The organism is Methanolobus sp., assembly GCF_016278385.1.
Classification (GTDB): domain Archaea; phylum Halobacteriota; class Methanosarcinia; order Methanosarcinales; family Methanosarcinaceae; genus Methanolobus.
In genome coordinates, this window is record NZ_JADQBY010000013.1 from 115,343 (window position 1) to 173,013 (window position 57,671).

Sequence of the window (57,671 nt, forward strand, 5' to 3'; positions counted from 1 at the left end):
ACATCGATATATTATACACATGTATATACATTAACAAGATTATTATATTTTACACGTACACGTATATATAGGCATATATTTATAGGTAGTTGTACGTTATTGCAGTAGATTTCTACTTGCTTTGGTATATATCTTTAAATATATTACAGGAGTTTGTTCATGAAAAAACTTATGGTCCTTGGAACAGCTAAAACACAGGTTCCAATAATTAAATTTGCAAAGAAACGCGGCTTTGAAACGATCGTTGTAGGCTGGGAGGGTGATTATCCTGGTTCAAAATTTGCAGATAAGGCCTATGAAATTGACCTATATGATAAAGAAAAAGTATTGGAAGTTGCTATAACAGAGCATGTTGATGGGATAGTTACAGATCAACTTGATTTTCCGGTTCCAACCGTTGCTTATGTAACTGAGAAATTAGGCCTGCCAAGTATTGGCTATGATTGTGCACTAAAGTTCACTAACAAATTCTTAATGCGAAATGAATGTACTAAATTAGGAATAAAGAGTCCTGAATACTATAAGGTTTCGACCCTGGAAGAAGCCAGGGAAAAGTGTTTGGATATTGGTCTTCCGGTAATAATAAAACCTACAGATGGCGGTGGCAGTAGGGGTATATCGGTGATAAGAAATATCACTGAACTGGAGGATAAATTTGAGCCTTCAATTGCTTTCTCTAAAGAGAATTGCTTAATAATGGAAAAGTACATTCAGGGAGATGAATATGTAATTGCAGGCTTTGCTTCAAATTATAAGTTCACAAATTTAGCTATTGGAAAAAGGCAATTCTTTGATATCCCGGATATATTCATTCCCAGCGTAACCATGTTCTGTTCATCTCCTGACAATTATATTGAAGAGCAAATGTTAAAGATCAATAAAACTTTGATCGAGGGTTTTGGTTTAAGATTCGGTATTACTCACTGCGAGTACATAGTTGAAGAAGGAACAGAAGATATATATCTTGTAGAATGTGCTGCCAGAGGTGCTGCTACCTGTATCTCATCTCATCTAATACCATTAGCTACCGGCATTGATGTAAACAGTCTGTTGCTTGATGTTGTCGTGGGGGATGTAGAGGAAATTGAAATTCAAAATATAGAGAGCAACGTATCTGGATATTTACTGTTCACGTTGCCAGAGGGTTTTGTTAAAGAAATTAGAGGTATCGATAAAATACAGTCAGTACCCGGTGTCCAGAAAGTGTATATTGAGCCAATTTATATAGGGATGGAAACAAAAGCCATTACTGATAAAGGTCATCGTCATGGTCCAATTCTCATCAAAGGTGAAAATAAAGAACAGTGTGAAAAGACAATAAATGAAGTAAAGGCATTATTTGAGATTGATGTGGAAACCTCTGAAGGGATCAAAGGTATAATCTGGTAGGGATTATATTGGGATGATTGGTTTAGTAGAAATCCTACTTTTTATTTTAGCACAACAATTTAAAACAGCATAACTTTTCTAATTATTACTTGCCACAAAAAACACAAATGAGATAATTGTGTTTGTTCCAGACTTTTAATCTGGAACATACTTCATAATTCATTAAAAGATTGTGCTTATTCTTCAAACAAGGATTTCTACAGAGCCGCGATAATACAAAATAATTAAAATAAGCGCAGTGCAAGGTAGATCTTACTTTCTAGGATAGATCTTCAACAATTCATTGTAGAACTCCGTCAATATCACTTTATACACGATGTAGATCGGAATCGCAAGGATATACCCAGGGCGCCCAGCATATCTGCAAAAATGAGTATCATAAGTATACTAAGCAAAGGGTTCACTGCAACTTTTCCTGAGATCATATAAGGGATCAGGTAAAGGTTGTCAACAAGCTGGGCAATGATAACTATGATGATTTCAAACAATGCTGTGGGTAGGGCTTACTATGAAACCAACGATAACTGCAGGAATAGCTCCGTCCACCGGACCGATATATGGTACAATGTTGAGAAGTCCTGCAATAAATCCAAGGAAAAACCAGCCATTAATCCCTGCAAGATAGAATCCGATAGAGCATATAGTACCTACAATAGCACTTTCCAGGATCTTGGCAGAGAAGAAATCACCGAGTCTTCTTCCTATATCAGATATTGATGAATCAACACATTCCTGATATTTTACAGGGAAGAACTCAATGCCCTCATTAGCTATCACGTTCTTCTTTGAGAAATACATGCGGAACATCATTGGTATGATGAGCAGGCCGGTGAAAAGGAAAAAGGATAACTTGGATATCAATGAAGAGAAGAAACTGAATATGTAATCACCAATTGATCTCATATCCTCTCCTGTGATCATGGGTGCTGCAGTTCCGTTAGTTACTCCCGGGTCAGCAGGCATTTTGCCATTTCTGGTGGGATCTGCGAACGTAAAGAACTCACCATAAGTGGAAAAGAGAGTCGTTATGCCGGATTCATACTCTTCCTGCGAATCTACAAGTGAATTCATGTCTGACAACTGGCCTGCCATGAGCAGAGATACCAAAAAAATGGCGAGAACAATTAATATCAGAGCATAGATTCTTTTTGTTCACAATGATTTATTTCCAAAGTGTTTATTGAAGGCTATCAGTATCCTGTCTGTCACAAGTACCATAATGCTTCCGATTGTAAGTACAATGAGGAGATCCTCAAAATGGAACCGGATAATGAAGAACACCGGGATAAAGATAATTAGACAGGGTTATAGTTCTCTGAACTCTCCCATTTAGCATTGAGGAGATGGGATATCGTGTGCGAGAACTCCTCGGCACTAGCCCATACGGCCATAAGGTCAGCTTCCCCCTCATCCTCTTTCAGTATCTCAACGATCATCTCGTTGGCATCCACAACTACTACGAAGCTTTTGAGGTCCATACACGTGTCCTTCACAGAATTCACTTTGACAGATGCGAGGGGGACCAGATCAGAGAGTCTCCTTGCCTCATCCTCGTGTGAACTGATAAACCTTATACTGATACCTTCATTAGTGATCTTCCTGTTGAATATGCCAATAATCGTAGTATGGTCCTTTTTGAGGGAAGGATACTTTTCTGCAAGTGTACGGAAAGGTGTTAATGAACTCATCACCAGTATGTCCTTTTTAGCACCCTCGATCATTTGTATGAACTTATCAGTGACATTTCTGGTACCTTTGAGGGTCCAGATGGGCCCTTCGTCTCCGCCACAGGAACAGACACCATACATCTCTTTAAGCTCTGTGAGGACCGTATCACATTCTTCTTCATAGTCACGTTTCAGTTTTGCTATAGCTTCTTCAGGAGGAAGACATCTGTAACGCATTGGTTTTGTATTCTGGTATTCGATGATACCTCTTTTTTCCAGTTTCTTGAGAGAGCCATAGATAGCAGAATTAGGAACACCGGAATCAAGATGTAGGGCGGATACTGTTGCACATTCGTTTTTTATAAGAGCAATAAATACCTTTGCCTCATATGATGTGAGGCCGAGGTTCTGGAGAGATGTTAGAAGTATTGTAATGATATCAACCCCTTAATTAGAAGAAAAACACATAAATAAACAAATAAAAAAAAGAGAAGAAAATCAATTGTCTCCTTCTTTTTTACCCATATATTTTTTAGCAACTACAAAAACAGCTCCAAGGGCAATCAGAACTACTAAAATTCCGATGTACATACCCATACCTGATCCAGAAGAACCTGCTGGAAGAGTTTCTGTCTCTATTTTTATAGTGTCCGATATCTGACTATGTCCGTCGGTATCCTCGTACTTGATCTCACTGTTGATGGCATAAACTTTTGATACTGCTGTTTCATCAACCTTTAGTTTGAATACTGCCTCTGTAGTCTCACCAGGTGCAATTGAACCAAGGAAAGACTGGTCATCAGTTGTGCTGAACGGATCACCAGCACTTATCCTGACCGTGGCATCCTTCACAGCCTCTTCGCCTGTATTTTTGTACACAACACGCAGAAGTCCTTCAGAACCAGCTTCAAGTTCACCGGTCACGTTAACAACTTCAAAATCAGCCTCTTTCTCTACAACGACTGAGATGTTCTGCATCTGTTGCCCGACTGCATACCACAATCCAACTTCCATGTTAGTGATACCGAGGTCAGTTTCATTGTCACCATCAATCTGGACATTCTCCTGGTATCCATAGTATAATTGCAGGTTGAGAGGATATTCGCCAGCGGGAGCATTCTTGGATACTTCGATGTTAAACTTTACAGGATCCTCTACCTGCTCACCAGAGACAAGAGTGCCTGCTTCCTGCGGTCCTGACTTTACCCTGATATTTGGGTCTTCTGATACAAGAATAGCAACTATTCCGATGGCAGTTGTCCTCTGAGCTTCATAACCCATTTCTGTTTGCTGTATTTTCTGCTCAAGGTCTGATGAATCATCTGCTTCGTCCTCTGATTTAAAGCCAGTCACAACACCTTTGTTCATCAGGTTGAGATTGAGAGTTACCTCATCACCACGATAAAATTCATTGTCACCTACAAGGGTTGCGGTTACGTCCGGCCCACCGTAAACTGTATAATAGTTATCATCAAAATTGAAAAATTCCGGAAGCTCCAGGCTTGTTGTTGTCATTTCAGCATGTACAGGAAGTGCAAGCAGCATAATTAGAATAATTGATACCGGAATTATTTTTTTAGTATTAATTGTTTTCATAAGCATCCCTCTCTTATTTATTTGATTTCTTCGATCCATTTTTTCTGGTATTTTTGATTATCAGTACTATTCCCACAATTACAAGTCCTGCAAGAGCAAGACCGGTTACATTGACCTTTCTTTCAGGCTGTTTCAGGAAGACATTGACTTTCATATTGTTTGAGTACGCATCTTCACCGTCTACGTCTGTATATTTGATCTCACTGTCAATGCCGTAGCTCTTTTCAACAGCCTGGAAATCAGAAGCAATGTCAAATGATACGGTTCTGCTCTCACCAGGTTGCATCGTACCAAGTGATTGTATAGGGCGCCCAGCACTCAATGGTTGCATCATTATCAACCTTGCAACTGCATTTTCTGCAGGAAGTTCTCCGATATTGGTATAGGTTATATTGAGGGTGTTAGCGCTACCTGCTGTAATATTTCCTGAAACACTGCTTACCTCAAATTTAGCTTCAGGTACTATAATAACAGGAATCTGGATCGTTTGCTCAACTGTTTCATAATAAGTTGCGTGATCCAGGTCCGGCCTTCCAAGTATTATAGATTCACCGGCTGTCATCCTCACGTCTTTCGGATATTCATAGTTTAGTGGCATTTCAAGAAGATATGTTCCTGCAGGAGCATTTTCTGAAATAGTAACCGTGAAGACAAAAGGATTCTCCGATAATTCACCGGCAAGCAGTTTCTCCATTGTTTTGCTATTTGTGGCTGCATCTATCTCTATCAGATCAGTTGAAGATACAAGATGTGCCTTTATTCCATATGCTGATGTTCTCTGAGTTTCGTACTGTAGCTCCGTAAGAGATAGCTGGTGAGCATTTCCTGATGTTTCAACAAATGTGCCTGGTTTGAAACCGTACAATACACCTTTGTTGGATATCATTATTCTTATCTGAGCGGTTTCACCGCGTTCGAATTCGGTGTCTCCGAGAACTGATGCGTATATATCAGGTTCTCCGTAAGCCTTGTAGTAATTGTTCGTATATTCATAGGTTGGGGATATGTATTCCTTTGCAGTTGCCGAAGGCATCAGCAGAAAAGTAGCTGCAAGAAGGATACATATCAGTAAGGGGATAAAATATAGTTTTAATTTGTCAACTTCATTGGATGTGCCATTCATGTGGTTATGGCCTCCGGAATAGTTTTTGATTCATGTGTATCTATGATTTTGGTCCCACGACCTATTGGTGCATGTGCTCTTCTTTTCTCTCTGAATTTATCAAGTGTGACAATTACAGGAGGGAAGATCACAAACGTAGCCAGCAGAGCTAGGAATACATCTATAACTGTTATCAGGCCAAAATTGCTGGTAATACTGAATGGTGATGCGATCAACGCAGAAAAACCAAACACAGTGGTTGCACCGGATGTGACGATGGCTTTTCCAATCTTTACACTCGCTTCCTCCATTGCCTGCTCGGGGTCAGCACCCTTTTCCTTTTCCTCGAAATAGCGTTCCATCATAAGGATTGCATATTCAGAGCCTACTCCAAGGATAAGTGCGCCAAGGGTCGCGGTCATTGGTGTGTATTCCAGACCTGTATAATACATGAGGCCTCCAGACCAGCCGACTACCATTATCATAGTTATCACTGGAGTTAAAGCCTTCAGCAGATCACGGTATATCACAAGCAGGCCTCCAAATACCAAAATAATTCCCAGCATTGTCATCATGGTTCTGCCAGAGGTCAAAGCGGTTATAACTTCGACAAAGACAACTGAGTTCCCGGTTATGGTTACTTCAGTTCCGGGAGGAGGTGCCATCCACAGGATATCTTCTTCTACTACATCGGTGAGTTCTCCGATACCCATAAGTCCAAGCTCGCCCATTGCATTTCCTATTTCAAGATTGACCAAAAGTATGGAATTTCCGTGAAGATAGCTGTCCTTCTGGACTTCGGGTAACTGATCATACAATGCTGCAACCTCTGCCGAACTGTCTGGGATTTCTCCTCCGTTTTGGGATTTAATGAGATCAACAATGCTATTTGAACCATAGATATGGCTCCTTCCTTTGACCTCATGCTGTGAGAACTCATCTATCCATTCAAGTAGTGCCGGATCGTTGTTGTTGTCCGTCTTTACTATCAGGTTTAATTGATCCTCTCCACCCAGAATTTCACCCATGTGTTTAAGATCTATCAATGCAGGAAGATCCTGAGGTACAAAGGTTTCCGTATCAGTCTGGATAGAAACCATTGTATCTGCAATAAGTCCACCAATACAAAGAGAACCTGCGATAGCTAGAACAAGTACTGAATGCTTCATTGAAAAACCAGATATGCTTTTAAGCGACTTTTCCAGGAAATCCGGCTCATGTTCAGATATCCCCGTCGAAGATACTTTTCGCTTAGAAGATGGCTTTTTAAGTCCTATCTTTGAGAGAATGTTTTTTTCTGAAATTTTATGGAAGCCATATAGTACTGTTACTCCTACAAATAATGAAGATATGAAGCACATCACGATACCGATCATCAGGAGTTTTCCGAAATCCTGTATCATTGGAACAGTTGATGTAAACAATGAAAAGAAACCGAGAGCTGTTATTATCAGAGCGATCAGAACTGCAGGACCGGTGTGTTTGATAGTATTTATTACTGCGTCTTCATCACTGCTACCATGTTCCAGTTCTTCTTCAATCCGGTTATGGAATTGGATGGCATAATCTATACCAAGTCCTATAAGCACGGGGAAAGCAGACATTGAAACCATTGTCATTGGAATATCCAGATAACCCATGGCTCCAAATGTGAAAATTATACCAAGTATGACTATTGGAAGCGGAAGCAATCTCCACCTTACATGTTTGAATACAAGATACAACACAACCATCATAAGAAGAATTGCAATCATGAGCAATGTACCCATACTGGTATTCATTGCTTCATTCATTTCTGCCGAAAAAGCAGGATCTCCCGTTACGATTACATTATAATCTCCCGGAAAATCAGCCATTTCAATAGATGTTCGGGTTTCCCTTAGTATTTCCGTTTTCGTGTTATCTGAAGTGGTAGCTTCAACGATTACCGACATGATGGCATGGGTTTCATCAGGAATATAATATGTCGGAACCGATGAACTGATAATTTCATCGAGAACTTCTGCATCATCTGGGATTTCACTCCGTCCCATCATCTCATAATTAGCATCTTTGATAATAGACGATGGGGAATTAACTTGAATTACTCCCGGGATATTGATTGTAGACTCGTATGCCCTGTCCATTGCTTTGAGAAGTTCAGGATTTGTTATATCACTACCCTCAACCATTATTACAATGGATTCAGTACCAAAGAGATTCTGGTAAAGGTGATCAAAATCCTGGTATAGTTGAGAGTTCTTGTTTACAAAGGTATCAGTCCCTGATGCCATCCCTATATACTGAGCACCCTGAAATGAAATAATCACGAGAAGAAGCGTGATTAACATAATAGGAATCGTATTGTCTTCGATGAAGACACCCAGTTTTTCAAAGATGTTTTTTATGATAAACACTCCTTGTGATTAATTATAATAATAAAAAAACTCCTTTCTAGTTGTTTTGAATACTGGCATTAATGTTTTATTGCATATATAAAGGTTTTACCCTTTAATAAACTAGTAATGAGTTAAAATCAATTAATAGCTAATAATTGGAAAGCAAAATGAGTATCGAAAAAAGATAATAGGGTATGAGACATCCCGGAAAGGATGTCTCGTTGGGGGTTGGATAGGGTTGTACTAACATACACGATAAGCGTGTTGTTAATGGTACACACCAGTACAACTGTATTATTAGTAGATAAACCTTTCTATATATCGTCAAGTATGGTTTATTTCCTATAGATTCGACTATAATAATTAGAAATTAAAGATAAGTTTACAGCTACAAAGTATAGATTAAAAACACGGCTGAGTACTTTTAAACTAGTTTAAAGTGCTAGAATGCCTGGAATTGATATGTACAAATAACATATTGCAGGTTTGTACTCTCAAAAAAACAGGTGAACTGTAATATTCTAAATTAATGGTCTTTCAGGGTTCCGGAAACATATCCTGGACAAATTCCCGGTTTTCTGTCTTCCATAAGTGAGCTAAGGTTTACTTTATTTCCCTTTATCCAATCAGTATCAAGGTTCCTGATGGGCAGCTCTTCGATATGAGCTTTTAATATTTCAACGGAAGATATTTGTCTTTTATGATTTTCTGAATTTGATTCCACAATAAACCACCTTTAATATGTGTAGTTACAAACATCTGGTGATGAATGTCAGGCATGCTGATGTTTAGGGATAGCATAAAGATGCTCCTGTGAAAATTACTAAAGGAACATATTCATTAAAAACATCTATATAGTTGTTTTAACTTACATATTAATAAGCATTTCACCCGCAAAAAAACAACTTAACAGTGAAAAACATGGACCGAGAAAGTTTACTAAGAGATCTGGGACTTACAAAATATGAGGCATCCGCATATGCAACCCTCCTTAAGGAAGGGATTATAGGTGCACAGGAACTCTCACGTAAGTCCAACATACCAGTGGGAAAGATATACGAAGTGCTCTCCAACCTCAATAATATGGGACTTGTGGAGTTCCAGAGGTCAAGACCCCGAAAGTACAGGGCGATAAAACCGGGAGTTGCTCTGGATAATCTTTTTACTAAAAAAGAAGAGGACACTAAAAGCGAACTTGAGACATTCAAACTGAAGGTTTCAGAACTCAAGGACAATTTTTCCGATAGCAATTACCCTGACCACGCCGAGATCAAGTTCTGGTCAACACTCATCGGCGAAGATGACATAGTCAAGAACATTAAGAACACACTGGACGAAACCGAGAATGAGATACTGCATGTTAAATCCCTGAAGATTAAAGAGGCACTGGAAAAGAAGGTCAACTGCAATAATGATATTAACCCTGATACCATCCTCACTCTTGTGACTGATGAGTTCATCAAAGCTGCAACATCCGGCATCAAGATCAGAATGATCCTGCCTGCAAGTTTCTTTGTAGACCACCTGAATAAAAAATACTCCACGATAAAGGATACCGATGTCAGGAATATGATTGCAAAAAATCTTGAAGTAAGAATCCTTGAATGCAATTATGATTTTGTGATCATCGACGATAATGTGGTGTACATCCCCATCCCCAACCCCCTGAATCCGCATGGTATATTCGGAGAAATGAAGATGTTCGATAAGGAGTACGCAGGAAAACTAAGGGAAAAGTACGATGAACTGTGGGCAAAGGGGAAGAGGACTGTGCTGGAGTGATGGTTGGGAGTTGTTACTAGCGTGAGTAGATTTTATAACTCCAATCATTTCGTTATTTTAGATTTAAGTTACGTCTGTCGCACGTAAGTTTGGGGATATAGGTAAGCAGAAAAAACGGAACTCTGTATATAAAATAAAATAATAGGGATATTATATACAAAATTTGAGCAAAGTCTAATAATAAATTGTAGCATTCAAAACAAGTTAACAACTATGTGGTAGTAAGCTTCTCTAACTTGTATCCTTTTGAAATAATCTCAACATAATAGTCTCCTAGTCCTATTATATAATGATGCATATTATCCATAATATGCCTATATCTTCTTGTTTCAGGGTCAGTATATTTTGAATTGTCTTTCAGTTGAGATATCCAATCCGAATTTACAATTTCATACATCATTCCATAGTATGGAACCTCAGGTATAATGTTCCATCTGGCACAATCTTCTGCAGTTACCCTTAAACCATTGTAATTTTCAAAATCAATTTTGTATCTGATTTCATTTTTATCATCAAATTCAATGTATAATTTATTACCATTTTTGTTGTCACAAACAATTTTTTCAAATGGCACATCATGAACAGTTATGTGGGGTTCAAACACTCTTACTACCGTTATCATACTTTCCACATCTCCAACCTTTTCCTTACATGAGCATTCAGAAATCAATCTTTAATCTCTAATACATTGTCCATATGTTTCTATTTCATTTTCTCTTATTGCGTTGCATATTTCAAGAAATATTTGATTTGCTTCTTTTGAGTAATTTACAGATCGAAGCACAATTTTCTCATATGCCCTGATTAGCAGAAACATAATTGAAGTCGCTAAAAGGATGAGAATAATCATTGCAACAAACGAAATAGGTAAAAACAAGATTAAAGTATGAATTGGCATAAGCCAGATGAACTGATAATTGTTATACTTGATAAACTGTAGTTTAAAATGTTTTTTCTCACTTATTTTGTGTGTACTTAGTACTACAAAAAAATTGTTTCGTATTTGTATTTTCCTTTTTTTTCCATTGTAGTTATGCATCTTTTGACCATATGCAATAAATGTGTCTTTGACTTCTTTGTCAGTTAATATTGTAGGTATAGCAGTAAATCTTCCACTTTCAAAATATGAAAAAACACCTGGAAAGAGGCAAGGTCTTATTTTAACATTTTTCATTTGTAGCACACAGACCGATTTTATGACTGTTAATATAAAAACGATAATTTATTATTAATTATTAATATATTATTTTAAATTTATAAAGTTTTCTATTTAGTGTGAAACAAACAGTTTACTACATTTATTATATAACCTTCTCACTGTCGGAGTATTCAATTTCAAGTCCATATTATCCCTTCACCTGCATTATTCTCTGAAATCTGCTTCTAGAAACTCCCAAAGCTTCAGCTTACGACTGTGACATGTTGAGGATGTTATCCATAATTTCTTACTTGTTGATGAACTCCTGAGTCTTCTTCAAATCAAGAACCTGCACATCAATATTGTTAGCTTCCTTCCCACTATACATAACAGAATCAGCTCAAACTTAGATTCAGAATACCCTATACAATCAAAAAACACCTCATATATCGTTGAACAATAAAATATGGGTAAATTTTATATTTTAAGCCACCAATCAAAAAGTTATGGAGTTATCGTGACTCGGAAGGGACTGAGGAAATAGCGGGTACTGCAGAGTTTGATTCATAAAAAGAGCTAGCTGCAGATCTGTTTCCTGTCCATTTTATAAAAAAACATTGGAGGAACAAATATGGGATGGTTTGATGTCGTAGCAGGCGTTGCTACATGTGGATTATACACTGTTGGTAAAGCGATCTACCAGGCTGGCAATGCAGCTGAAGATGCAGGCGATGCTGCCGAAGAAGCGGGTATGGCAATTGCAGTGATAGGTTCGACCATACAAGCTGTAGGTGAGCAGTTGAACTCTACATTAAAAGAAGTAGAGGAACTCCTCACCATCCAGAGACTGACACCTAGAAGTGAAGCAGATCTATGGGACGAGGAAAAAGCAAGGCTTGATTCCCTCAGGCAGGAAAAGACACGACTTGAAAATAAGCTTAAAGAAAAAGGTGTCAATGACACCGGGAATTTTGATTTTGATTTCTGGGACATGCTTTCAGACTTCAACGATGTGATCGAGAAGTTCCAGCTTATGGCAAAGCTCGCAACTGTAAATAAGGAGATACACGACATCTTCTATCAGGAACCCGGTGTACTCACAACTGGGATTTATAATGCAAAGGAAGTTCTTGAGCGGTTCAACACCATCGAACAGCCAATGGTGGAAGACATACTCGCATCACTTGATGATAACCTTGATGTGAGTGAAGAGGTACTTAAGGAAGTAAAGAAACTCTTTGTTACAAAGAAAAAAGTACCTGTTTCAATTACAGAACTTAGCCCTTCTATAAGGGACCAGTTGGAGATGATCCAGACTGATAAACTCTATTATGAAGGACTTATCTCAAGAAAGAATATGGTTACAGCACAATTGGGCGATATACTAAAAACCCATCCCCAAAACAAGTTTGAGATAGCGGCAGGAGCCATCAAAGTTCCAAAAGAGAATATCTATGCCAGTAGTGTTCTTGATGAAGTAATAAATGCAGCCATTATACATGATACCGACATAAGTATTGCAGATGTTCTTAACGATAAAGACATCAGTGAGAATATAGGAATAGGTAATGTCGCTGTAGAAAATGAAAGGCTGATAGATAACGTCAATATCAGGGATTCACTCAAAACAGTAGATTCAAGTATAACTGCCAGAAATGTACGCAACTTTGCAAGCTCCCAGCCTGCCACCGATGCAACTGCTGCAACCAGTGCAGCAAATGTAGCTGGTGCTTCCACTGCCGCTAATATTAAACCAGAAGCTACAAACATTTCTGCAATAAACATGGCCAGGATGGCAACTGCAGTCAGCAAGTCACCTGGATATGCAATGTCCATGATGCAGCCATACGGTGCGAAGATATCAGCATCCCTCAGTACCAAGTTTGATGGTTACCAGAGAAACTATGACTTGATGAAGGCCCAGAAGGCATTCTATTTCAGGCAGTCCCTGAAAATGGAGAAGAAATACGAGTTCCTGTCTAACAAGTGGGTCGAAGAACCGGGGATAATCCCAAAGACACTGGATGAACTCCATGGTGTTCTGGAAAATGTCAGGACCAAGGAGCAGCCACGTATCGACCTCTTGCTTGATAATGTCAACGCTACCCTGGTAGAAGCAAAAGGAACAGTCGAGAAAGCCAATGATACAATGGACTCTGTTAAAAATGCCCTTTTAATACTGGACTTCGATACAAAGTACTTGAAACTGGGTGGCATGGTCATTGGTGGATTGATAGTCCTTGACCTCTTTGTGGGATTTATAGTGCTCATAAGAATGGCACTTGGACTTTAATTACGTTAATTGAAAAACAATAAGTGGACCGGTTGCTCCAAGGCAACCGTATCCTCACTTTTGAATTTAGACTTTTTCCCGGTTTTTTGCTTATTCTGCCGAGCTTACATCAACGAGCAGTTCTGCGCCATTACTATCCACATGCACAGTGGAACCTTCAGGCACTTCACCTGCAACTATCAGCTTGGCTATTCTGGTCTCAACCTCGTTCTGAATAACCCTCTTAAGTGGTCTGGCACCGAAGGTAGCGCTGTATCCTGCCTTTGAAAGATAGGCCTTTGCAGCGTCTGTCATTTCAAGACCGATACGCTTATCCCTGAGTCTTTCAACAAGGTCTGCAACCTTGATGTCAACGATCTGTACCAATTCATCCGGCTTCAATGCGTGGAAGAGAGCGATCTCATCGATACGGTTGAGGAACTCCGGCCTGAAATACTTTCCAAGCTCAGTCATGGCACGCATCTGGAGTATGTTGTAATCGACATCCTCCTCAGTCTCACCGGACTGCAGAAGCTCGGTAAGATCGCCTGCAAAGATGTTTGAGGTCATGATTATCAGGGTGTTCTTGAAATTCACAGTCCTTCCTTTTGAATCAGTGAGCCTGCCGTCATCAAGTATCTGAAGCATGATGTTGAACACTTCGGGATGCGCCTTCTCTATCTCATCGAAGAGGACAACTGAGTATGGTCTCCTGCGAACTGCCTCTGTGAGCTGGCCACCTTCATCATGTCCTATATAACCGGGCGGTGCACCGATCATCCTTGAAACAGTGTGCTTTTCCATGTACTCCGACATGTCGATACGAACCATGTTTGTCTCATCATCGAACAGCTCTGCTGCAAGTGCCTTTACAAGTTCGGTCTTACCAACACCTGTAGGACCAAGGAATATGAAACTGCCGATTGGGCGCTTCGGGTCCTTGATACCCGCATAGTTTCGTATGACTGCATCAGCAACCGCCCTGACAGCCTCACTCTGACCGATTATACGGTTATGCAAATTGTCTTCAAAGTGGACCAGTTTCTCACGCTGCCCTTCTATGAGCCGTGTCACAGGTATGTGAGTCCACTGGCTGACTACCTCGGCAATATCCTCTTCACCTACCTCCTCACTGAGGAGCATGTCACCCTGCATCCCCTGAAGTTGCTTTTCCTCATCAGCATACTCATGCTGCAATGGAATGAGAGTTCCGTACTTCAACCGGGAAGCAAGTTCGAGGTTGTTGTCATTCTCAGCGAGTTCAAGCTGGATCTTTGTATCCTCGATCTCCTGCTTAAGAGCACTAAGCTTTGAGATAGCTTCCTTCTCATGATCCCATCTGGCCCTCATGGCATCTGATTCTGCCCTTATGTCCGCAAGTTCCTTTTCAAGAGCATCCAGACGATCTTTTGAAGCCGCATCCTTTTCCTTTTTGAGTGCTTCACGCTCTATTTCAAGCTGCATTATCTTACGGTCTGCCTCATCCAGTTCTGCCGGCTTGCTGTCAATTGCAGTTCTCTTTTTTGCAGCAGCCTCATCCACAAGGTCGATAGCCTTGTCCGGAAGGAACCTGTCGGCAATGTAGCGGCTGCTCATTACAGCAGCAGCGACAAGTGATGAATCCTTCAGACGCACACCGTGATGTACCTCGTACTTCTCCTTCAGACCACGCAATATGGATATCGTATCTTCCACCGTAGGCTCTTCTACGAACACCGGCAGGAATCTGCGCTCAAGTGCCGCATCCTTTTCGATGTACTTGCGGTACTCATCAATAGTTGTGGCACCGATACAGTGAAGTTCGCCACGTGCAAGCATTGGCTTCAGGAGGTTTCCTGCATCCATGGCACCTTCTGTGGCACCTGCACCTACAATGGTGTGTATCTCATCTATGAAGAGAATTATCTGCCCATCTGAATCAGCAACTTCCTTGAGTACTGCCTTCAGCCGTTCCTCAAATTCACCTCGAAACTTCGCACCTGCAATAAGTGAACCCATATCAAGGGCAATGATACGCTTCTCTTTCATGGCATCGGGTACGTCCCTTTTTGCAATACGCTGTGCAAGTCCCTCGACAATTGCAGTCTTACCCACACCGGCCTCACCGATGAGCACCGGATTGTTCTTCCTTCGACGGGAAAGGATCTCAATGGAATGCCTTATTTCCTGATCCCTCCCAATAACGGGGTCCAGCTTTCCCTGAGCTGCAAGTTCTGTGAAATCGATGCCGTACTTCTTAAGTGGCTCCATTGTGTCTTCCGGATTCTCTGAAGTAATTCTCCTATTCCCCCTTATCTGTTTAATAACATTGAGCAGCCTGTCACTTGTAACTCCCTCGCTTGCAAGGATCTTACCGCACTGGCTTTCTTTTTCTCCGAGCATTGCAAGCAGGAGATGCTCAACGCTCACATATTCATCCTTCATCTTTCCGGCTTCCTGAACTGCAGCATCCAGAATACGTCTCATGGTCTGGGTCATGTAGACCTGTTCCCCACCGGGACCGGATACCTGTGGAAGATTCGCAAGCTGAGCCTCGACCTTCTGCTTCAGGCGGTCCACCGGAACTTCCATATTATGCAACAATGTAGTTACAAGTCCTCCACTTTGCTCCAGTAATGCAAGGAATATGTGTTCACAGTCTATCTGCTGATTCCTGTACCTTGCAGCAATCGTACTTGAATCCTGAATAGCTTCCTGAGCTTTCTGCGTGAAACGGTTAAGGTCCATATTGTTAACTCCCCGGGATTGATATCCCCATCATCCCATTGTTTTAATTTAGAATGTTTGTTTAAATTACTTGTGATACGTTTTGAATAACCGAAGTGGCTTCGGTTAACTGAGCAATATTATTACTAAACTGGTATATAAAAGTTTTGCAAAAGATTGCGTTTTAATATATTTTATCGATATCATATCGATTTATCTTAGACAAGCTTTATATGTAGACAATCTAATGAATATGTCTTATGGCACAGCAGATAATCCTGATAAATCTGGAAAAACCCAGGGTAAAAAAACTTGAAGACGACATCCGCTGGTTCTGCAACAGTTTTGGATTATCCTCTGGGAGAGATACTGAGAACATTGCCACACAGGTTGTTCATGACCTGCTGCAACAGCTTTCCGAAAGAGAGGACAGGATATCTTCAGACACTATTGCAGAAAACCTTGACGTGAACCTGGCAAGGGTCAATCATCACATCAGAAATCTTATAAGTGCCGGCCTGATATACAGGCAAAAAAGGGCACTCTACATTCGCGGAGGCAGCCTTAAGGCTGCTGTCCAGGAAATGAGAAAAGACTCTGAACGTATATTCCAGGAACTGGAAGAGATAGCAGAAGAGATTGATGAGCAGATGGGGCTGAAGAATAGGTAAAAACCCGTAATTTAGTGCTTAACATTCTCCTTTACATTTTATCGTGGACCCAGAAATCACCCTCAATAGTGAATTCCTTTTTCCATATCGGGACCTCTTCTTTGATGCGCTCAAGTGCCTCCACAAGTGTTTCGAAAAGTTCCTTCCTGTGGGCAGCAGCAACAACAATATAGACGATGTCCTGGCCAGATCTGATAAGACCTGTTTTGTGATGAATCAGCACATCTATAATGTCATCCTTTTCCTTGAGTTCATAACATATCTTTTCAATAGCCCTGTCGGCAACGCCTTCGTACTTTTCAAAATCTATTGCTGTGGTTTCTACATCACCATTAACGCGTCTGACAATTCCTGTAAAGGTTGCAATGCCACCTGAAAGACGGATATCCGGATTAGAACGTACCTTCCTGATAAGGGAGTCAAGTGTAACCCATTCCGTCTGAGCAAGAATGAGTTCGACAAGAGCATCGATGTCCCAGTCACTTCTGACAGGCAGTCGAATTATGATGTTGGATACCTCGTCCGAGCCTTCAACTTCTCCCAGGAATATCTTTGGAAGGTCACTGCTCTTTGCGCCTTCGACAATGGCAAAGTCAGCACCACTGTCAGCAAGTGCATTCAGTGCATCCTCAAGTGTCGGGTTTCTACTTATTGTCACAAGCTCGATATCTGTGATGGCAGCAACTATGTTTGCCCCTGCATCGAAGTGTTTACCTGTATCGGTGTTCTCTGGATTGAAACGATGATGCAGCATCTGTTTTACAGTACCCACAGAACCTCTTTTGGAAAGAGTTTCAACAAGACGTGTTACCAATGTGGTTTTGCCGGAATTCTTGTAGCCTGCAATGCAAATGACTTTCATATAATGGGTTTATGTGAGGTCATTCTATAAGTACACAACGAGAATGGCAGGCAGCATCACTCATATCAATTGTTTTTTAGATTCATACAAATTTATAATAGATTAATTACGATTAATTTATATTCTACTATTTTGTATCCGGTGTAATGAGTGAATACAAGATAAGTATCCATGAGATGCCAGAGGATGACAGACCGCGTGAAAGGTTGGTGAAATACGGACCTGAATCCCTGTCCAATGCGGAATTGCTGGCGATCATACTTAGAACTGGCTCACAAAAAGAGAATGTAGTCAACATGTGCAGCCGCATCTTTTCAGAATACAATATCAAGCAGCTCAGCCAGGCAAACATTTCCATGCTTACGCAGATGCATGGTATTGGTATCGCAAAGGCAACGCAGATAGCAGCTGTTTTTGAACTTGCACGCAAGCTTGAAGGATACACTGATGATCCAAAAAGGAAGATAAGATCTCCTGCTGATGTCTATTCACTTCTCTATCCAGGGATGCGTGAGCAAAAGCGTGAAAGACTTGTGGCGCTTCTTCTTGATACCAAGAACCATGTGATGCGTGAAGAAGTTATATCCATAGGCAGCTTGAATGCGAACATAGTACATCCGAGAGAGGTGTTCAAAGCAGCACTTATGGAATCATGCGCTTCGGTCATACTCTCGCATAATCATCCGTCAGGCGACCCCACACCCAGCAGGGAGGACATTGCAGTGACCGAGAAACTTGTTGAAGGTGGTAAATTGCTGGGTATCGATGTGCTGGACCATGTTGTGATCGGGGATGGCAGGTACGTTAGTCTGAAGGATGAAGGGTATGTGAGGTAAGGGGCAGATTTCTTTAAAAGGATCCTTATCACAATATGGATACACTCACAATTCATGGTGTGCTAAACTTTAAATTTCAGAATAGTCCATACTATTATGGGGGATATGCCGGTGCATCATCCATTTTCAACAAACAGGACAAATGAACTGGTTTTGCTTGCTAAAGCTTCTCTACTTTTGTTGGCATTATTATTTTTCCTGGCACCTTGTGCCAGTGCCCGTGACTATTCAATTGATGGTGCTACGGCAAATATCACTGTAAGTCCAGGGGGCATAGTCCACGTGGAAGAATCAATCTCGTATTCATTTGAGGGAATCTATTTTGAAGTTTACCGTCAGGTATATCCTCCGGAAGGAGGCTCCATTGAGAATATCCGTGGATATTGCGATAACGGAGAATGTGAGTTTCGGGTAGTTCCTATCTCAGGTGGCTATGAACTGGTAGGCACACTTCCTCAGCCTACTCCTGAAAAAGTGACTTTTGTGGTTGCTTATGACTATTACAGAGGAGTTAAGGTCTACAATGATATTTCTGAACTACATTACAAGATGTGGGGTGAGGAATGGGAAAAACCACTTGGCAGCTTCATTGCAACTATCACGTTGCCTGGTGGAAACGGGGATGAAATTACTTACTGGGTCCATCCTGATGATTATACAACACAGAGCAATCTTCAAAACAACGTTATAAGTATAAAATCAGATAGGATCCCTGCATACAGGTTGTATGAGATCAGGGCAGTTTTTCCGAGAATAGAATCTCCTGATGCGAACTTTGTTTCAATACAGAATGAGGACGGTCTGGATGAGATATTGTCTCTTGAAAAGGCATACGAATTCAAAAGGAAAATAGCCCAAGTTATTCTGTTATTAATCGGTCTTATTGTAGCTGGCGTTTTCGTATTTCCTTTCATTATATATTTCAAATATGGACGGGAACCTAAGATAGATTACAATGCACTATACGAACGTGAACCTCCGACTGACTCAAAACCTGCGTACGTTAACGCCATGTTAAGGGGAAGGATAGGCACGCCAACCATTGAAGGATTCACCGGTACTGTCATGGACCTTGTGAACCGTGATTATGTGACACTTCACGACATAAAGCTTGAAAAGAAATTCATCGGTTTGTTCAGTCATGAAACAGAGGACATTGTCATTGAAATAAATAAAAAGGCTAACGTGGGAGAACTTCTTGATTTTGAAGCAGATGTTTATATGCTCCTGAAGTCACATGCTTCCTCAGGTAGTATATTATGGAGCGAGCTTAGAAAAGACCTTGGTAAGGGAACTGAATTCTATGAGTTCATCATCAAATGGAATAACAAGGTGAAACATCATATTAAGGTCGACAAACTATTTCTGGCGCAGGGCAATACATACATGGCTCTGTTCAATGTTTTATTCTTTTTTGCAGTGGTGCTTGGTTTCTTATTTTTGTTTGACTATTTTCCCCCGAATCTGTTTCCGTTTATGACATATGCACTATATATGGCTGTGCCGGCCCTGATTTTTATAATATGCGTATTTGTTCTGGTACTGGTCAATGAACAGAGTTTCGGAAAATGGACGCCTGAGGGAAGGCTGTTCCAGAAAAGCTGGAAGAACTTCAGTAGTTATTTGACAGATTTTTCCGCTCTGAAAGAACACCCTCCCGAATCCATACGGATCTGGGATTCTTATATGGTCTATGCAGTGGCCATGGGTGTGGCGGAGAAAGCCCTGAAAAACATGTCTCTGACAGTCCCTGCAGAACAGTTTGGGCATAGCCATTTCTATTCCATACACCATAGTTCCATGATTACAAGCGGTTTTAGTAGTGCTTACAATGCATCATCCCCTCAAAGTTCATCGAGTGGTGGTGGCGTTGGAGGTGCAGGTGGCGGCTTTGGTGGAGGTGGTGGTGGTGCCAGATAAACATAAGGAAATTGCGTGGGATAACTGTAAAGATAATTATGTAATTCACAGGAGAGGATTGAATGATATTAGAGATGGTAAGCTTGTTTGCATTAATACTGGTTTTAGGTCTTGGATTTGTAGTTATCTATAATAATCTCATAAAAATGAGGAACCGTGTTGAAAATACCTGGGCCCAGATAGATGTGCAGCTAAAAAGACGTAATGACCTGATACCAAACATCGTGGAAACTGTGAAAGGTTATGCAGAACATGAAAAAAACCTTTTTGAAAATGTAACGAAATCAAGGGCAGCAGTTTCATCCGCACAGGGGGTAAATGAGACTGCTGAAGCATCCAATATGCTAACTTCTGCCCTGAAATCCATGTTTGCAGTTGTGGAGAACTATCCTGATCTTAAGGCAAACCAGAACTTCATCCAATTGCAGAATGAACTTGCAAAAACTGAGGATAAGATTGCCTACAGTAGGCAGTTCTACAATGATGTTGTCATGAAGTACAACACCAGTATAGAGACAATTCCGAACAATATCGTTGCAGGTATGAAAGGATTTGAAAAGAAAGAACTGTTTGAAGCACCGGCTGAGGACAGGGCAGTTCCGGAAATTAAGTTTTAATTTCCATTTTATCGGCCATTTTAAACAAAACATTTAAGGTATGAACCGGCAATTAGCACACAAATGAAAGAGATAGAACTTAATGACCCCTATACAACTCCATACAGGGGTATATATGTAATATGCGACAGGAACAACGAATATGCAGAGGTCATCGAGCATACGAACTGTTATGGCGGTGCCGCATGGTCTAAGTTCCACTATTCACATTCACCGCTCATCCTGAACACACGTTCCATAGGGAACATGATCCGATATTTTGTGAAAACCGGTACATCTGTCCTTGAGCTTAAGCCATCCACTGCGGCTGCAGGTATTGAATCTGTCGTTGTGATCGGAGATGAGGTTCATATCACATATGCCGGGCTTGGAGGAGGCGGAGTAGGTGCTACAAAATGCAGGGCATTCGCAGAGGGTGTACTATGTTGCAACTATACCGAATCCGGTGGCGGGCGTGCAGCAAAAGGAACAGTTGTAGTTCCTAGAAGAGAGAGAGTGCTCATCGGCATAGATGACACGGATACAAAGGAAGAAGGAGCCACCTGGACACTTACTCATAATATGGCAAATGAACTTGATTGTATCGAATCCGTTTATCTTTCCCACTCACTTGTACAACTTTTCCCGGTATCTGCAAGGACACAGAACTGTGTATCCACCGTACTGGAATTTGCATGTGTGAACGAGAATGCGAAACAGGAACTGCTTGAGAGCATAAAGGTGGCGCTCCTGAAGTACAGCGTTTCCGATGAAACGGGGATGGTCGTTCTCTCAGACTTTGATGCGAAGAAAATGAACGAGTACAGCAAACAATGCCGCAGCGGTGAGCTCACAAAAGAATACGCAATGCAGTGTGCAAAAGACAATGATGTTGACATCTGGCTTGACGGCAATGGCGTTATAGGAGCACTTGCAGCGCTTGCATGGTTTGCACAGCCTGATGATTCAGTAAAACTGAATGCACAACTTAAGTAACAAAGATATGACCGATATTGAGGAAATAACCGGCCTTGAAGCAATTTACTTTGCAGCTATTGATAGCAATGTGAGGTTCATTACCGCAGTTGCCGGATATCCCATGACTGCGGTTGCAGACCACTTTTTTAAGGAAGAATATTCCAACGATTACGACATCCACTGGCTCACTAATGAAAAAGCAGCTCTTGAGGCTGCACTGGGTGCATCAGTGACTGGAAGAAGGTCTATGGTACTGGTCAAGCACGTGGGCATGAACCTGCTTTCAGATCCGCTCATGACTGCAATGATGCATACAATCGGTGCAGGGCTTGTTATACTTGTGGGGGATGATCCTGGAGCAAAGGCTTCACAGAATGAACAGGATTCCCGGTTTTATGGTTCTATCTCGGAAACTGCTGTTTTTGATCCGGCAACACCGCAGGATGCTTATGACTCACTGAACAGGGCATTTGAACTTTCAGAGGATGCAATGGTTCCTTTGATTATGAGAATAACTGATCGGCTGGAAAAGGAAATGGAGAAAGTCAGTCGGGCAATATCTGGTAAAAAGGATAACATTCTGCAGGCAAAATTTGACGGGAGTATCTGGAAATTGACCATGCACGGGAAACACCAGCGTTTCCACATTGAATCTGAACCACTTCTTATTCATGAATCTGAAAACTCACATTTTAACCGTATGTCATTGCACGGGGACAAAGTAGGAATTATTTCTTCTGGTTATCCTTCATGCATCATAGATGGCATACTGTCGACTCAACTTGTGTATTCAAACTATTCACACCTTGCCCTTGGTCTTGTTTCACCGTTTCCGTGGAGACTTGTGAAGCAGTTCATAAACAATCACGAGCGCATACTCGTTATAGAAGAGAGTGAAGCATTCATAGAATCATATGTTAACACATGTGACTGTATCCTCGGTAAGCGCAGTGGTCATCTGCCTGTAGGAATGATAGAAAAAGAACATGTGGAATTTGCCCTTGAGAATGTCGATAAGGATGAAGTTTCAAAATACACAGATATCCAGACCATTGTTAGCAGGGGATCAAGGCCCATATGTGACGATTGTCCGTTCATTCCACTCTATAATGTACTTCATGACATAGAAACGGTTGCAGGAGATATGGGATGCTCCATACGCACAGCACCGGACCCGCTTCATGCAGTCAACACAGGTTTTGCACTTGGTGGTGCAATCGCAACTGCATGCGGTTTTCCTGGGAAGGGAATGGCCGTCATTGGGGATTTCGGTCTTGCACACTCGGGTATTATAGGACTCATAAATGCAGTTGATGGTGGTTTTGATATTCTTGTCATTATATTGCAGAATGAAATAGCTGCCATGACTGGCGGGCAAGGGGCACCTGACCTTCGGGAAGTTGTAAGGGTTCTGGTACCTGATATGGCAGTTATTAACATTGATCAGAGCCTGAGTTCAAAAGGAGTTGCTAAAAGTCAGGATATGTTGAAAGATCTGATACAAAAGGAACTAAATAAAAAAGGTGTTTCTGTTATTTATATAGAAGGAAAATGCATTAAGTTTTGAATTCTCTAATAAATGCATGGTGTTTTTTAAAATCTGTAATGAATCCGGATATTTGATGTTTCAAGTTGATTGTTTGGAATTTATAGTTTTATATTTATAATTTCAAATATCAAACAATTAATTTGATAGGTTTACTTGAAGGCCGAGTATCTCATGTGAACCAGCACGTATATCCCTTGCGATTTCAGCACAACCTAGTGCAGCGCTCCACCTGTCCAGCACATGGGCTTTCACACTAAGATGTTCCTCTATTTTTTCAACGACGTAAGGTATTTCCCCCACAGAGCCTTCTATTACGACATCGCCAATCGACTTATAATCCTTCAGTAAAATTTGCATGCCTGCGATTTCCATGGCAGCAAAAAGTGCTATGCTGTCAAGGGCCATTATAGCCTGCAAATCTTTTTTATCAGCAGCCTTGATGAGGTCATGCCTGTCTGAAAAAGAGGTGTGTTTTAGAACTCCTGAATTTACAAATGCTTCATTTGCAGTCATCTTGCCTGCGTCTACATCCCTCAGGGCCTGCACATCCAGAGGGCCATGTCTTAATCCAGGAGCAAAGATGCAGGCATCCAGAGCGCCAATAATTTTTCCATCGGCAACACCTATTGTAACAGTATTTGAACTTATATCGGAAAGAACAAAATCGTTCAGTCCAAGGGAATATGCATGGTATGCAATTCCAATTTTTTCCGGGCTGGTGGAGTGTGAAAAAATATTCAGTCGTGGGTCGGTATCACTTCCATCGTGAATACCTGGGATGACAACAGCCGGTATGCCTGATGATTTAATTGCATCAAACACACGACTTCCTCCGCCTGTTTTCTGACCAGCCCCTTCTATGCTTTTGACACCTCTGTTCTTCAGATATCTTATGTCCTCTATGTTCCTGATGCCATCACCCATTGAATATGTAACAGCTATAAGGGAAATATCCGTGCTTTTTACATCAAAAGCATCTTCCATGGCTGAAACAAGCTGAGACTCTGTCATGTCAGCTGCTTTTGTTCTTGGAATTTCAAGTTTCAGCACCTTTCCGTCGGGGGAAAGCGCAGCAAAACGCATTGCAGTAGTACCGTGATCAATTCCAACAAACATAATATCTCACCTAGTCATCAGATAATAATGAATTAAGTTCTTCCATGATACGCTCCCCTTCCTTAAAGTTGCCAACAGTAGTTATTAAACGCAACTCCTGGAACGAAGTTCCATGTGAAATAAGAAGCCTGAGATTACCTCTGTCATCAGGTCGCTGTACCCGGGCGGTCAGTATTCCTCCTGAATTACCTTTTCCTTTTACAGTAATAATTGAAGGGATTATCTTTTTAATCTCTGAGTGCTGACTCATTAGTGATACTATCTTTTTACCATTTCGGCCGCCTATTATGGTAGTATGTGAACCACCAATTTTGGACCTCGGTCTGCAAATTTCCGTTTTACTGATAGTATCTGTCATTTCAAGGGAAATGACCTGAAGTTCTATAAAGTATTAATGGTTGAATCTATAAGCAAAAATTGAAATATTTATGAAAATTACCTTACAACGACAATTTTACAAAAAATCATTCAGAAGATCATATCTCCTGAATATTAGCCATTTCTATGAGTTTGATACTTGCGTCCTGCAGGACTTTAATGGCTGCCTCGATATCATTTACTCTGAGGATTAGAAGGGCCTTCTCTGTTTTTGTTACAAAGGCATAAGCATAGTCGATATTTATGCTTTTTTCACTAAGGACATTTGCAATCATTCCAAGTCCTCCTGGTACATCATCCATCTCAACACCCAGCACATTTGTTTCTGATACCGTAAAACCTGCATCATGAAGAACTTCATGTGCAGCATCCGGTTTGTCCACTACCATCCTGATAATCCCAAAGTCTCCTGCTTCGGCTATGGTGAATGCTCTGATATTGATATCAGCTTTTCTGAAGTTTGCTGCGATATTGGCAAGACGTCCTGGCTTGTTCTCAGCAAAGAGGGAGATCTGTTTTATTATCTTATCTTCCATATTAGCACCTGCACTTTCATTGAAATTTATGTTCTGTGAAATATTATAACTTTCTATTGTCCATTACTTTCTTAGCCTTGCCCATTGATCTTGGAATAGTGCCTTTTTCAACAAGTTCGACTTTTACTGCAAGGTTTAGCACATTCTTCAGCGCGGATTCAACTTTTTTCTCCAGGGAAATGATATCATTGACTTTGTCACTGAATGCTTCATCAGTTATCTCTATCTGGACCTTCATGATGTCAAGCTCATTCACTCTGTCGACAATGATCATGAAATGCTCGCCAACTTCAGGTATTTTCATGAGCACAGATTCAACCTGTCCGGGGAATACGTTGATACCACGCACAATAAGCATATCATCCGCACGTCCCAGTATTCTCATAATACGTGGATGTGTACGTCCGCATTTGCATGGTTCTTTGTTTATTACCGTAATATCGCCAATGCGGTATCTGATAAGCGGCAGTGCTTCCTTAGCAAGTGTTGTTATGACAAGTTCTCCCTGTTCACCTTCAGCAAGCTGCTCACCGGTTTCAGGATCAATTACTTCTATGAGGAACTGATCTGCCCATATATGTATACCATCCTGGTACTGGCATTCTGTACATAGAGGTCCGCTAAGTTCGGAAGTTCCATACACATCATAGGCTTTGATACCAGTAGCTTCCTCAATTCTTCCCCTCATTTCCTCAGTCCATGGCTCTGCGCCAAATATACCAACACGAAGCTTAGTATCGTTCTTTATGCTTACTCCCATCTGGTTAGCGACCTCATTCATGAAGAGGAAGTAGGATGGTGTGCATGCCATCACACTGGTGTTGAGGTCCTTCATAAGGTCAAGCTGTTTTTCTGTGTTACCGGAACTTGTCGGAAGAACAGTTACTCCTGCTTCTTCAGCACCATAGTGCAGGCCAAGGCCACCTGTGAAAAGGCCATATCCGTAGCTTACCTGAATTACATCACCACGGCCCACGCCAATTGATGTCAATGCCCTTGCAAGGGATGTGGACCATTCATGGATATCATTACGTGTATATCCTACAACAGTGGGTTTTCCTGTTGTTCCTGAGGATACATGGAAACGAACAAGTTGTTCATTAGGCACGCAGAACATTCCTGTGGGATAGGTGTCCCTGAGGTCTGATTTATACGTGAAGGGTAATTTCCTCAGATCATCCAGTGTCTGTATGTCTTGTGGATTAACATCAGCATCATCAAATATTTTCTTATAGAAATCAGAGTGAGTATATACATAGTCTATAAGATTTCTAAGTTTTCTTTCCTGCATCTTTTCCAGTTCATCAACTGGCATCCTTTCAATCAATGGGTTCCAGTACTCTGTCATTTAATCGCCCTTTATTTGATCAATTAAGATTGTTTTGGTTCTTTGTTCAATGAATCACATATCGAAGGATTGGGTTTGCCTCTGAGGATATCGCTTATCCTGTATTTGCATTCAAAAATGATGGTATCCATATCAGCAACTACATCTATGCCAGCAGCTCCTGCATGTCCTCCTCCGGTACCTTCATAGTTCTTACTAATATCTTCCATTATCTTGCCAAGATTCACGCCTACTGCAACTGCTTCACGCTTTGCTCTTCCGCTAATCCTTATGTTTGCATCACGTGACGTCCCGATAAGGGCCACATCTGCGCCAATATTAAGGAACATTGAAGATGCAGCTCCTCCGAATGAATTGACATGTGAATCCACAAGAAGCCAGTCATCGACTCTTTCAATATTTGCTCTGGTGGCACATTTTAGCATGGCTATACGCATTGATATGTCCTGGGGAGTTGCAGCCATCATTTCCAGTACATCTGCATATTCTACTCCGCTGCAAGTTATGATCTCAGAGACGGTTCTGAAAGTATCCTGCGTAGCATGTTTAAAGTGTCCTGTGTCGGTGATTATACCTGTCAAAAGACCCATGGCAGTGCGACGCATAATTGGGGCACCCATAGAACGGAGGATATCAAAAACCATTTCTGCAGTTGATGTTGCATGACGGTGAAGGTAGAATTCTGCATTCTCTATGAGAGCAGTGGTAGCATGGTGGTCGATCACACAATACTTGCCAAGCTTTATGTCATTAAGCTGTGAACTGGTTGAAGTGTCAACTACCAGGGTAATATCATATTCCGATGGGTCTGGCTTTTCGACCACGTCGATATTGAGTTTGTCAATAAGAAGCGAAGCAACTCTGTTGCACCCATCTACAAGGCCAATGGTTCCTCCAAGGGCCTCGGAAAGTGCGAATGCGCTACTCACTGCATCTGGATCTGCATTTCGGTGGCAAAGATAAAGAATATTGTTGTAATCCAGGAGTTTATTGAAAAACTCCGTTTCTTCAACTTGCATGGAAACCTCTGGATATCACCAACTGGTGTTGGTAATATCATCAGTATTGGGGGGCTGATTAAGCCTGGTTCCCCATGGACTGCTCGATTTGTTCCTGAAGTTGTGTGAAACGCTTTGAGATTCTTTCTTCTTGTCTGGAAATAGACTGTAATCTGAGTGAAAGTGTCTCGACTTTTTCGTTCAATTTAGAAACAGCTGCTTCCTTGCTGGATTTGATTTGTAATTCACCGACAGTGCGGTAAATAACGGCATCTTCTGGAACTTTGTTCAGCTCTTCCAGTGCCATTTCAGACTCTTTCTGCATGGATTCCATCTGGGATTTCTGCATAGCAAGAGACTGTGCCTGCTGCTGAACCTGCTGCAGCTGAGCCAGTTGGTTCTGTATCTGTGGGGGTATTTGCGTACTCATTTGGTTTCACCTGGCATACCAATAAACCTAAAGTGATTTTAATGTTTCTATGTGCCATGAACCAAAAAATAATGATGTGAAGGAAGGATAATCTGCAAAATAAAAAGGGATGAAACATGCTTTGCTGTATAATTATTCAAGGCATTCTGCAGTCTCTGATGCAACCTGAATGAGACGTAGCCATGTGTTGAGTGTTGAACGCATGGCAACAAGGTCATCAGACCTTACAGTAAGGAAAAGGGATGAATCTTTTATTTCCATATCGGCAGAGGATCTGTCTGTTACCTGGCTCTCAATTTCTGGTTTCAGGGAACGATATATGGAAGAAGCTACAGGTGTTTTGAACACTGATCTTGATATCAGGTGCAATCTTCATCACCGGTATATATCTTATGACTTTTTATCCTCAGACTGAAAAGCACTTTGCCTCGCTCCTTAAAGTCCATTTTATCCCCTGTGAGCTCCAGCAAAAGATGAAGTGAAGTTCTATCGGTTTTTTCTGGAAGTAGGATATCGGATATAATGGATACGAGTTCGTTATCTCCTCCTATGTCAAAACCTGATGATCTTGAGTGTGAGGCTGGTGCAGAAAGTACAGAAATATGAAGTGATAGTATGCAGTAACCGTCTGAATCATAAAACAAAATACTTCCTGGGTTGCCATGGTATTCACCAACTATAATAAGAGGCATGTTATGAGAAAGGGCTAACACCTCTCCCATACCCATCTTACCGCGGTTGGTGTACTCACAACCGAAAAAAGTTGCCAGATGCTTACATAGCGTACGCGTGCTGGCAGAAGGTTTGCGAGAAGAAGTGATTAACATCGCTTCTTACTCTGCTTTGATGCGTTTAATTGATGTTGGACGCTCTTTTACAAGAATACGGTGACCGCAGTATGGGCAGCGGATACCTGTATACTCGTAGTCGATTTCAACATCTCTTTTGCATCTTGTACATTTATAGGCCATATTTACCTTACTCAGCTATTGCTGCTTCTTTTGCCTTCTTTACAGAACGGAGAACTGTCTTACCTACGTTAGTCTGAGGCAGGAATGTTCCACCAGCAAATGTGTGACCGCATTTAGTACATTTCCATATACCTGTGCCTACTCTCTTTACGTTAGGACGTGCACATTTTGAGCACTTGTGAGGCATGCGCATCTTTTCTTCAAGGTCCGCTACCAACTTACGATCTTTCCTACCATATCGTGTACCAAATCTACCAGCGGACCTGGATACACGACCTTTTCTCGTATACTTTTTTGCCATGAATCTTATCTCCTTGAAATGTGTGAATTTAATGATATTGAATTTTTAGTTCAGATATTCAACAGATGGGTTTCTCTGAGCTCGGATGCTTTCTGGCAGGCAAATGCTACAGCTTTTAACAGCTTTTCCTCAGTAAGTGCACCATCGCCGCTCTTTTGCATTCCTGATATTGAGCCATCCTGATTAGAAACAATAGTTATGCGTGTGTCACAAACAGTTTCTTCATCAAGATCCGGGTCGACCATCAGTTCGCCGCCAATATCTACCAATGTTACAGACACAGGCATGTCCCTGATAGGTAGAGGCCTGTCTTCTCCACGTCCCTCGCGTTCACCAGGAACTGTTGCGGTCAACAGGGCAGCAATTGCACCCAGAGATGCAGCATCCTGAATATTGCCTGTGTTATTGAGAACATGGATATCGATGAATATAATCCAAACTTCTTCTCCCTCCGTAATACATAGCTTACTTAAATCAATTGCGCCTGATTCACGAATTCCCCTGTCTGTAACACGGGCCATTTCTATTGCTTTCTCTTTAGGAGGACCTGCCTCAAAATCAGGAGATGCAATTGGATTAAGCTCCATGCTTGTGATGATGACTCCCTCTCCGGCAGAGTCAGGGAACGGTGAACCTACCTGAAGTTTAACACCAACCAGAATCTCGGTCTCTCCCAGTTTGATCCATGCAGAACCTTCTGCCTTTTCGATTACATTGGTCCTGATATCTATGTTCCTTATTTCATCAAAAGTACGACCATCTTCACGTTTACCTTTGAGCATAAGGTTGTAAATATAATCTTTCTTAAGTATTGACATTACTTCATTACCCATCTTCACACCTCAGGCAGTCTCTTCTTCTTCATCTTCAGGACTTTCCGCTTCGTCGACATCTTCAAAGGATGACTCTCCTTCAACAATTTCAACGTCTTCGTAATCTGATTCTTCATCTTCAGACTTATCGTCGATTTCGTCATCATCTATTATGTCTTCTTCTGCATCCTCAATCTTTGGAATATCGGATTCTTCTTCCTCTTCTGAAGGTTCCAGTGTACTTTCAACAAGAGCAGAAACGTCTTCTTCTTCATCTGGGATTTCTACTTCATCCAGCTTGGCGAATTTGTTCTTGAGTGTCTCTTTCTGTAGCTCCAGAATCTGGCGACATCCTTCCTTACACATTTCAATTGCTTTCTTGAACTCTTCCTGTGTAATGTCCCCGTCCATTTGCAAGAGGGTTATTTCACCTTCGGAAGTAATAGCCATTGGAATGTCAGCATCACCAAAGTTGTCTTCTGCTTTATCAAGATCAAGTATCATCTGTCCGTCAACTTTTCCTGCTGCACATGCGGAAACAAGTCCTTTCATAGGAATTCCGGCATCTGCAAGAGCCATGGAAGCTGCATTAATAGCTGCTGTGCGGGTTCCGGCATCTGCCTGGAGGACCTCTGCGAATACATCAATAACAGCACCCGGGTAAAGGTGTGTCAGTACAACCGGTTCAAAAGCTTCCCTGCTGACCTTTGATATTTCGATACTTCTTCTGCTTGGACCTGGCCTTATACGGTCTTCCACAGAGAAAGCTGCCATATTATAACGATATCTTATCAATGCGGAATCTGCTTTCTGTAATCTTCTTGGATGGAGTTCCCTTGGACCATACACTGCTGCAAGTACCTTGTTCTTCCCCCATTCCAGATAACATGAACCATCAGCCCTGGAGAGTACGCCGATCTCCATCTTCATAGGCCTGATCTCATCAACACGCCTGCCATCAAGACGCAATCCATTTTCATCAATGAACTTTTCGGGTTTATCACTCATATTAATTCTCCAATGTTTGCACATTCTCCCTGTCGATATAAAAGAGATACCTCTGGGTCAATTCTCATCCTCTTCCAGAAGTGCATCCACTTTTCTGTAGGTATCTTCTTGTATCTCGCCTTCTCCTTCTGCATCCTCAGCGAGATTATTCTCTAAAACAGTATTTTCCTCCTCAGAAACAACTTTATTCTCACTCTTTAAGAAATGAGATATCCTTTCCGTCAACCCGGATGTGTGGGAATGTTTCATAATGAGCTCAATAGCTTCATTGAGAAGGTCCATTTCACTATCTTTACCGTTAATCCATATTCTTCCATTCTGGCCTACAAATATCTCGCAATTTGTTTCTTTCTTAAGCATTGATACCATAGAACCACCGTGTCCTATGATACGCGGGACTTTTGTAGGAGTTATTTCAATAACACGTCCTCTCTCAAGAGTTCTTAGGCCGCGTTCTCTCATGGTCAGTTCGACCTTCATGGATGAACTTACATCTTTTATTCGGAGCAACGTTGAACTGCCGATATCCATAATCTCCCTCATTCTGTCAGATTCCACACGTCTGGGAAACTCCGACACATGTAATAATCCATCATATGGTGAAACAATGTCAAATATCCAGTTAGAAGGAGTTATTTCTATAACTGTACCAATAACATAGTCTCTGGGTGATGGAATATACTTTCCAGAAAAAGGAATTACGGATATCCTGTTTTTGGAATTTTTTACTCCGTATAAAAGGGAATAGACTTTTCCGTCCTTTACAAAAGTACCTGGACCAGAATCAGCCTTGTTTTCGGACAATAGCTGCCCCGGAATTACAATTTCACGATCCATTATGCAGCCTCATAATAATTTTGTTTCAGCGTCCCCTTTGGTAAGGTGATTGACAAGGCCATAAAAATCCGTCTGCATACCTGCAGGCATTTTTATAACCGCAACCCATGAACCATCATTTAGCCATTCATTCTTGACAAGGGTTGCAAAATTCGCAATTTCTCCATAAGCTTTTGCTGCATATTCGCCTGGAACCTTTACAGCAACATCAACTTCCTCAAACCTTATGGGTATGATAGGGCGAATTGCCTTCATTACAATTTTCACCTGTTCATCAACACCTTTAAGCGGATCTATGTGGACTTTGGCTTCTTCCATTGCCTTCTGGATCCTGGCGGGTGGGTGAGGGGCTTTTGTCTGGGGATTCATAGCATTCTGTGCAATGAAAGTGATGACCTTCCTGGTCTTTTCTTCAAGAATGTGCTTTCTTTGCTCTTTTGTAAGTTGAAGATCACCGTGTACAAGAATCTGTTCGGCAACCTCTATTACATTGCTTGTGTCAAAAGTAGCGACAAGATCAGATTCAGCAACATGGTCTCCCTGACTCGCATCATAAAATATAGACTCTACAGCTATTATGTCCTCTATATTTACTTTCTCTCCCCTCTTGAGTGCAAAAGCACCTTCAGGTTCAACAAAGACTTCAAAATGATTCTTTCCTTTCTTGAGTCTTGCGATTACGGACTCGTCAAGAGATACCATGTTAGTTCACCTCATTATGCAAAATATTATTTTATTCAGTTGGCTCTTCCTGACCTTCTGAGTCATCTTTCTCTTCAGTTTCTTCTTTTGCTTCGTTCTTGAACTCTTCACGAACTCTGGATACGAGGTTTGCAACTTCTTCTTCTGAGAGTTTTCTGAACTGACGATCCTCGAGGGTTACAACACCCAGTTCGAGGGTGGCTGCATCTACTTTTCCTTCAGTTGAAGTGTAAAGTGCTTTCATACCCAGCATGATAGCAGCATCAATCTCCATGTCATCACTGTACTCTGCCTCAAATAATTCCATAAAGGCATTTCTGCCAGCTCCGATAGCTGTTGCCTTGTATTCAAGCAGTGCACCGCTTGGATCAGTTTCGAACAAACGTGGCCTGGAATCATCAACACCTGCGATAAGAAGGGCAGTACCGTAAGGACGGACACCACCGTACTGGGTATAGGTTTGCTTGTGGTCACAGATCTTCTTGGCAATTACTTCAACACCGATTGGTTCGTCGTAAGAGACCATGTTGACCTGGGCTTCTACTCTTGCCCGGTCTACAAGTGCACGGGCATCAGCTACAAGTCCTGAAGTGGCAACACCGATGTGGTCATCGACCTGAAATATCTTCTCAATGGATTCAGCTTCTATCAACCTGCTTGTAATCCTCTTGTCTACAAGTAATACCACACCATTTTTAGCTTTAATTCCCGCTGCGGTTGTACCCCTTTTCACGGCTTCTCTTGCATATTCTACTTGGAAGAGACGTCCATCGGGACTAAAAACTGTAATAGCACGATCATAACCCATCTGTGGTGTCATTTGCATCTTCACTTCATCTCCTAATTTATTTATAAATAATAATAGAATATATACGATAACTAACTGAAATATGCTTTCTATTCATTTATATGTGACTGTTCTTCGGGGTTAAATATATCTACACCCTCTAAATACTTTTTTGTTGCACCAAGGACCGTACCCGATATGCCAAGAATATGGATATTAACTCTTTTACCTTTTATATGTGTAACAGTGGCAATAGCAGCACGTGTTTGGCATACGTTTTCCCGGTTGCAACTTATTACTCCCTGCATTCCTTCAAAAGCGAAAAGCCATATATTGCATTCACTCGAACCGAGATCTCCAAGCAAACTGCCGGCTGCAGAAAATATCTCTCTTATCAGTTCGTCTCTGCTTACGGGTCCTTCAGCGATAAGTTCGAAAGCAAGATATCTTTTGTTTTCACGTATAGTGGGTGGAAGAACTTTCATTGTTCATCACCTTCGCTTGATATCTTATACAATGTAGGATTGACAATTTCCACACCTTTAAATACGTAATTGGAAGAAGGCCTGTTTTTTGCTATGATCTGCTCTGGTGCTGTGGAAATTCCGTATGTGGCTTCCTCAGGAGTCATACCAAAAAGCCTTGCAAGGGCAATCAACTCACGGGGAGCACGTAGATCATAATAAGAATTTCCATTACTTGTCAATATAAAAGGAACATCATATTTACGGACCAGTTTTAGATTTTTCCTGAAATTGGCCAGTGCTCTTACTCTCCTGCCTCCACGCTGTCCAATTATCTCTGCAAGATCAAATGAAATAGCGACATCATTTTCCTGTGCAGATTTTGCTAGGACGTGATTGAGTCCATTGTCTTTCATGGACCCAAAATTAGAGAGAATATCAACGTTAGAATTTTCCACTGCTGCCCGGTTTATGTTTTCACTACCGCCATGAACAATAATAACGTCAGTTATTTGTCGGTATTTTCCTACAAGGCCGTGTAATTTAGAAGCATTATCAGTTTTTAGCTCAACGCCACTGAAAACTTCTATACCACCAAGTACCACGGGCTTTTCAGGCTTGCAGGAATTAGAAGGATTTGTGATGGCGATACCTGCATAGCCAAAATGCTTTGCAAGGCCTGCCATTTCTTCAATCTTATTTTTGCCTTCGGGGACAGTATGGATATTCAGGTCGTAGAATTTGGTTCTAGCCAAATAATTCCTCCACTATCTGCCCTGCATGAACACGGTTCTTAGGGAAAGTGGCTATTTTCACTTTTGCAATAATGGCATCTGATGAAGAACTCAGTACTATTTTTCCAAGGCAGGCAGACTGCTTGTCAAACCTCATGTGGAATACCTGGTCGTCATCCAGCCTGTCAGGCATTTCATTGCGCAGGGTTTCGAGATCTTCATGGGACATGTGCTCCCTGATGAACCTGGCAAGTCTTACAGAGTCTGATTTGCGGGTAATCTGCGAACTGAGCATCACAGAGGAATTACCATAGTGACCTTCAATGTCGGTTACTTCAATTAATTCATCAGTAACATGATTGTCGGATTTGCCAGTGGCATTCCCTAAAAAGAAGTCCAGGGCAACTCGTACCCTGGAAAGATCCTCAGTTGAGTGTGCGATTACACGCAGGTTAATATAGTGGATCACTTGCCCCTGTTAAGGTTTGACCTGAGACTTGGTCTTGTTTTCTCAGTACCCTTGCCGCGTGTCATCATACCTCTGCCTTTACGGCCTGCACTGGTCTTACCGCGCTCTGCACGTCCTTTGTTGGTGCTAGCACAGATCCAGTTCAGGTTTTTATCACTCTTGATTACAGGGTGGCTTGGGTCTACGAGAATGACTTCATACCACTTGGCTTTTCCGTCTTCTCCAACCCAGTAGGAGTTAAGAACTTCCATGTTCGGGAATTTTCTGCTAGCACGGCCTTCAGCAATTCTCTGGATGCTCATGCCACCAGTGATCTTGTTCTTTCCCATGCGCTGTGTACGCCTTCCACGGATGTATCTTGACTTTCTGAGGCCACCTCTGCGTGTCTTTACACGGGCTACGATTATGCCCTGCTTTGCCTTGTATCCGAGGGAACGAGCACGATCAATACGGGTTGGACGTCTTATTTTTGTGACTGAGCCTTCTTTTCTCCATTGCTGGAGTCTTTCCCATCTCAGTTCCTGGACATAAGTGCTGTCCGGGTCTTTCCATGCGTCCCTTACGTATGCATAATATGATTTTGACAATTTGTTCACCTTAGTTTCATTTCTAGTTTCACGGTTCAGCTTGTGTAAAGCTACATTCCCACGGGACTCATCCCGACAATGAAACAGGACTACTACTTAACGTGATTTAATTTAAACCTTTGCACAATATGGTAGGAAGCACTATTTGCAAAATATCGATTTTGTCCGGAGTTAAAGATAATTTCTTTGTAAGTATTGTAACTACGCACTATCAACATATTTGATTATGTATGTCTTAAAAGAGGAAATTCAATGAACAGGACGAAAGTAAGCTATTCAGTTGATGTTATTCTGACTATATTATTTCTAGTAGTTGCAGTCACTGGATTTGTCATGTTCCTTGTCATTCCTTCAGGAGTTCCAAAGGGGCAATATCAGGAATACCTTGGAATTACAAAAGCTACGTGGACGCTCATACATAACAGGTCAGCCATTATAATGACATTATTTATGGGGTTACATCTTGTCCTACATAGAAAATGGATGTGTTATGCAAAAAGGAATATTTTCAAAAAGAGAAAGAAACAGATTGCAAAATTGACTATGTTTGAGCGAACTCATACATCGCTCCTGCAAATTACTTGAATTTACTTATATCTTCGCCTGAACGTAAAATGCCTGTAGCGTTACCCTCATTATCTTTTAAGATTACATCATACCAGCGCATTGGAATCTCATTACCATCTTTAGTAATAACCGGATGCTCTGTAAATTCGGGTAATTCTAATTGCTTATCAAGAGCCTTATCAAACATTCCTCTAAGTTCGTCTTCCAATTTATCAGGGACAAGTGACTTAATAAAGTCATTACCGATTAGTTCAAATTCACCGTAACCAAGAATATCATTGCCTTTGGTGTTTACAAGATGTATCTTCATTTTACTATCGATGACAAAAACAATAAAACCTGCAATATCCAGATAATTCATTGCTTCATTTCTTTCAGCAAGGATCTTATCCTGAAGGTGTTTTATTCTCAAAAGGGATCTGACTCTGGTAACAAGTTCAAGACGGTTTACAGGTTTGCCAAGGAACTCATCTGCTCCTACCTCTATTCCTTTGATACGGTCATCCTTTCCAGATAATGCAGTAACCATTACTACAGGCAGAAATTGAGTTTCCACAGATGTTTTCAAAATCCTGCATACTTCATACCCATTCATATCGGGCATCATTACATCAAGCAGGATAATATCAGGCTTTTCAGCTTTTACTTTATCCAGTGCTTCCTGACCACTATACGCAGGAATTACTTCATAGTCTGATTTAAGGTAAAGGCCCATCAACTCTACTATGGCTTGTTCGTCATCAACAATGAGTACTTTATCCCTGTCTCGCATGAATCCTAGGCCCCCTTATGGCATGTAAATTGAATAAATACATTGCAATATAAATCTAATGGTTACCTTATTGTTTTGTAACTCTATTCTGTAAAATAACAATAGTATATTTTACTATTAATTATATAGTTCTATCTACATATAAAGTTTAGGCATAGAAAAATGCCTGCCTTGTAGAATCTTTACTACAAAGATATAATGTGGGGCTGGTGAGATTCGAACTCACGATCGACGGGTCTCTCCGAACAGCTGCAAAAAACAGCTTATGTTCATGAGCACACATCAGTGCTCCAACGGTTCCTCACAAACCAACCCCGTCGGGTTAGTCTCAGTAGACCCGTTGTTCATCATTTATCCGCTGGAGCCCATCGCCATGCCGGGCTAGGCCACAGCCCCATATATTCGGGCAGTACCCCCAAAATACATCTTATCTATGATATATTTAGCGGTACATTCCTTCTTGTGTTATATGTTTTTATCAGCAACCCGGTCTAAATTTCCGAATTGACACAACTCATCACATAACTCTTCTACTTTTAAGCGTAATTCTTCCATTGAGTGGCCGAACATGCTAGTTAAATATATTGCACCACCAGCACCTACTCCCTCTTTAACAAAACCAACTTCATACTGCTGTAGTCCCTTAAAGCTGGATTTTCCAAATTCGGGGTCAGCTCCTTCGTACATGGCACCAATCTCTTCAGCGAGCTCTGTGAAATTAGCAGTTTCATCCCTGACAACGTAGCTAGTGGTTACTATTTTGATATTGTCTGTCGAATAACCCATATGTTTGATAACAGCAAAGATTGAAGCCATCTGGGTGCCACCTGCAAGTATGGTGGGGGTATCTCCCAGGCCTGCTGCAATTCCAGCCACAGCTACCATCATTGGGTCGCCAACGGATTCAATTGCCTTAAGGGGCGTATCGCGTAAGGATCCAAATGTGATGCCTGATGATTTCAGTGCATCCTCAACAACCTGTTTTTTGAGATTAAGGGGATTCGAATTTGAACTGCTGCTAACGTTACCATCATAACCCAATGCCTGAAGCACAGCATTTGCGGTTGTTGTTCCTGCAGGAATGCTTTCGCCAATTACAATAAGGTCATGATCATTTGCAAGCTTTTCCCCAAGTTTGAAGGCATTTTTGAATACATTTTCAACATCATGCACAGCAATTGTTTTTCTGATATCATTACCTGGCAATCCACCAATATCAATCAATGGTACCTGTTTTGCCGGAAGAACGCGCAGACCTGCGTTCACAAACACATGTGGAATGCCTGTAATTGAAAGTGCCGCACGTGTAATAAGGGCAGGTGTAGGCGTATCATATGGTGGGGTCATTGGAAGAATGGGAATATCAATGATCATTCCCGTCTCAAGAACCTCCGCATCGCCTGCTGGCGTGTAATCTGTTAGTTTTGCAGTCTTGCCTGCTGCAGAAAGGCCTTCTATATACGCCGTTTCTGTATTTCCAAGAACACACACAAACAATGGTTTTTCAGGTAACCGGTCTTTTTTAGGTGCTAATATATCCATGCCAATCGCCTTGATGTATTTTACAGGGGGTATATGACCTTTTCCAGATGGATTTAGTAAGTTCTTGCAACATATACCTGAGTACCTGCATCTGATCCGCATACAGGACATTTTCCTGTGCATCCTTCTGTTTGTTCAGTAGGGATGCCCAGAATACCTGCGCCTATCTCCTCTTCGATCATCAGGCCGCATTCCTTGTTGCCGCACCAGAATATCTTTGCTATTCCCTGAGGCAGCTTGTCTTTAACGGTATCAAGGTCAGCACAGTCAAATACGCGTTCCTGCAATCTGGATACTGCTTTATCGTAAAGGTTTTCATGGATTTCATCAAGCAGCGAAATAATCTCTTCTGTGATATTATCAAGGGATACTTGTTTTTTCTCGCCAGTGTCACGGCGTGCAAGCATAGCAGCATTGTTCTGAAGATCCCTGGGGCCAAGCTCCAGTCTCACAGGAACACCGCGCATTTCCCATTTGTAATATTTGGCACCGGGACGACTGTCACTTGCATCTATTTTTACGCGTATGCCTGCAGCTTCAAGTGCACTCTTTACTTTTTCACAAGCTTCAAGGACACCTTCGGGCTTCTTGAATATGATGGGGATAATAACTACTTGCACAGGAGCAACTGCTGGTGGGAGAACCAGACCTTTGTCATCTCCGTGTATGGATATCAGGGCAGCTATGGAACGCTCAGAGACACCATAACATGTCTGGAATGCATATACCTGCTCTCCTTCCTCGTCCTCATATGTTATGTCGAATGTCTTGGCAAAGTTGTCACCAAGGTGATGTGCTGTACCTACCTGAAGGGTTTTACCGTCAGGCATCAGGGCATCGGTAGCTATGGTATAATCTGCACCAGGGAATTTATCCCAATCAGGTCTTTTGGACGCAAGGACCGGAACTGCAAGCTGGCGGTAAAATTCAGTGTAAAGCTTTATGGCCTCATCTACCTGTGATGCTGCATCTTCCCATGTAGCATGAACTGTATGTGCTTCCTTGAATGATGTGATCTCACGAAGCCTTATAAGTGGGCGTGTGTGTTTTGTCTCGTACCTGAAAGTATTGACTATCTGGTAGAGCTTAAGGGGCAAATCTGCGTGGGACCTAATCCATAATTTGTACATGGGGTAGATCGCGGTCTCGCTTGTTGGACGGAGTGCCAGTTTAACATCCAGGGGGGTAGTGCCTCCATGTGTTACCCAATAAACTTCATTTTCAAAGCCTTTTATGTGTTCGGCTTCTTTCATGAACTCATTTTCAGGGATAAGAAGTGGAAATAGTGTTTCCTGATGATCTTTATCAAGCAGCCTGCGAATAATGTCATAAACGTTTCTCCTGATATTAAATCCAAAAGGGAACCATACATAAAGTCCTTTAACCGGATAACGTACGTCCATAATCTCGCCTTTCAGGAGGAGGTCATTATACCATTCACTGAATTTCTCTTTTGAAGGAAGCGCAGCCTCTTTTTCTTGCTCTGCCATTTATTCACCTGTTTACAGTTGATTTTGGCTACATTAACTAATACATTGCTTATAGGCATTTCCTTCCATGGTTCAAATAAAGGTTAAACCAGCAGTTGGTAGCAGTAAAAAGAGAAAGGGTAAAAGGGATAATGTAAGATGGATCTGATGCTTTTCCTGTCCGTTTTCATGCAGAGATACCAGTCAATGCATCTTATCTATCTGATTTTTGCATGGGGATTGACAGGCCTCTGGCCTCCTTTCTGCTTCAATTCAATATGAATTAATTATACTATATATTTAATTACCCACTCAATGTTGTGGTAATCCATACTTAAGGAGTATAATCATGTAAAAAAACAAGTGGAATGAAAACTCATTCCTTTAGCTGGTGTTCAGAGTCACTTGCATCAAGTTCCATCTCTGAGGAATTAACATCAAATACGATCATACCTGTCTTAAGATGCCCTGCTTCTTCCTTTTCAAGAACGCATGATTTTACCTTATCTGATATAATTGCACTGTTGCCGAATGGATCTTCTATTATGACCGTAAGAGGATACTTACCCTCCATGGCTTCTTCTAAGGCTTTCTGTATCTCAAGGCCTTTTAAGTGTTTTTCCTCTTCATCCTTTGCCCATTTTGTAGCAGTGATGACTACCTGGTATATCCTGTCAAGCACGCCTTCAATATTGGTGATGTAAGAATCTGATACGGAGCCTGGCTCGACGTGGATTCCAAGTTCAGGTATCCTGATGGTGCCTGAGGTGGAACGCACGACCCTGCTATTAAGATCTTCAAGGCCTTCAACTTTAAGCTCATACCTCATTGGTTCTTTCTGTGAAAGTATGAGGGTATCTGCAAATCTAAAACTGCACTGGCATACCGCAGTTATGTACATCACTTCGTCAAAATAGGGTATCTTATCACCCTGCCATCTGATAATCAGTTCTTCATGGCAGAGTGGGCATGACGTTCTTGTTTCAAAACTACGGCATGATTCGTTATCTGTCAATATCTTCCACCAGTTATCTTTGATCTGTCGATTTTGATCCCTGTAGGCGTTACAAGGACCTGGTCATCCTTTATGCCAGCGATATCTCCATGAACATCCAGGACAACGTCCTTTAGGTCCTTTAAAGCACGATCAAGCAACAACTTGTCCACTTTAATGTTGGATATGTCGATCATTACGATATTACCGTCATAGATCTCTTTTTTAAGTGAGGTAAGTTCGTTAAGATTTGTGAGTTCCGCGACCCTGATATAAGTCTCTGCAGGCTCATCATCTATTACCTCTTCATACTTGGTAAGGTCAAGTTCAGTATATTCATCCTCTAGGGTTGAGCTTTTGCTGCTGCCACCAAATAATTTGTTCACGATATTTGCCATAATTCGCCCTCATGTATTCAAAAACATTGTTATATTAATATCATTCCTACTTAAAATGTTACCGGACTGTTAATATGAACTGTGCTGGTATTTATATTTAAACTCATCCTATTTTAATGATTTCTTTTAGATGTCCAGGTTCCAGAGCTTGTCACCTACATAATGGATGGATTTTACCGCCTTTCCCTTATTGCCCTTCATGTCTGCACCAGGTATTAATGCAGTGCCAATTGCAAGTGGTTTGCTGTGAGCTTCCTCTATTATGATCACAGGGTCATTTTCCTTTATATCAGGGTCAGCGTCAACAATTCCGGGGCACATGATGTCCGCACCATTTATAACAAAACGTACGGCTCCAGAATCGACAGTTACGACGTTCTTTGTCAGGCCCAGTTTCAGTACTCCTTTTACAGTGGGGAAGTAAAAGCTATTTATCTGGAATAATAGTGGTTCCCCGTCAACGAGTATAAGGGACAGGTCCTCTATATTTGCTGTTTCGAACTTGCTGTTTTCAAGCTGATTTACAGCTTCACCAAAAATGGACTTTATATCACTTAAGAGTTGATTCTTTGCTGATTTTCTTAGCTGTATCCTGGATTTTATTTTCAACTAATCACCTGCAAGCAGATACATATTATTTGATTGCTATTGCTTTAATTAGCGTGATGAAATAAGTGCTGGATGCTTTTAAAGCTTATGCGGGTAAAGCCTGCCAGCGTCCATATAACTTCATCTTACGATTACAACAGGCACTCCGCCGATATCAAGGACATCAACTGCTCTTCCTGCGGAGACTACTTCCTTTTCTATCTCAACACATTCAGGGTCAAGTTCAAGCATATCCCCTTTGACTTTTACAGTTATCTTTCCTTTTGCAATCTCATCAGCGATCTTCTTAGGATTTTCTTCCAGCAGTGCGTTGATTATGTCCTTTGCCTGCCCTCTGAATTTAGGACCAATGACACCCATATTGGGTTTGACATTCACAGGAACATGCTCGAAATCAGGCTCACCTGCAATAACCTCTACAGGAGAGTTCGTAGCCCCCAGCACATCAGTTATGTCTGCAAGACTTCCATATATCTCGATCTTTTCAAGAGGGGCATTGAGTGCCATACCATGCTCGGATTTATATCTCCTCACATTGCTTGCAACATCCTTTATGAACTCACCTGATTTCTCAATTTCAGCATCTATCATGGACTCGCAAACTTTTGGCCATGAATGAACATGTACACTGCCATTACCGATACGGGAGAACATTTCCTCCGCAAAGAACGGAGCAAACGGAGCAAGTAACCGGGAAAGAGTGTCAATTGCAACATATAATGTGTACTTTGCAGCTTTCTTCCCGGACTCGTCATCACCATACAGACGTGATTTGACAAGTTCGATGTAATTGTCTGCAAGTATGTCCCATGTGAAACCCCTGACAGCTTTGAATGCTTCATCAAACTGATAATCATCCATTGAACCGGTAACAGACCTCACAAGAGTATTCAGGTTGCTGAAAAGCCACCTGTCGACTATCTTCAGCTCGGATACATCCATCTCACAGTGCTCGTAATCTTCGAGATGAGACATTGCAAACCGATAGATACTCCACATCTTTGTGAAGAATCTCGATGCAGAAACGACATCCTTCCAACGGAACATCACATCTGATCCTGGAGATCCACCAATAGCAGCCCATTGCCTGAATGAATCTGCACTGTAGTCTTTGATCACTTCTTCAGGAGCAATGACGTTACCAAGTGATTTGCTCATCTTGTGGCCATCTTCTCCAAGCACCATACCGTTGACAAGGATGGCATCCCATGGCTTCTTCCCGGTTATTGCCATGGAGCGTAATATTGTATAGAATGCCCAGGTCCTGATAATATCGTGGCCTTGTGGGCGAAGTTGTGTAGGTAACCTCATTTCATGATCAGTGAGCCATCCTGAAACATGAAGTGCTGTGATTGATGAGTCCATCCATGTGTCCAGAACATCCTCTTCAGCTTCAAATTCTGTGCTGCCACATTTGCATGCTTCTGGTGGTTGTTGCTGTGTAGGGTCAATAGGCATCCATTCTTCCTTTGCAACCATTACCCCATCACAGTGCTTGCAGTACCATACAGGTATTGGAGTTGCAAAGAGCCTCTGGCGGGATATGCACCAGTCCCATTCCATTGTATTGGTCCAGTTGTCAAGCCTGACCTTCATATACTCCGGCAGCCACTCGATATCATTTGATGCTTTTGAAACCTCATCCGTATCTATCTTAATGAACCACTGGCGTTCGGAAAGAATCTCAATAGGGGTGCTGCATCTCCAGCACATACCGACATTCTGTTCAAGCGGTTTCTGCTCAAAGAGATGACCTTCTTTTTCGAGGTCTTCAATAATGGCTTTCTTACATTCAGGAATGGACATTCCCTTGTACTTGCCAGCAATATCGGTCATAAGGCCGCTCTTGTCAATGGCCTTTCGCAGTGGAAGGCTGTGTTCCATCCACCATCTGACATCCTGCTTGTCACCAAAGGTGCATATCATAACCACACCAGTACCAAATGCAGGGTCTACGTCCTTGTCACCGATGACCTTGACATCATGACCGAAAAGAGGAACCTTGACCGTTGATCCAAGATGTTCCTTATAGCGCTCATCTTCCGGATTGATGGCTACTGCAACACATGCTGCAAGCAGTTCCGGCCTGGATGTAGCTATCTGGAGTCCATCAAAATACAGATAATTGAGCTTTGTCTCCCTGGAATCATATTCCACTTCTGCAAAAGCAATTGCTGTTTCACATCTTGGACACCAGTTTACAGGGTGTTCGGACTGGTAGAGACGGTCCATGTCATACATCTTCCTGAAAGACCTCTGGGTCTTGGAATAGTATTCAGGTTCCATCGTCACAAATTCATTGCTCCAGTCAGTTGAGAAACCGAGGTTTAGCATTGTGTTCCTCATTTTCTCAATATTGCCGACTGTAAGCTCGCGACACATGTTCCTGAACTCTTCCCTCGGTACCTCGTTCTTTGTTATGCCGTGAATTTCCTCTACCTTTACTTCGGTAGGAAGACCATGACAGTCCCATCCCTGTGGGAACATCACATTATAGCCGCACATGCGCTTGTATCTTGCAACAAAGTCAATGTAGCACCAGTTAAGGGAATTGCCGATATGGAAGTTTCCTGTGGGGTATGGCGGTGGTGTATCAATTATGAACTGGGGTCTGGTGCTGTCTTTCCAGTCGAAATGATACATGGACATATTCCATGAATCCCGCCATTTAGGCTCTATAATGTGTGGGTCATATTCTTTTGGGACGGTCATTGTGACTCTCCGATAAGTATAATCAATTAGTGTTGTAATTGAATGTATTGATTGTGTTTTTTACCCTTAGTGGTGTAAGATTATTTAAATTATCTGGTTAAAGCAGAGCTTGCGAGACAATTGGTAATGTAAGCAGTATCGCATGGTATGGGGTAAAACAGGGTATAGTTGAGATAGAGGCAGCCCAGCACACACGAGTATCTTGCAGAAAACTCCCGGCAGGACAAAAGGTCATTGGTGTACGATTGAAAGCAAACATTTCCTTGACGAATGGGTGATGATGCCGTCTGGAACATGCGCCTATTCTTTGTCCGGCTTTGTGTAAAGGGGCAAGCCAACTCATGTGAGGGTGAATAACTATATCAATTTTACTATTTTGTTCCCAGTGGGAATAAATTTGTAATATATTTGCAATATTATATGATATTTGATGGTACTTCCGTATTTGGAATAAAAATATCAGGAAACCGAAAACACTTTATACAAATCTCTTTAATATTAAAAGGGGAAGCAGGGGTGAATTATCAGGTAAGGTGAGCCTATGGCCAAAAAGGTAGCTGTTTTTGCATTTAACGGAGATGAGATGTGTTTTATTCATGCTTTGATGAACGCACTTGATATGAAAGAAAAAGGCTATGATGTCAAATTGATCATAGAAGGTTCTGCAACCCGTCTTGTTAAAGAAGCAGAAGGGGAAAAAAGGCCTTTTACAAACCTTTATGGAAAAGCAAAGGAATCAGGACTTATTGACTGCGTTTGCAGAGCCTGCGCAACTAAAATGGAGAGTCTTGAAAGCGCAAAGCAACAGTCTCTTCCATTGTGCGATGAAATGTTTGGGCATCCAAGTATGGCACGATACATGGATGATGGCTATGAGATTATTGTGGTCTGATTATCAAATTTAAGATGGAGATATAAAATGATAAGTAAAAAGATGACCGAAGCCCTTAATGGGCAGATCAACAAGGAGATGTACTCTGCATATCTCTATATGGATATGTCAGCACATTGTACTTATGTAGGACTAAGTGGCTTTGCTAACTGGTTTATGGTGCAATACCAGGAAGAGATGAGTCATGCCATGAAGCTATATGACTACGTGAACAGCCAGGGTGAAAAAGTAGTCCTGAATGCCATCGAGAAGCCACCGGGCAAATTTGGAACTCCATTAGAGATGTTTGAGGCAACATTGAAGCATGAACAGTTCATTACAGAGTCAATACATGGACTAGTAGACCTTGCAAATGAAGAAAAGGATTATGCAACCCAGATATTTCTCCAGTGGTTCATCACAGAACAGATAGAAGAAGAAGCAAATGATAATGAAATGATAGCAAAGCTCAAACTTGTCGGAATCGATGGGAATGGTCTTTTCATGATTGATAAGGAACTTGAGACGAGGTTATTCACTCCACCTGCTAAAGAATAATTCTCAAATGTGATTGCTTATAATTAATTATGAAGTCGTATAAAAGGTGAAAATATGGAATTCGGAGAAATACTGAAAGGAAAGGATGTAGAAGGTAAAGAGAAGCATGTTCCTGTGATAGATATCATTAGAGGACATGGGAATGCAAAAGCAGATTATGTGCGTGTGATCGTAGGAAAGGAAGTACCACATCCAAACACTGTGGAGCATCATATCGCATGGGTGGAACTTTATGGTACCACCAAGGAAGGAAAGGTTGTTAACCTCGGGAAAATGACCTTTGAGCCGGTATATACTAATCCGACTGCCAGTTTCCATGTCAACAACATCGATGATTTCAAGTCATTCTGCGCACTTGAATACTGTAATGTTCACGGTGTCTGGCAGAACTGTATTGAAGTTTGAAATATTCTGTAGAAAATATGATATTTGTGGCATCAGTTGCCACATCTTTTTTATACCTGTTCATATCCACCTTTACCTGGTATAGTACAACCTGTGAATTGTAAAGGGGTGATGACAATGTTAGCAAAGCTTGTAGCCAAGTTTGCGTTCCTTGCACTCGTAGTAGGAATTATGGTATACTTACTGCTGAGTTACATGGTGCCATATATGTAATAGTTAAAAACAAAAAATAAAAAGGTTACTTTTACTCATCGTAACCTATTTCTTCCTTACTAAGGTAGCATGCAGGATCATCTGCCCAGATGTTTCCATAAACCGATTCTGCCCGTACACGGAAGTTCCCATTGCAGACATCAAACCATTTACATTTGGAACACCTGTCTGCATTTTCCCTGATCAGGGGCTTACGATTCTTAAGACCTGACATCAGCTCATCACTGGTGTCTTTCCATATTTCACTGAACTTACGGTCCTTTACGTTTCCAAAAGAGTGATGTCTCCAGAATTGATCAGGATGTACTGAACCATCCCATGAAACACAACCAAAACCAATTCCTGATGAATTGCCTCTGTTCATGTTCAGAAGTTCCAGAACTTCAGCAGCTCTCTCAGGATCTTCTTTCAGAAGACGCAGGTAAATGTATGGGCCATCGCAGTGGTTGTCAACTGTGAGGACTTCCACCATTTTGCCCTTGCTGTGTAGGTCTCTGGTCTTATCTATCAGGAGGTCCACAGTCTGACGGCTTTCTTTGAGGGACAGATCCTCGTTTATCATATCAGAACCACGTCCTGAATATACAAGATGGTAGAAACAGATACGAGGAATATTTTCCTTTTCCATCAGATCAAATATTGCCGGAATATCATGTACGTTATGGCGATTGATGGTAAAACGCAGCCCAACCTTGATTCCTTCTTTCTGGCAGTTGTGAAGACCTTGCATTGCCCTATCAAAAGCTCCTTCAATACCACGGAATTTATCGTTTGTCTCACGCATTCCATCAATGGATATGCCTACATAAGAGAGGCCTATGTCTTTGAGCTTCCTTGCTATTTCCGGTGTGATCATGGTTCCATTGGTAGAGATTACAGCTCTTATGCCCTTTGATGTGGCATAACCTGCCAGTTCAGGAAGATCTTTTCTCATAAGGGGTTCCCCTCCTGAGAACAAAATAACAGGGCATCCGAAATCAGCAAGATCATCTATGAGTGCCTTGCCTTCTTCAAGTGTAAGTTCATTTTTGTAATCAATGTCCTTTGAATGTGCATAACAATGAACACATCGAAGGTTGCAGCGCTGAGTTACATTCCATACTACAACCGGTTTCTTATCTTTTGAGAACTGGAGCAGGTGGGATGGAAGTTTTTTTGAATCACGCCCATAGCGAAGTGCATCCGAGGGCTCAACGGTTCTGCAATAGAGTTTTGAAATACCTATCATGATCAGGACTCCGAAATAGAAGAATAGAATAAAAATGTTTGAATATGTGCGAACTCTATATCATCATCATATATTACATCTATGGTAGACAGGACAGCATTACTTTAAAATAAATATTGAGGAATGCTTAGTTAAGCAATTCCTGTATTTTTTTGAGGATATCTTCGAATGTGAATTTTCCAGGTGTTACTGATACATGTACGCCATAACTTTCAATTGTCTGTGCTGTGGGTATACCTATGGCAGCAACTATGGAGTTATTCATGATGTCGATTACATCCTTCTTTGAAGACTGATCAACTGCATGCTCAAAGAAATTCCGCACCATCATGGAACTTGTAAATGCAAAGATATCTATCTCACCGGCAAGCACCCTGCGTATGAATTCTTCCTGTTCGTTGCCTTCCGGTTTTGTGAGGGTATATACATTTGTTTCATGTACCTCAGCACCACAGTCCTTCAGACCTTCTATGAGTAGTGTAGAACCAAAAAAACTCCTTGCTGTGTCAATCACTTTGCCTTTTATTTCAGGGCAGAGGAAATCTACAAGTCCTTCGGAGCTGTATATGCCCGGCATGCCAAGCACATTGATGCCAGTTTCTTCCAGGGCCTTGCGGGTTGTCGGGCCTATTGCAATCACTTTGGTGGCATTGAGTGCGTCAATAAATCCGGCCTTATTATCGATCTTCTTTAAAGTGTAATCAATACCATTAGCACTTGTAAAAATAACGTAATCCGATACTTCAGACATTACTCTTTCGACAAAACCATCGAAATATTCATCTTTCATATCAGCAAGCTCTATCATGGGGACTGCAAGAGGTTCAAATCCCATGGACTCTGCAAGCTCTACTGAATCTTTCAGGTAGCGCTTTGGTCTCATTATTGCAAGTACAGGTTTTTTGATTTGTTCTTCCATAGTGCACACCTTTTAGTCAAAACTGGCTGGTGTCTGTTCGCCCAGTATCTCATGAAGTGTTACAACAGTGCCAATAACTGTGATCGCAGGAGCTTTGACACCTTTTTCCTTTGCAACTTCGGCTATATTTTCAAGGACGCCGACTGTCACGCGCTGATCAGGCCGTGTACCTTTTTCTATAAGGGCTACAGGTGTTTTTGGATCCTTTCCGTATTTTATAAGTTCGCCGACATTTCTGCCAAGCATCTTAACGCCCATGAATATGACAATGGTCCCATCGAATTTTGCAAGGGTTTCCCAGTCAAGGGCACTTCCCTCTTTAGTGGGGTCTTCATGCCCTGTGATGAAAGTGACCATTGAGGCATGGTCCCGGTGGGTTACAGGTATACCTGCGTATGCGGGAACCGCAACTGCAGAAGTTATGCCAGGTACAACTTCAAACTTAATGCCTTCGGCTATCAGTTCCTGGGCTTCTTCTCCACCACGGCCAAACATGTATGGGTCGCCGCCTTTCAGGCGAAGCACATTCTTTCCTTCTTTTGCTTTCTGAACGATAACGGCATTTATTTCGTCCTGTGTGAGGGTGTGTTCCCCTGCGTGTTTGCCTGCATCTATCTTCTCAGTATTTTCAGGGATCGAATCGATAATAGCCTTTCCCGGAAGCTGGTCATACACCACAACTTCAACAGTATCTAGTAGCCTGCGTGCTTTAATCGTTAATAGTTCCGGGTCACCCGGGCCTGAACCAACCAAGTATACTTTACCATATTTCTGGGCCATGTTAATTAAATCCTGTTTATCTTTTTTAGAATGGTAATGAACTTGCCAACTTATAAATATGCATCGTCCTGGATATGTGTGAAATGATTAGGAAAGCAAGGTAACTTTAGAAGGCTATGGGTAAAAACAAAGTTCAGCACATAATAATCAAGCGGCAAAGCAAATCTAAAGATAGGCTATGCATCATGTAATTAAAAAATGGACTGCTGTAGCATTAAAGATAATGCTGCCAGTCCAAACCCACTATAAATTCGACTGTTTACTTTTTACTTAATATGTAGAACAGCATTTCCCTGTTTAATTTGCCTTCTCTTTCTAGCTTGTTTACGATGTTTTCATCAGACATGCCTTCAGATTTAAGCTCCTTGACCTTGTCAAGTAATGCTGGAGCGATACTATAATACTCATTAATATCTTTTCTGTGGCCCCACACATCGCCCTCGATGAGCTTTATATTCTGCATTGCCATGAACATCTCAATGGACTTTGAGACAGTACGCCTGTAAGAACTTGGAATTTGGATTACTTCCACTTTAGGACATGTCTGTACCAGTAAAAAAATATCCTTGTTCGATGGCCTGAAAGCAAGATGAATTACCTTTTCATTTGGATTTAACTGTGGTATCTCTTCTCGCGAACTTACAACTCTTATTTTCATAAGTCTCCCTCACCTCCAGTTCGTTGAGAACTTATTAAAATTATGTATGTATTCACCTATTAAATAATTATCGATTTATCGTAGAAGAAAATGGAACGGTTTTTCACTCAAATCTTGTTCGTATAGAATCCGCATGTGCCTGTAGTCCCTCTTTTTCTGCTAAGGCAATTACAGAACTTTTCAATGTTTCAAGTCCCTGCTTGTTTATTCTCTGTATGCTTGCAGACTTCATGAAATGAGCAAGGTTCAGACCGGAGTATATTCTTGCATAACCTGCAGTGGGTAATACGTGGTTAGTGCCTGATGCATAGTCACCAACAGGGACTGGTGCATAGTTGCCCACAAATATCGAACCTGCATGTTCTATCTCTTCAAGGACATAATCTGGATCATCAACCATAATCTCAAGGTGTTCGGGGGCAAATTCATTGGAAAATGTGATGCATTCATCTATGGAATTTACCAAAAGTACAGCTGCATTTTCCAGGGAAGTATTTACTATTTCTGTCCTGAGGGTTTCTTTTGCCTGCTTCCTAACCTCATCTCTCACAGCTGCTGCAAGTTTTTCAGATGTTGTTACAATAACAGATACTGCATTGGGATCGTGTTCAGCCTGGGCGATCATGTCCGATGCAGCCATTCTGGCATTGCAGGAATCATCGGCAATGATAAGCACTTCACTGGGACCAGCCGGAAAGTCGATCTCTGCCATGTTCCTTACCTGCATCTTTGCCGCAGTTACAAAAACATTGCCCGGGCCAACTATTTTGTCAATCTTCAATACACTTTCAGTACCATATGCCATACCAGCAATTGCCTGTACACCACCTATTTTATAAACATGGTCTGCACCTGCGATTTTTGCTGCCGCAAGTGTCAGTGGATTAACTTTTCCGTCCTTGCCGGGGGGGGTGCACATAACTACATTCTTAACGCCTGCAACTTTTGCGGGAACTATTGTCATGAGGGCTGTGGAAGGGTATGATGCTCTGCCACCCGGGACATAGGCACCTACGCTTTCAAGAGGGGTGAATTTCTGACCCAGCTCAATTCCAGGTGAAACTTCAATGAACCATATTTTTTGAGGCATCTGTGCCTCATGGAACTTCTTAATATTAGCTGCGGCAAATTCAAGGTGCGCCAAAAGATCCGGGTCTATACTTTTAGCAGCCTCATCTATTTCTTCCTTTGAAACTTCGATCGCTTCAATATCAGCACCATCGAACTTTTTAGTATATTCGCGCAGGGCAGCATCACCATTTTGCTTCACGTCTTTAATAATAGCTGCAACTGTGGCTCCGACGTCTGCAAGATCTCCACCGCCACGTCCAATTAGTTTTTTTCTTTCTTCATCGGTAAGTTCGGATAATTTCTTGTAAAGCATGATTCTTCCCCTGAATATGTATTGTAAAATTGTAAGATATCAATGATATAAGTTAGTGATTTATGACTATTTCCTGATGCTAATATCTACTCATCATATATAATGCTTAAATGACGCTTAAAACTGAATATTCAGCGCCTATTTGAAGCTTATTTTTCAAAATCACTGAATGTGCTCTGTTCTTTTTCCATTAATGAACTCATGGTCTGTGAACTGACTTTCCCGGAATCATCCGAACTGAGCTTTAAATGGATACCAATTTCACCGAAAAGCTTTGCTGCAGTCTTTGGACCAATTATGTCTGAAACTATATCCAGACTGGACTTTCGGATGTCGTCCACAGTCTTAAGACCATTATCATAGAGCTTGCGGGCGCGTATACGACCGATTCCACGTATGCTGACAAGTTCGATGAGTTCAGGTGAAGCACCATAATGTATTCTCTTTTCCAGCATCACAGCCTTACTGACAGCATCGCCGGACATTTCAGGCGCAACGAGGCCTGCAAGTCTTGTAGTTGAATGCATAAGCCACTCAGCAATATCTGCAAACGCATGCACATCACCTTCGCCTACATTGAACTTCTTGGTAATCTGATCAAGTGATTTCTCACCTACCCAGTCAAGTATCAGGAGAGCAGTTTTGACCTCACCCAAGAACCATTCATAATCTATTTCTTTTGACCGAGGCGGGATTTCCGCAAATTCCTCACTATGAGCTATTACAAAATCATTGATTATCTCGTAGTCATTTGCCCTCATATAGAGCTGTCTCATATCCGGAGTCTTACATATAAGATGCAGAAGAGTTAGGTCGGTGATATGCCCGGCTTTCTTTAACCCATCGACTATGTAAGCACCTGAAAGTGGATCTATGTAAAGGGTTGATACAAGCCTTCCAAGAGCTGTGGGCAATAAAGTTTCTTCACCTTCAAGCATCCTGTTATCCCTCAGGAAGTTAAGGCATTCATCAACCACTTCCATAATTCCCCATGTATCATTCTGGTGGGCAAAGAATGTAGCTTCAATAAACTCAAGCAGTCCATCCCGGGTGGTTGCAAAACCATTTACTATGGTTGAAAGAATATGTGTCCTCAAAGCATTCTCTGATCCGAGCTTTGACCAGATATCCTCAGCTTCTGCATCGATATAGTTGTCAAAAAGCCCTGTCATTTCATCGTATGATTTAGCGATAAGGACAGATTCACCATACGGGTCAAGGTGCGGTCTGCCTGCTCTGCCTGCCATCTGTTTGTAGTCCAGTACAGGTATTGGCTGCATACCGTAGTTCGGATCATAGCGTCTGTAACTTTTGACAATTACTCTTCTTGCCGGAAGGTTCAGGCCTGCTGCAAGGGTTGGAGTGCTGCATATCATCTTGATCTTGTTGGCTTTGAATCCATCTTCCACAATTTTGCGATGTGCTGAGTTAAGTCCTGCATGATGGAATGCTGTGCCATTTCTGATACATTGTGCCAGTACGTTGGATGCCTCTGTCTCACCATTTTCTATTATTTGCTCGACAAGTTCGTCCAGTAAATTGCGTGTGGGTTTATCGAGAGTGTCTGAAACCTTTGCACCTGCTCTTTTAGCAAACGAAACACAGTTCTTGCGGCTGCTTTCAAAGACAAGACATTGCCCTCCATCTTTCAAAGTATCCAGAAGGATATTGGTAGCATCATCCTGGGTTGGAGCATCAATGCGTTTTTGTGAACTCCTGAAATTGATGTTGCCACTATAGTAAACACCTTCATGCAGGTCTGTCGGGCGCCATTCACTCAGCACGAGTTTGGCTTTTAGCCAGTCTGCAACTTCGTAAGCATTCCCCACTGTTGCCGAAAGTGCGATTATCTGGCAGCCAGGGTTAAGCTTCATAAGTTTGGTGAGGGTAACTTCCAGTGTGGGGCCCCTGTTGGCTGAATCCAGCAGATGGACCTCATCAACAATGATAGTAGTAATCTCCTGCATCCATGAAGTCTCGTTACGCAGGAGGGAATCTGTCTTCTCGGATGTTGCAACAATAATGTCATTGGAACCAAGCCACTCATCCCTTGATTCAAAATCACCTGTGGATATACCAACCTTCAGGCCTCCGTTTTTTATCGCTATGGAGGAAAATAATCTGAAACGTTCGAACTTCTCAGTTGCAAGGGCACGCAGAGGGACGATATAGAGTGCTTTTCCACCGTTTGCAATCGCCTTTAGCATGGCAAGCTCAGCGAGCAGCGTCTTTCCGGAAGCTGTTGGGATCGCAGCAAGCAGGTTGTTGCCCTCCAGCAATCCCTTTTCGATGGTCTGTGCCTGGGGCGGATAGAGTTCTTTTATGCCTGAATCAAGGTAGAAACGGATAACTTCATCTGGTAGATCCAGAGATTCGATTTTCATGATAACTGAGATTTAAGAGAGAGTTATGTCTAATTAAAATTGCCCTATCTGCAAAACATGGAAATCGGTCACTGCGCCATAAATACAAAAAAAAGAAATGAGGAAACATTAGGTACTGCTTTCAACTGGCTTCCTTCGTTCCTGCCACAAAATCATAAAGGAAAGCTGCAACAAGAGCACCAATTATAGGCCCTACAATGTAAATAGGGAACTGCCACCATAAATTCGTCCCTCCCATCACGAACTCCGCCAGATACGGTCCGAAAGTGCGGGCCGGATTAAGCGATGAACCAGTTATGTTTCCCACGACGATAATATCTGCAGCCACCACAAGACCAATAGCCAATCCTGCAAACCCGGCGGGTGCTCTTTTATCCACCGCTGACCCCATAATTGTCAGCATCAGGAAAAAAGTTGCCACTGCTTCACAAAGTATAGCCTGGCCATAACTCACACCGTCAAACATTGCCGTTGCACCAAGACCCGTGGCAACTGCACGTGTACCTAATATTGCGACAATTGTGAAAGATGCAAGGCTTGCGCCAATCAACTGAGCCACTATGTAACTAAGCATATCCTTTGAAGGGAACCGTCCGGTTGCCCATAATGCGATACTAACTGCCGGATTGATATGCGTTCCCGATATGTGGCCGAAAGCATATATCATGGCAATTATCGCAATTGCAAAAGAGATACCAATGGCAAACCACGCTGCGATGTCTATACCTACATTGAAAGTGTTGCCCGGCATGGGGCTTGCACCCTGAATCAGCAGGACTGTTGTTACCACGGATCCTGTTCCCAGAAACACCAACACATACGTCCCGATCATTTCGGCTATGGATCTTTTAAATAGACTTGGTTCTGACATAAAATCACCTGCCTGAAAACAAAATGTGCCTCATTGAGGCACATATGTCATCAAACTGCTTCCGTCCAGTTACAATCCTTGCACTTGTAATCAAAGTAGTTGGCTGCGCAGAACTTACAGGTACGAGCTGGTGAATGTGGTTCTGTCTTATGCAGGGCTATAATGTTGGTCAGCATTGTAGCTGTGACAGGTTCACTTGTCAGCAGGCAGGGGAAATCAGCAAGCCGCATAAGTGCTGAAAAACGAACTGTGATGGCACAGGCAGGGTAGGTGTAGCGCTGCGGGTTATTGAGTACCTCATTCTTCTCAATTGGACTCATGTCAACAGGTATACCCTGGACAATACCGCCCATACCTCTTGGCTTGTGGTCAATGATACGTTCACCCTTTTCAATAAGGTCGATAAAGTCAACGTTGTGAAGCTCAGCTGCAGCTCCTCTTGTTGGGTTGGTAAGCACAAGGTTGTGGAATCTCTTGACCAGCAGGTCAATGACCATCATGGTCGTGAAACCATCCATCCAGAGTATCTTTGTCGTTGCAGCAGCAGCAGCATCGGTTGCGATGGTGAGCGGTGAATATTCATCCTTGAACTTGCCCATTCCATTTTTCATGGTTCCTTCCATGACATCTGTTACGGCATTGATAACTGCCATGACAACATCATCTTTTGTCATATTGAACATCGACTGGGATATGTGATGGGCAACATCACCCACACCATATGCAGGAACTGTGACAATATTACCATAGAAAACCTCAGCATCCATTGCAGCCTTGATTGTAGGCTTCATTTTTTGCTTGTACTGGTTCATATATTTCTTGACATCGAACGATGTGTGTCCAGCCTCATCCATAAGCTTGGCCTGTGCAGTCATGGGAGCATCATAGACCATCTGAAGCATCTCTATCTCTTCTTTAACAGCCTCATCAGGAGTCTTGCCATTCTCAATTGCCATCTGGAACTTGGCACCTACTCCGTATGATGTGTTCATGCCCCATGACTTGGAAGAGAGTATTGTACGTTTGTGTTCTACCGGGATGTCTGTTTTCTGCAATATCCTGTTTACCACGTTACTGGTGCTTCCGGGGACAAATGCAAAATCGACCACACAAGTAGGGCCATAGAATCCTCCGTATCTGCGAATTGATTCTTTTCCTATGAGAGCTTCTGATCTGCCTATCATTTCGATGAACTTTTCCACTGATGCCCTGAAAGCAGGATCTTCTTCGTATAGTATATCCAGTATAGGGGGCGTCTGATAGTGCTCAACATAAGGGTCGTCTTCTGGCCGTACACTGTCCGTCAGGCTGGAAAGTGTCTCATAATGCGTATTTACTGAATTGACGTGCAAATCGAATACTTCTTTGCACTGGTCACCTGTTGGCTTCATTTTGTTTACTGCATCTACGTATGTTTTTGCATCCTCAACTTTAAAGGCAGTTCCCCTTTTCTTGTTTATAGTGCTTACAACAGCTTTTTGTGCATTCATGGCTTCGGTTGCCATTTTATCATATATTTCGTTCATATTGACCCCTTTAGTTACTTGAAAGTGCACAAGTATACCTGGCAGAGGTGTAACAAAATAAATCAAAAAAACAAAAAGAACATAATGCCTTCATTCACTACGGCTAATGCTCTTGGGCTCATACCCAACATACACTCCCTGTCCGAAAGATTTGTTCACTCCATATATATTCTGTGACAATCCAAAATAAACCTTTTGAACATAAATAAACTGACATTAGTGTTTACAATAAACTCATATTCATTCAACTACTAATATGTTTAGGAGTTAATATGGCAAACCTGATAACTATTCCGGCATGGGCGACCTGGGAGCTTGTGAATGTGGCCCTTATCGTACTTACAATATTGTTGACTGTTCTTTTTGCAAGGTCAATTGACCACATACTTAACAGACAATTCATAATTGTAAGCAAAAAAATGAATGTCGATCAGACAAGTTATAGAGTTGTGAGGCATACGGCTGTTGCTTCTGTATACATTTTTGGCATCATTGTTGTTGTAAACCTCATTCCATCGCTTGAAGCACTATCTATAACGCTCTTTGCAAGTGCAGGTTTTGCTGGTATCATACTTGGTCTTGCCGCCCAGAGCACACTCTCAAACATCATATCCGGCATCTCACTTGCAGCGTTCCGACCCTTTAGGGTTGGAGATCTTGTTACCATCAGGGATGAGTATGGGAGAATAACAGATATCACACTCAGACATACAGTGGTGAGAACATGGGATAATAGAAGACTGATAATTCCAAACAGTGTTATCAGTGAGGAATCAATAATCAACTGGTCCATTGAGGATCCAACTGTGAACTGGCCAATTGATATCGGCATCAGTTATGATTCTGATATTGATATAGCAAGGAATATTATGATATGCGAGGCCAGAAAAA

Annotated in this window: 59 protein-coding genes and 1 tRNA gene (1 of these 60 cut by a window edge); 14 read left to right on the plus strand and 46 right to left on the minus strand. The window is 41.8% G+C overall.

Going from position 1 to position 57,671, the window contains the following annotated elements; all coding sequences use genetic code 11:
* Positions 1-159 precede the first annotated feature (159 nt).
* Positions 160-1,389, plus strand: coding sequence for an ATP-grasp domain-containing protein (locus QZZ23_RS05740; protein ID WP_292467667.1), 1,230 nt, complete (start codon positions 160-162; stop codon positions 1,387-1,389).
* Between the two features lie 480 nt (positions 1,390-1,869).
* On the opposite strand, the gene QZZ23_RS05745 is transcribed toward QZZ23_RS05740, so the two are convergent.
* The 6 genes from QZZ23_RS05745 to QZZ23_RS05770 form a co-directional block, all read right to left on the minus strand.
* On the minus strand, positions 1,870-2,532 hold the full coding sequence (locus QZZ23_RS05745; RefSeq protein WP_366931320.1) for an AI-2E family transporter: 663 nt from the start codon (positions 2,530-2,532) through the stop codon (positions 1,870-1,872).
* Between the two features lie 152 nt (positions 2,533-2,684).
* Positions 2,685-3,494: a helix-turn-helix domain-containing protein gene (locus QZZ23_RS05750; RefSeq protein WP_366931321.1), complete on the minus strand. Its 810-nt coding sequence runs from the start codon at positions 3,492-3,494 to the stop codon at positions 2,685-2,687.
* A gap of 60 nt (positions 3,495-3,554) precedes the next feature.
* A complete protein-coding gene (locus tag QZZ23_RS05755; RefSeq protein WP_292467669.1) occupies positions 3,555-4,652 on the minus strand; it encodes a hypothetical protein in 1,098 nt (365 codons plus the stop codon).
* 13 nt (positions 4,653-4,665) lie between these two features.
* Positions 4,666-5,775, minus strand: a complete 1,110-nt coding sequence (locus QZZ23_RS05760; RefSeq protein WP_292467670.1) for a hypothetical protein — start codon at positions 5,773-5,775, stop codon at positions 4,666-4,668.
* A complete protein-coding gene (locus QZZ23_RS05765; RefSeq protein WP_292467785.1) occupies positions 5,772-8,084 on the minus strand; it encodes an RND family transporter in 2,313 nt (770 codons plus the stop codon). The genes QZZ23_RS05760 and QZZ23_RS05765 overlap by 4 nt, the downstream gene beginning before the upstream one ends.
* 574 nt (positions 8,085-8,658) lie before the next feature.
* Positions 8,659-8,856, minus strand: a complete 198-nt coding sequence (locus tag QZZ23_RS05770; RefSeq protein WP_292467672.1) for a hypothetical protein — start codon at positions 8,854-8,856, stop codon at positions 8,659-8,661.
* A gap of 197 nt (positions 8,857-9,053) precedes the next feature.
* On the opposite strand from QZZ23_RS05770, the gene QZZ23_RS05775 reads away from it, so the two are divergent.
* Positions 9,054-9,914 carry a TrmB family transcriptional regulator gene (locus tag QZZ23_RS05775; protein ID WP_292467673.1) on the plus strand — a complete coding sequence of 287 codons (861 nt, stop codon included), beginning with the start codon at positions 9,054-9,056 and terminating at the stop codon, positions 9,912-9,914.
* A gap of 211 nt (positions 9,915-10,125) precedes the next feature.
* Here the strand turns inward: QZZ23_RS05775 and QZZ23_RS05780 are convergent, their stop codons facing one another.
* A complete protein-coding gene (locus QZZ23_RS05780) occupies positions 10,126-10,584 on the minus strand; it encodes a hypothetical protein (RefSeq protein ID WP_292467674.1) in 459 nt (152 codons plus the stop codon).
* 3 nt (positions 10,585-10,587) lie between these two features.
* Positions 10,588-11,088 (minus strand): hypothetical protein, encoded by a 501-nt coding sequence (locus tag QZZ23_RS05785; protein WP_292467675.1) that lies wholly within the window; start codon positions 11,086-11,088, stop codon positions 10,588-10,590.
* 595 nt (positions 11,089-11,683) lie between these two features.
* On the opposite strand from QZZ23_RS05785, the gene QZZ23_RS05790 reads away from it, so the two are divergent.
* Entirely contained in the window at positions 11,684-13,345 is a 1,662-nt protein-coding gene (locus tag QZZ23_RS05790; RefSeq protein ID WP_292467677.1) for a hypothetical protein, read from the plus strand.
* Positions 13,346-13,435: 90 nt separating this feature from the next.
* Here QZZ23_RS05790 and clpB read toward each other — a convergent pair whose 3' ends face one another.
* On the minus strand, positions 13,436-16,051 hold the full coding sequence (gene clpB, locus QZZ23_RS05795; RefSeq protein ID WP_292467679.1) for an ATP-dependent chaperone ClpB: 2,616 nt from the start codon (positions 16,049-16,051) through the stop codon (positions 13,436-13,438).
* Positions 16,052-16,290: 239 nt separating this feature from the next.
* Here clpB and QZZ23_RS05800 point away from each other — a divergent pair, with 239 nt between their 5' ends.
* Positions 16,291-16,701 carry a winged helix-turn-helix transcriptional regulator gene (locus QZZ23_RS05800; protein ID WP_292467680.1) on the plus strand — a complete coding sequence of 137 codons (411 nt, stop codon included), beginning with the start codon at positions 16,291-16,293 and terminating at the stop codon, positions 16,699-16,701.
* Between the two features lie 31 nt (positions 16,702-16,732).
* Here QZZ23_RS05800 and QZZ23_RS05805 read toward each other — a convergent pair whose 3' ends face one another.
* Positions 16,733-17,563, minus strand: coding sequence for a molybdopterin synthase (locus tag QZZ23_RS05805; protein WP_292467682.1), 831 nt, complete (start codon positions 17,561-17,563; stop codon positions 16,733-16,735).
* A 146-nt stretch (positions 17,564-17,709) separates the two neighbouring features.
* On the opposite strand from QZZ23_RS05805, the gene radC reads away from it, so the two are divergent.
* From radC to QZZ23_RS05830, 5 genes are all read left to right on the plus strand, one after another.
* The gene (radC, locus tag QZZ23_RS05810; RefSeq protein ID WP_292467683.1) at positions 17,710-18,399 is read left to right on the plus strand and encodes a DNA repair protein RadC; all 690 of its coding nucleotides are present in this window, start codon (positions 17,710-17,712) and stop codon (positions 18,397-18,399) included.
* A 96-nt stretch (positions 18,400-18,495) separates the two neighbouring features.
* The gene (locus tag QZZ23_RS05815) at positions 18,496-20,319 is read left to right on the plus strand and encodes a DUF2207 domain-containing protein (RefSeq protein WP_292467685.1); all 1,824 of its coding nucleotides are present in this window, start codon (positions 18,496-18,498) and stop codon (positions 20,317-20,319) included.
* Between the two features lie 62 nt (positions 20,320-20,381).
* Complete coding sequence (locus QZZ23_RS05820) at positions 20,382-20,936, plus strand: LemA family protein (protein WP_292467686.1); 555 nt, start codon at positions 20,382-20,384, stop codon at positions 20,934-20,936.
* 63 nt (positions 20,937-20,999) lie between these two features.
* On the plus strand, positions 21,000-21,911 hold the full coding sequence (gene mmp11 / locus QZZ23_RS05825) for a methanogenesis marker protein 11 (RefSeq protein ID WP_292467688.1): 912 nt from the start codon (positions 21,000-21,002) through the stop codon (positions 21,909-21,911).
* Positions 21,912-21,918: 7 nt separating this feature from the next.
* The gene (locus tag QZZ23_RS05830; protein WP_292467690.1) at positions 21,919-23,460 is read left to right on the plus strand and encodes a thiamine pyrophosphate-dependent enzyme; all 1,542 of its coding nucleotides are present in this window, start codon (positions 21,919-21,921) and stop codon (positions 23,458-23,460) included.
* Positions 23,461-23,577: 117 nt separating this feature from the next.
* On the opposite strand, the gene QZZ23_RS05835 is transcribed toward QZZ23_RS05830, so the two are convergent.
* The 19 genes from QZZ23_RS05835 to QZZ23_RS05925 all read right to left on the minus strand — a co-directional run bounded on the left by QZZ23_RS05835 (position 23,578) and on the right by QZZ23_RS05925 (position 35,920).
* Positions 23,578-24,558, minus strand: a complete 981-nt coding sequence (locus QZZ23_RS05835) for a methanogenesis marker 12 protein (RefSeq protein WP_292467692.1) — start codon at positions 24,556-24,558, stop codon at positions 23,578-23,580.
* Positions 24,559-24,568: 10 nt separating this feature from the next.
* Positions 24,569-24,916, minus strand: coding sequence for a DUF2103 domain-containing protein (locus QZZ23_RS05840; RefSeq protein ID WP_292467694.1), 348 nt, complete (start codon positions 24,914-24,916; stop codon positions 24,569-24,571).
* A gap of 118 nt (positions 24,917-25,034) precedes the next feature.
* Positions 25,035-25,472 carry an acetolactate synthase gene (locus QZZ23_RS05845; RefSeq protein WP_292467696.1) on the minus strand — a complete coding sequence of 146 codons (438 nt, stop codon included), beginning with the start codon at positions 25,470-25,472 and terminating at the stop codon, positions 25,035-25,037.
* 43 nt (positions 25,473-25,515) lie between these two features.
* Positions 25,516-26,820, minus strand: a complete 1,305-nt coding sequence (locus QZZ23_RS05850; RefSeq protein WP_292467697.1) for a phenylacetate--CoA ligase family protein — start codon at positions 26,818-26,820, stop codon at positions 25,516-25,518.
* A 23-nt stretch (positions 26,821-26,843) separates the two neighbouring features.
* A complete protein-coding gene (locus QZZ23_RS05855; RefSeq protein ID WP_292467699.1) occupies positions 26,844-27,839 on the minus strand; it encodes a DHH family phosphoesterase in 996 nt (331 codons plus the stop codon).
* 58 nt (positions 27,840-27,897) lie between these two features.
* A complete protein-coding gene (locus QZZ23_RS05860; protein WP_292467701.1) occupies positions 27,898-28,248 on the minus strand; it encodes a prefoldin subunit beta in 351 nt (116 codons plus the stop codon).
* 132 nt (positions 28,249-28,380) lie between these two features.
* Positions 28,381-28,617 carry a KEOPS complex subunit Pcc1 gene (locus QZZ23_RS05865; protein ID WP_292467703.1) on the minus strand — a complete coding sequence of 79 codons (237 nt, stop codon included), beginning with the start codon at positions 28,615-28,617 and terminating at the stop codon, positions 28,381-28,383.
* On the minus strand, positions 28,608-29,075 hold the full coding sequence (locus tag QZZ23_RS05870) for a hypothetical protein (RefSeq protein WP_292467705.1): 468 nt from the start codon (positions 29,073-29,075) through the stop codon (positions 28,608-28,610). Before QZZ23_RS05870 ends, QZZ23_RS05865 begins: the two co-directional genes overlap by 10 nt.
* 6 nt (positions 29,076-29,081) lie before the next feature.
* Positions 29,082-29,219, minus strand: coding sequence for a DNA-directed RNA polymerase subunit P (locus tag QZZ23_RS05875; protein ID WP_292467707.1), 138 nt, complete (start codon positions 29,217-29,219; stop codon positions 29,082-29,084).
* Between the two features lie 7 nt (positions 29,220-29,226).
* Positions 29,227-29,520, minus strand: coding sequence for a 50S ribosomal protein L37ae (locus tag QZZ23_RS05880; RefSeq protein WP_292467709.1), 294 nt, complete (start codon positions 29,518-29,520; stop codon positions 29,227-29,229).
* 50 nt (positions 29,521-29,570) lie between these two features.
* A complete protein-coding gene (gene rrp42, locus QZZ23_RS05885) occupies positions 29,571-30,359 on the minus strand; it encodes an exosome complex protein Rrp42 (protein WP_292467711.1) in 789 nt (262 codons plus the stop codon).
* 3 nt (positions 30,360-30,362) lie between these two features.
* Positions 30,363-31,340 (minus strand): exosome complex exonuclease Rrp41, encoded by a 978-nt coding sequence (gene rrp41 / locus QZZ23_RS05890; protein ID WP_292467714.1) that lies wholly within the window; start codon positions 31,338-31,340, stop codon positions 30,363-30,365.
* 57 nt (positions 31,341-31,397) lie between these two features.
* On the minus strand, positions 31,398-32,177 hold the full coding sequence (gene rrp4 / locus QZZ23_RS05895; RefSeq protein ID WP_292467716.1) for an exosome complex RNA-binding protein Rrp4: 780 nt from the start codon (positions 32,175-32,177) through the stop codon (positions 31,398-31,400).
* A gap of 9 nt (positions 32,178-32,186) precedes the next feature.
* Positions 32,187-32,879: a ribosome assembly factor SBDS gene (locus tag QZZ23_RS05900; protein ID WP_292467718.1), complete on the minus strand. Its 693-nt coding sequence runs from the start codon at positions 32,877-32,879 to the stop codon at positions 32,187-32,189.
* Positions 32,880-32,910: 31 nt separating this feature from the next.
* Entirely contained in the window at positions 32,911-33,705 is a 795-nt protein-coding gene (gene psmA / locus QZZ23_RS05905) for an archaeal proteasome endopeptidase complex subunit alpha (RefSeq protein WP_292467787.1), read from the minus strand.
* Positions 33,706-33,776: 71 nt separating this feature from the next.
* Positions 33,777-34,151: an Rpp14/Pop5 family protein gene (locus QZZ23_RS05910; RefSeq protein WP_292467719.1), complete on the minus strand. Its 375-nt coding sequence runs from the start codon at positions 34,149-34,151 to the stop codon at positions 33,777-33,779.
* On the minus strand, positions 34,148-34,885 hold the full coding sequence (gene rnp3, locus QZZ23_RS05915; protein WP_292467721.1) for a ribonuclease P protein component 3: 738 nt from the start codon (positions 34,883-34,885) through the stop codon (positions 34,148-34,150). Before rnp3 ends, QZZ23_RS05910 begins: the two co-directional genes overlap by 4 nt.
* Positions 34,878-35,333, minus strand: coding sequence for an RNA-binding protein (locus QZZ23_RS05920; protein WP_292467723.1), 456 nt, complete (start codon positions 35,331-35,333; stop codon positions 34,878-34,880). Before QZZ23_RS05920 ends, rnp3 begins: the two co-directional genes overlap by 8 nt.
* The gene (locus tag QZZ23_RS05925; RefSeq protein WP_292467725.1) at positions 35,330-35,920 is read right to left on the minus strand and encodes a 50S ribosomal protein L15e; all 591 of its coding nucleotides are present in this window, start codon (positions 35,918-35,920) and stop codon (positions 35,330-35,332) included. The genes QZZ23_RS05920 and QZZ23_RS05925 overlap by 4 nt, the downstream gene beginning before the upstream one ends.
* Before the next feature lie 252 nt (positions 35,921-36,172).
* Here QZZ23_RS05925 and QZZ23_RS05930 point away from each other — a divergent pair, with 252 nt between their 5' ends.
* Entirely contained in the window at positions 36,173-36,505 is a 333-nt protein-coding gene (locus tag QZZ23_RS05930; protein ID WP_292467727.1) for a DUF4405 domain-containing protein, read from the plus strand.
* Here the strand turns inward: QZZ23_RS05930 and QZZ23_RS05935 are convergent.
* The 9 genes from QZZ23_RS05935 to QZZ23_RS05975 form a co-directional block, all read right to left on the minus strand.
* Complete coding sequence (locus QZZ23_RS05935) at positions 36,498-37,259, minus strand: response regulator (protein WP_292467728.1); 762 nt, start codon at positions 37,257-37,259, stop codon at positions 36,498-36,500. The two genes, QZZ23_RS05930 and QZZ23_RS05935, sit on opposite strands and share 8 nt — an antisense overlap.
* 201 nt (positions 37,260-37,460) lie before the next feature.
* Positions 37,461-37,655 (minus strand) — tRNA-Trp (locus QZZ23_RS05940).
* Positions 37,656-37,724: 69 nt separating this feature from the next.
* Positions 37,725-38,801, minus strand: coding sequence for a nicotinate mononucleotide-dependent phosphoribosyltransferase CobT (gene cobT / locus QZZ23_RS05945; RefSeq protein ID WP_292467730.1), 1,077 nt, complete (start codon positions 38,799-38,801; stop codon positions 37,725-37,727).
* Positions 38,802-38,854: 53 nt separating this feature from the next.
* Positions 38,855-40,291 carry a proline--tRNA ligase gene (gene proS, locus QZZ23_RS05950; RefSeq protein ID WP_292467732.1) on the minus strand — a complete coding sequence of 479 codons (1,437 nt, stop codon included), beginning with the start codon at positions 40,289-40,291 and terminating at the stop codon, positions 38,855-38,857.
* 355 nt (positions 40,292-40,646) lie between these two features.
* On the minus strand, positions 40,647-41,285 hold the full coding sequence (locus QZZ23_RS05955; protein ID WP_292467734.1) for a ZPR1 zinc finger domain-containing protein: 639 nt from the start codon (positions 41,283-41,285) through the stop codon (positions 40,647-40,649).
* A complete protein-coding gene (gene sepF, locus QZZ23_RS05960) occupies positions 41,282-41,662 on the minus strand; it encodes a cell division protein SepF (RefSeq protein ID WP_292467736.1) in 381 nt (126 codons plus the stop codon). The genes QZZ23_RS05955 and sepF overlap by 4 nt, the downstream gene beginning before the upstream one ends.
* 126 nt (positions 41,663-41,788) lie before the next feature.
* Positions 41,789-42,271 carry an RNA-binding protein gene (locus QZZ23_RS05965; protein WP_292467738.1) on the minus strand — a complete coding sequence of 161 codons (483 nt, stop codon included), beginning with the start codon at positions 42,269-42,271 and terminating at the stop codon, positions 41,789-41,791.
* Positions 42,272-42,391: 120 nt separating this feature from the next.
* Positions 42,392-44,983: a valine--tRNA ligase gene (locus tag QZZ23_RS05970; protein WP_292467740.1), complete on the minus strand. Its 2,592-nt coding sequence runs from the start codon at positions 44,981-44,983 to the stop codon at positions 42,392-42,394.
* 97 nt (positions 44,984-45,080) lie between these two features.
* The gene (locus QZZ23_RS05975) at positions 45,081-45,326 is read right to left on the minus strand and encodes a hypothetical protein (RefSeq protein ID WP_292467742.1); all 246 of its coding nucleotides are present in this window, start codon (positions 45,324-45,326) and stop codon (positions 45,081-45,083) included.
* 198 nt (positions 45,327-45,524) lie between these two features.
* Here QZZ23_RS05975 and QZZ23_RS05980 point away from each other — a divergent pair, with 198 nt between their 5' ends.
* From QZZ23_RS05980 to QZZ23_RS05990, 3 genes are read left to right on the plus strand one after another with little or no spacing between them, the layout of a single operon-like run.
* Positions 45,525-45,875 (plus strand): hypothetical protein, encoded by a 351-nt coding sequence (locus QZZ23_RS05980; RefSeq protein ID WP_292467743.1) that lies wholly within the window; start codon positions 45,525-45,527, stop codon positions 45,873-45,875.
* Positions 45,876-45,902: 27 nt separating this feature from the next.
* The gene (locus QZZ23_RS05985) at positions 45,903-46,412 is read left to right on the plus strand and encodes a ferritin (RefSeq protein ID WP_292467744.1); all 510 of its coding nucleotides are present in this window, start codon (positions 45,903-45,905) and stop codon (positions 46,410-46,412) included.
* Positions 46,413-46,466: 54 nt separating this feature from the next.
* Positions 46,467-46,817 (plus strand): desulfoferrodoxin family protein, encoded by a 351-nt coding sequence (locus QZZ23_RS05990; protein WP_292467746.1) that lies wholly within the window; start codon positions 46,467-46,469, stop codon positions 46,815-46,817.
* Between the two features lie 244 nt (positions 46,818-47,061).
* Here the strand turns inward: QZZ23_RS05990 and ahbC are convergent, their stop codons facing one another.
* From ahbC to QZZ23_RS06030, 8 genes are all read right to left on the minus strand, one after another.
* Positions 47,062-48,258 (minus strand): 12,18-didecarboxysiroheme deacetylase, encoded by a 1,197-nt coding sequence (gene ahbC, locus QZZ23_RS05995; RefSeq protein ID WP_292467748.1) that lies wholly within the window; start codon positions 48,256-48,258, stop codon positions 47,062-47,064.
* Positions 48,259-48,385: 127 nt separating this feature from the next.
* Positions 48,386-49,177 carry a uroporphyrinogen-III synthase gene (locus tag QZZ23_RS06000; RefSeq protein ID WP_292467750.1) on the minus strand — a complete coding sequence of 264 codons (792 nt, stop codon included), beginning with the start codon at positions 49,175-49,177 and terminating at the stop codon, positions 48,386-48,388.
* A gap of 12 nt (positions 49,178-49,189) precedes the next feature.
* Positions 49,190-49,957, minus strand: a complete 768-nt coding sequence (gene cobA / locus QZZ23_RS06005; protein WP_292467752.1) for a uroporphyrinogen-III C-methyltransferase — start codon at positions 49,955-49,957, stop codon at positions 49,190-49,192.
* A gap of 259 nt (positions 49,958-50,216) precedes the next feature.
* Complete coding sequence (locus QZZ23_RS06010; protein ID WP_292467754.1) at positions 50,217-50,615, minus strand: DUF1699 family protein; 399 nt, start codon at positions 50,613-50,615, stop codon at positions 50,217-50,219.
* Between the two features lie 103 nt (positions 50,616-50,718).
* Positions 50,719-51,999, minus strand: a complete 1,281-nt coding sequence (gene hisD / locus QZZ23_RS06015; protein WP_292467755.1) for a histidinol dehydrogenase — start codon at positions 51,997-51,999, stop codon at positions 50,719-50,721.
* 149 nt (positions 52,000-52,148) lie between these two features.
* Positions 52,149-54,383, minus strand: coding sequence for an ATP-dependent DNA helicase (locus QZZ23_RS06020; protein ID WP_292467757.1), 2,235 nt, complete (start codon positions 54,381-54,383; stop codon positions 52,149-52,151).
* 121 nt (positions 54,384-54,504) lie between these two features.
* Positions 54,505-55,254: an MIP/aquaporin family protein gene (locus QZZ23_RS06025; RefSeq protein ID WP_292467759.1), complete on the minus strand. Its 750-nt coding sequence runs from the start codon at positions 55,252-55,254 to the stop codon at positions 54,505-54,507.
* Positions 55,255-55,304: 50 nt separating this feature from the next.
* Complete coding sequence (locus QZZ23_RS06030; protein WP_292467761.1) at positions 55,305-56,780, minus strand: DUF2193 domain-containing protein; 1,476 nt, start codon at positions 56,778-56,780, stop codon at positions 55,305-55,307.
* Between the two features lie 272 nt (positions 56,781-57,052).
* Between QZZ23_RS06030 and QZZ23_RS06035 the strand changes: the two genes are divergently transcribed.
* Positions 57,053-57,671, plus strand: the 5' portion of a protein-coding gene (locus tag QZZ23_RS06035; RefSeq protein WP_292467763.1) for a mechanosensitive ion channel family protein. 263 nt of this gene lie beyond the right edge of the window; 619 of the gene's 882 nt are visible here — the first part of the coding sequence; its start codon is at positions 57,053-57,055; its stop codon lies off the right edge, out of view.

Coding starts and splice junctions, on each gene's coding strand:
- mmp11 (WP_292467688.1), top strand. CDS start 21,000: ATGAAAGAGATAGAACTTAATGACCCCTATACAACTCCATACAGGGGT.
- QZZ23_RS05910 (WP_292467719.1), bottom strand. CDS start 34,151: ATGAAAGTTCTTCCACCCACTATACGTGAAAACAAAAGATATCTTGCT.
- QZZ23_RS05875 (WP_292467707.1), bottom strand. CDS start 29,219: ATGGCCTATAAATGTACAAGATGCAAAAGAGATGTTGAAATCGACTAC.
- QZZ23_RS05775 (WP_292467673.1), top strand. CDS start 9,054: ATGGACCGAGAAAGTTTACTAAGAGATCTGGGACTTACAAAATATGAG.
- cobT (WP_292467730.1), bottom strand. CDS start 38,801: ATGGATATATTAGCACCTAAAAAAGACCGGTTACCTGAAAAACCATTG.
- rrp41 (WP_292467714.1), bottom strand. CDS start 31,340: ATGAGTGATAAACCCGAAAAGTTCATTGATGAAAATGGATTGCGTCTT.
- ahbC (WP_292467748.1), bottom strand. CDS start 48,258: ATGATAGGTATTTCAAAACTCTATTGCAGAACCGTTGAGCCCTCGGAT.
- proS (WP_292467732.1), bottom strand. CDS start 40,291: ATGGCAGAGCAAGAAAAAGAGGCTGCGCTTCCTTCAAAAGAGAAATTC.
- radC (WP_292467683.1), top strand. CDS start 17,710: ATGAGTGAATACAAGATAAGTATCCATGAGATGCCAGAGGATGACAGA.
- QZZ23_RS06000 (WP_292467750.1), bottom strand. CDS start 49,177: ATGGAAGAACAAATCAAAAAACCTGTACTTGCAATAATGAGACCAAAG.
- hisD (WP_292467755.1), bottom strand. CDS start 51,999: ATGCTTTACAAGAAATTATCCGAACTTACCGATGAAGAAAGAAAAAAA.
- QZZ23_RS06025 (WP_292467759.1), bottom strand. CDS start 55,254: ATGTCAGAACCAAGTCTATTTAAAAGATCCATAGCCGAAATGATCGGG.
- QZZ23_RS05800 (WP_292467680.1), top strand. CDS start 16,291: ATGGCACAGCAGATAATCCTGATAAATCTGGAAAAACCCAGGGTAAAA.
- QZZ23_RS05860 (WP_292467701.1), bottom strand. CDS start 28,248: ATGAGTACGCAAATACCCCCACAGATACAGAACCAACTGGCTCAGCTG.
- QZZ23_RS05765 (WP_292467785.1), bottom strand. CDS start 8,084: ATGTTAATCACGCTTCTTCTCGTGATTATTTCATTTCAGGGTGCTCAG.
- cobA (WP_292467752.1), bottom strand. CDS start 49,957: ATGGCCCAGAAATATGGTAAAGTATACTTGGTTGGTTCAGGCCCGGGT.
- QZZ23_RS05935 (WP_292467728.1), bottom strand. CDS start 37,259: ATGCGAGACAGGGATAAAGTACTCATTGTTGATGACGAACAAGCCATA.
- QZZ23_RS05760 (WP_292467670.1), bottom strand. CDS start 5,775: ATGAATGGCACATCCAATGAAGTTGACAAATTAAAACTATATTTTATC.
- QZZ23_RS05900 (WP_292467718.1), bottom strand. CDS start 32,879: ATGGTATCTCTTGACGAGTCCGTAATCGCAAGACTCAAGAAAGGAAAG.
- QZZ23_RS05855 (WP_292467699.1), bottom strand. CDS start 27,839: ATGCAAGTTGAAGAAACGGAGTTTTTCAATAAACTCCTGGATTACAAC.
- clpB (WP_292467679.1), bottom strand. CDS start 16,051: ATGGACCTTAACCGTTTCACGCAGAAAGCTCAGGAAGCTATTCAGGAT.
- QZZ23_RS05805 (WP_292467682.1), bottom strand. CDS start 17,563: ATGAAAGTCATTTGCATTGCAGGCTACAAGAATTCCGGCAAAACCACA.
- QZZ23_RS05785 (WP_292467675.1), bottom strand. CDS start 11,088: ATGAAAAATGTTAAAATAAGACCTTGCCTCTTTCCAGGTGTTTTTTCA.
- QZZ23_RS05975 (WP_292467742.1), bottom strand. CDS start 45,326: ATGAGTTGGCTTGCCCCTTTACACAAAGCCGGACAAAGAATAGGCGCA.
- psmA (WP_292467787.1), bottom strand. CDS start 33,705: ATGCAAATGACACCACAGATGGGTTATGATCGTGCTATTACAGTTTTT.
- QZZ23_RS05880 (WP_292467709.1), bottom strand. CDS start 29,520: ATGGCAAAAAAGTATACGAGAAAAGGTCGTGTATCCAGGTCCGCTGGT.
- sepF (WP_292467736.1), bottom strand. CDS start 41,662: ATGGCAAATATCGTGAACAAATTATTTGGTGGCAGCAGCAAAAGCTCA.
- QZZ23_RS05990 (WP_292467746.1), top strand. CDS start 46,467: ATGGAATTCGGAGAAATACTGAAAGGAAAGGATGTAGAAGGTAAAGAG.
- QZZ23_RS05850 (WP_292467697.1), bottom strand. CDS start 26,820: ATGACAGAGTACTGGAACCCATTGATTGAAAGGATGCCAGTTGATGAA.
- QZZ23_RS05845 (WP_292467696.1), bottom strand. CDS start 25,472: ATGGAAGATAAGATAATAAAACAGATCTCCCTCTTTGCTGAGAACAAG.
- QZZ23_RS05930 (WP_292467727.1), top strand. CDS start 36,173: ATGAACAGGACGAAAGTAAGCTATTCAGTTGATGTTATTCTGACTATA.
- QZZ23_RS05755 (WP_292467669.1), bottom strand. CDS start 4,652: ATGAAAACAATTAATACTAAAAAAATAATTCCGGTATCAATTATTCTA.
- QZZ23_RS06010 (WP_292467754.1), bottom strand. CDS start 50,615: ATGAAAATAAGAGTTGTAAGTTCGCGAGAAGAGATACCACAGTTAAAT.
- QZZ23_RS05985 (WP_292467744.1), top strand. CDS start 45,903: ATGATAAGTAAAAAGATGACCGAAGCCCTTAATGGGCAGATCAACAAG.
- QZZ23_RS05980 (WP_292467743.1), top strand. CDS start 45,525: ATGGCCAAAAAGGTAGCTGTTTTTGCATTTAACGGAGATGAGATGTGT.
- QZZ23_RS06020 (WP_292467757.1), bottom strand. CDS start 54,383: ATGAAAATCGAATCTCTGGATCTACCAGATGAAGTTATCCGTTTCTAC.
- QZZ23_RS05835 (WP_292467692.1), bottom strand. CDS start 24,558: ATGTTTGTTGGAATTGATCACGGTACTACTGCAATGCGTTTTGCTGCG.
- QZZ23_RS05815 (WP_292467685.1), top strand. CDS start 18,496: ATGGGGGATATGCCGGTGCATCATCCATTTTCAACAAACAGGACAAAT.
- QZZ23_RS05740 (WP_292467667.1), top strand. CDS start 160: ATGAAAAAACTTATGGTCCTTGGAACAGCTAAAACACAGGTTCCAATA.
- QZZ23_RS05830 (WP_292467690.1), top strand. CDS start 21,919: ATGACCGATATTGAGGAAATAACCGGCCTTGAAGCAATTTACTTTGCA.
- QZZ23_RS05820 (WP_292467686.1), top strand. CDS start 20,382: ATGATATTAGAGATGGTAAGCTTGTTTGCATTAATACTGGTTTTAGGT.
- QZZ23_RS05840 (WP_292467694.1), bottom strand. CDS start 24,916: ATGACAGATACTATCAGTAAAACGGAAATTTGCAGACCGAGGTCCAAA.
- rrp4 (WP_292467716.1), bottom strand. CDS start 32,177: ATGGATCGTGAAATTGTAATTCCGGGGCAGCTATTGTCCGAAAACAAG.
- QZZ23_RS05970 (WP_292467740.1), bottom strand. CDS start 44,983: ATGACCGTCCCAAAAGAATATGACCCACACATTATAGAGCCTAAATGG.
- QZZ23_RS05790 (WP_292467677.1), top strand. CDS start 11,684: ATGGGATGGTTTGATGTCGTAGCAGGCGTTGCTACATGTGGATTATAC.
- QZZ23_RS06030 (WP_292467761.1), bottom strand. CDS start 56,780: ATGAACGAAATATATGATAAAATGGCAACCGAAGCCATGAATGCACAA.
- QZZ23_RS05870 (WP_292467705.1), bottom strand. CDS start 29,075: ATGTTAATCACTTCTTCTCGCAAACCTTCTGCCAGCACGCGTACGCTA.